The following is a 57,496-nucleotide window of genomic DNA, read 5'->3' on the forward strand; positions in this document are numbered from 1 at the left end:
CGGTCACGCGCCGCGCCGCCATCGCGGTGGTCCCGTCGCGGGTGCGCGAGGCGTTGGGCCTTTCGGCGCTGGAAGCCCATGCGGCGGGCGCGGCCCTGATCTCCTCGGGGCGGGGCGGATTGCGCGAGGCCAGCGGCGAACACGCCCTCTATGTGGATGTCGAAGACGCCGCGCCTCTGGCCGCCGCAATGGAACATCTGGTTCAGAACCAGGCCGAGCGGTTGAAACTGGCCCAGGCCGGTCAGGCCCATGTGGCGCGTGTGCACTCGCCAGCGGCGCGTGCGGCCGAACTGGACGCCCTGCGTTATGCGCTGGCGGATCGGTCGGTGACCCGCCATGGCCAGGGTAAATCCTGCCGCGCGGCCTAAGGCCAAGGCGTTTGGTCGCTGACCAGCCTGCTCAGCTAGATGCGGATCAGACTGTCATAGACATGGGTCACGGCGTCGAAGGCGACGCGTGTCGGGCGATCGCCCAAAGGCGCGGGTGCGAAGTCGGCGGTGGTCAAACCCGCCGCGACGGGATCGTCTATCTTGTCGGTGTTCCACCCCAGCAGCAGGCGTCCGCCGGGACGTAGAACGGCGGCCATGGCGGTCAAGGCTTGCCGCTGCTGCTCGGGCGTGTCCACGCCATAGCCCAGGACGCCGTTGCAGACGACGGCGTCGAACGTCAGGTCCGAAAACAGTCGATCCGCCTGGCAGACGTCGCCTGTGCGGTGACGACCCGGTCGGCCCCAGCGCGCGGCGCCCGCGTCGATGTCTGTGGTCCAGACCTCGCCGCCCAGCGCCTCAAGCGCGGCATAGTCGTCCAACGTATATTCGCGACATCCGACCCACAGGATGCGCCCGCCCTTGGCGGCCAGCGCCGGGACATAGCTGTCGGCCATGACCTGACGGTCGGGCAGGGCGCGGATGCGCGTCGCCTTGGCGGACCGCCTTGCGTGGACCGCGCCTTCGCCCAGCACCAGCGTCATGAAGGCCGCGATAAAGCCCATTGCATCCCCCGTGTTCCCCAGAACGTTTCTACCGGCGGACGCCGCATCTGCCAATCGAAGTTCGTCGAGACGCCGGGGGGCAATTTGTCGCCCGGGCTTTCACCCCGGCCCGCCAACCCGTATCGAGTGCCAATGCTGCAAGACGCTCCTCCCCCCGTCGTCGCGCCCGCGGCCCTGCCCGAAATCGTCGTGACCGCGGCCCGTCTGCCCCCCGCCGCGGCGGACGCGGCCTTTTCCGTGGTCCGAATCGACCAGGCCGTATTGTCCCGTTCGGCGCGGATTGACGAGGCCCTGCGGTCGGCGCCTGCGGTGTCGCTGTTTCGCCGCACCACCAGTCTGGCGGCCAATCCGACGACCCAGGGTCTGTCGCTGAGGGCCATCGCGCCGTCGGGCGCAGGGCGGACGCTGGTGCTGCTGGATGGGGCGCCGTTGAACGATCCATTCGGGGGCTGGGTGATCTGGTCCCAGGTCGCGCCGGAAGCGCTGGACAGCCTGGATGTGGTGCGCGGCGCGGGATCGGGGCCGTACGGCGCCGGCGCCCTGACGGGGACCGTCACCCTGCGCGAACGCAGCCAGGGCGGAGTGCTGAACGTCTCGGCCGCCGAGAGGGGCGGGGTGCGCGCGGCGGGCTCGGCCTCGACACGGCTGGGATCGCTGGCGGTCACGGTCAGCGGCCTTCGCGAGGTCAGCGACGGCTATGTCCCCGTACGGGGGTCGACGGCGGGGGCGGCGGACACGCCGCTGGATCTGGACAGCCGGGCCGCCGCCGTGCGGATCGACGGCGCCGTGGGGCCGACCAATCTGTCGGTGCGCGCGGCCACCTGGGAAGAGGATCGCGGATCGGGTCTGGCGGGCACGCGCGCCAACGCCAGCGGCCACAGCCTCAGCGCCGCCGTCGCCCAGGCGTCGACCGCCGACGGATACGGCTGGCGTCTTCAGGCATGGCGGATCGACAGCGACCTGGCGAACAGTTCCGCCTCGGTGGCCGCAGACCGCTCCACGACCACGCCCGCCAACGATCAATACAAGACCCCCGCGACCGGATGGGGTTTGAACGCCGCCCTGCGTCGGCGGGCGTCGGACTTCGCCGGGGGGCGGTTGGAGTGGGAGGTGGGCGCCGATGCCCGTTTCAACGAAGGCCAAACGAACGAATTCTTCAGCAATCCGACCGGGGCCGGCTTTGCGCGCGGGCGCCGGGCGGGCGGCGAAACCTCGGTCGGCGGCGCCTATGTGGACGGGTCCTGGACGGGCGGCGACTGGCTGGTCGCAGGCGGCCTTCGTCTGGACCGGTGGGAGAATTCAAACGGATTTCGCAACGAATACACGCTGGCGACCGGCGCGGTGTTGCTGGATGAAACCGACCCGGGTCGGTCCGGCGAGGTGGTCAGCGCTCGCCTGGCCGCGCGGCGTGATCGGGGGGGCGGTTACGCCGCGCGGGCGGCGGCCTATTCCGGTTTCCGGCCCGCGACGCTGAACGAATTGCATCGGCCGTTCCGGGTCGGCAACGACATCACCGAGGCCAACGCCGGCCTGGCGCCCGAAACGCTGAAGGGGATCGAAACCGGGCTGGCGTTCAACCGCGACGGCGTGCGTTGGGGCGCGACCGTCTTCTGGAACCAGATCGACGACGCCATCGTCAATGTCACCCTGGGCGCCGGCCCTGCGACCTTCCCCCGCGCGGGCTTCGTGCCGGCGGGCGGGGTGCTGCGCCAGCGCCAGAATGCCGGGACCATCGACGCCTGGGGCGTGGAGCTGACCGGGGCGGCCGATTTGACGCCCGCCCTGTCGTTGAACGGGGCGGTGTCCTGGACCGATGCGACGGTGGACGGCGGGGCCTCGGCGCCGCAGTTGACCGGCCTGCGTCCCGCACAGGCGCCGGACTGGAGCGCGACCGCCGGCCTGGACTGGCGCCTGTCCAGCGCCCTGACCCTGGCTTTGGCGGCGCGTTATGAATCGCGCCGTTTCGACGACGATCTGAACAGCCGCACCCTGGCCGGCGCCGTCACGCTGGATGCGCGCGCGGAATGGGCGTTCGATGCGCGCACCACCCTGTGGGTGGCGGCGGACAATCTGTTCGATAAGGACGTCGAGGTTTCGCAGACCGGAAACGGCGTCGCCGCTTACGGCCCGCCGCGCACCGCCAGCATCGGTCTGCGATTGAGCTACTGATCGGGTCTGTCCGCAGGCCGGATTTGCACCGAAGGGCCGCGCGTTTTAGGCTTCAACCGAACGTGAGGCCTGATGTTGGAAGTCCGATCCCTGTCGAACGCGTGCCTGGAACGGCGCCAGAGCGCGGTATGCGACACCTGCGGCGCGCGGCCGTTCAGCGTCTGCGCCAGCCTGAACCCCGAGGACATGGCGGTTCTGGACGCCATAGCCGAACAGCTTTCTCTGCAGGCCGATGCGGTGCTGGTCCGCGAAGGCGATCCGGCGAACAGCGTGTTCAACATCACCTCCGGTTCGGTGCGGCTGTACAAGCTGCTGGCCGATGGGCGGCGTCAGATCATCGGTTTCCTGTTCGCCGGAGACTTCATCGGGCTGGCGGCGGGCGACGAGTATGGGTTTTCAGCCGAGGCGATCGAGCCGACCACCGCGTGTCGGTTTCGAAAGACCGACTATCAGGCGGCGGTTCGGTCGCGTCCCGCGCTGGAGGCGGCGCTGCTGGATCGGGCGATGAACGAACTGGCGGCGGCGCAGAAGCAGATGCTGCTTCTGGGGCGCAAGACGGCCAGGGAGCGTCTGGCCTCTTTCCTGCTGGACCTGCCGGGACGCGATCCCATGCGGCCGTCGCGCGACAACCGGGTGCGCCTGCCCATGACGCGGGCGGAAATGGCCGACTATCTGGGCCTGACCATCGAGACGGTCAGCCGCGAGCTGACCAAGCTGAAGAACGCCCAGGTCATTCAGGCCCTGTCGCTGCACGAGATCGAGGTGGAACGCCCGGATCGTCTGCAGGAACTGGCCGACGGCGAGATCTAGGCGGCGTTCCGCTTCGCTGACGCCAGTCGGACCCGGCCATCGGTCTCCAGGCCGTCGATGCGGACCGTGCGAGGGCAGAGGGCCATCGGCGAGGCGCGATGGCTGATCAGGATCAGGCCCTGGCCGCGCTCGGCCAGCCGGGCCTGAAGCGCCGTCAGGACATGGGCTTCGGTCGCGGCGTCCAGCCCCTCTGTCGGTTCGTCCAGCACCAGCCAGGCGGCGTCGCGCAGATAGGCGCGCGCCAGGTTCAGCCGGCGACGTTCGCCGCCCGACAGTCGCTCACCGTTCGATCCGATGGGCGCGTCAAGGCCCAGGGGCTCGTCGCGGATGCGCTGGCCGAGGCCCGCGTCGTCCAGGGCTCGCCACATCGCCGCCTCTTCGGCCGACCCGGCCAAGGTCAGGTTCTCACGCACCGATCCGTCCAACAGCCGCACGTCCTGAGCCGCATAGGCGAACAGGGCGCGGCGATCACGAGGCGCGATCTCGGCGACGTCGACGCCGCCGATACCCAACTCGCCGCTCAGCGCAGGGCGCAGGCCGATCAGCCGCTCGATCAGGGTGGTCTTGCCGACGCCGGACGGGCCCGTCAGGCCCAGCCGTTGCGGCGGCGAAAGCGGATCGCCCGCGCCCATCAGGAAGATGGCGTCGCCCTGCGGCGCGCGGGTCCGACTCTGATCCTCAGCGGGCAAGAGCGCATCCAGCCGCGACAGAGCCTGGCCGGCGGCGCCGTTCTGATGCAGGGCGGCGACCAGGCCGCCGGCAGCCTCGATCCCCATGATGGCGGCCAGCGCGGCCAGGGCCGTCAGCGGCAGGGCGGCCCCCGCGCTGGCCGGCAGGACTAGAGCGACGGCGAGGGCGACCGTCACGGCCTGCCACGCCGCCATCCAGCCGGCGGCCTGGGTCAAGGCGACCTGGGCCTGGTCATGATCGGCCGCCGCCGTCGCCGCCTGCTCGGCGGCCCAGCCTTCCAGCCCATAGGCTTTCAACTCGGGCGTGACGGCCTCCAGCGCGGCCAGGCGGTCCTTCAGCACGCCCACCGCGACCTGGACCGCGCGCCCCGCCGGCTCGGCTAAACGGCGCGCGATCACGACGCCGCCGATGCAGGCGACGGCCATGGCTGCGAACAGGGCCAGGCCCGCCCAGGGCGTCGCCAGGCTGGCCAGAACGATGGCGGCGGCGGCCCCGGCGCCCAGGCTGACGGGGACGGAGCGGCGCACGAACAGGGTCTGCACCGCATCCACGTCCTGAACCAGGCGGGCAGACATCTCGCCGGACGACAGGCTCAGCGCCGCTTCGGGCGGACCCTCGGCGATGGCGTGAAACAGTTGCGGCCGCAGTCGGGCCAGGGCCTTCAGCGCCGCCTCGTGACCCGCCACCCGTTCGACATATCGCCCCCCGGTGCGCAGGATAGCCAACAGGCGGATGATGGCGCTGGGCATCATATAGTTGAAGCTCTGGGCCGCCGCCGCGCCCGCCGCCCCGGCGAAGGCGGCTCCGGTGATGAACCAGCCCGACAGGCCCAACAGGCAGACCGCCGAGACCGTAACCACCGCCCCGGCGGCGGCGGCCAGCCGCAGGCGTGCGCGCTGTTCCTGCGTCTGGGCCGCAATCAGCCGCCCGATCTGCGTCCGCCGGCTCACAGCCGCACCACGCGGTCGGCCAGGGCCGCGACGGCGGCCGAATGGGTGGCGATCAGGGTGGTGCGACCGCGCGCGGCCTTGGCGATGACGGCGATCATGGCCTGTTCGGAGGCGGGGTCCAGATTGGCGGTCGGCTCGTCAAGCAGGAGAATGGGCGCGCGTTTCAAAAGCGCGCGGGCCAGACCCAGACGACGACGTTCGCCGCCCGACAGGCCGCCGCCGCGCTCGTCGATGCGGCGGGCCAGATCGCCCGACAGGCCGGCGGTGCGCGCCGCCATCGCCACCCGGCCGGGGCAGCTGGCGGGATCGGCCAGGGCGATGTTGTGGGCCAGGTCGCCCGGCACGACGACGGGCTGCTGGCTGGCCCAGGCGATGCGGCCGGCGACGTCGCCGTCCACGCTCAGCCGGGCCGCGCCGATCTCGACCTCCCCGTTGGTCAGGGGCGACAGGCCCAGCAGCAGATGCAGGATGCTGGATTTGCCCGCACCGCTGGCCCCCATCAGCGCCACGATCTGGCCCGGCGCGACGTCCAGGTCAAAGTCGCGAACGACAGGCGCGCGGCCGTCGTAGGCGATGGCGACGTCCCGGAACCGGATGGCCGGGGCCAGGTCGCCCAGCGCGGCGTGCGAACGCTGGACCGACGGCGGCGTGACCAGCGAGGGAGCGGCGGCCTCGGCGGCCCGGCGGTCGTGATAGGCGGCGGCCAGGCGGCGCAGCGGCTGATAGACCTCGGGCGCGAGGGCCAGCACGAAGAAGGCGCGCGGCAGGTCTAGCGCTTCCGGCACGGGGAAGGGCAGAAGCCGCAGCAGGTTGAACCCGCAATAGACGGCGATCAGGGCCACAGACAGGGCCGAAAAGAACTCCAGCACGCCGGACGACAGGAAGGCGATGCGCATGACGCGCGCGGTGCGGCGCTCCAACTCGTCCGACGCTTGGGCGATCCGGTCGACGGTCGACGCTGTGGCGTCGAAGGCCAGGATGGCGGGCAGGGTGCGGATGCGGTCGACGAACAGGCCCGACAGCCGCTCCAGCGCCTGGAACTGGCGTCGACTTTCGCCCGCCGCCGCCGTGCCAGCCAGAGCCATGCCGACGATGAAGGGGAACAGTGTGAACAGCAGCACGCCCGCGGCGACGGGGCTGGCGACGGCCGCCGCCGCGATCAACAGCAGGGGCGACAGGCCGGCCGCCAGGCGTAACGGCGTGAACCGGGCGAAATAGCCGTCCAGCGCGCCGACGCCCTCGACCAAGGCCGTCAGGCGGTCGTTGGACCGCACGCCTCGTCCGAACAGATCCGCCAGCAACCGACCGCGCACCTGGGTCTTGACCGCCCGACCGAGCCGCGCGCCGACGACGACGGCGACCTGGCCGATCAGGGCGCGCGCCACCAGGCTGAGGACGGCCAGCGCCAGCCAGGGCGCGGCGGCGGCCGGGCCGGCCTCGAAGTTTGAGATAGTCAGGGCCAGGCCGGCGGCGAAGCCGACGGCGGGCGCGACATCCGCCACGGTCAACACCCCGGCCAGCATCGCCAGTCTGCGCCAGGGCCGACCGGCGGCCTTCAGCCAGGCGGCAGGCGCGACGGCGTCGGGCGACAGGGTGGTCATCGGCGAACTCCAGCACGTCCCGGCGCGCGGCGCCTCTGGACAAAACGCCGTTGGGCGGAATGTCCAAGGACGAACCGTCCAATAGGTCGGCCGTCGCGGGGGCGCTTTGATCGAGATCAAGGCGACCAGCCGGGCGTGCTTCTAGGGCCATCCAAACGCCGGCGACCGGACTGGCGTGACGGAGCAAAGCCATGATCGACCTCGCGGTCGTCGACCTGTCCCGGCTGCAGTTTGCGCTGACGGCCCTTTATCACTTCCTTTTCGTGCCCCTGACGCTGGGGCTGTCGTTCATGCTGGTCATCATGGAGTCGATCTATGTGATGACTCGCCGGCCCATCTGGCGGACCATCACCCGTTTTTGGGGCGTGCTGTTCGGCATCAACTTCGTGCTGGGCGTCGCGACCGGCATCACCATGGAGTTCCAGTTCGGCATGAACTGGAGCTATTACAGCCACTATGTCGGCGACATCTTCGGCGCGCCTCTGGCCATCGAAGGGCTCATGGCCTTCTTCCTGGAGGCGACGTTCGTCGGATTGATGTTCTTCGGCTGGGACAAGCTGAAACCGCACGCGCACCTGTTCGTCACCTTCATGGTCGCGCTGGGCACCAACCTGTCGGCCCTGTGGATCCTGATCGCCAACGGCTGGATGCAGAACCCGGTCGGCGCCGCTTTCAATCCCGACACCATGCGGATGGAGGTCACGGACTTCATGGCCGTGTTGTTCAACCCGGTGGCCCAGGCCAAGTTCGTTCACACCGTCAGCGCCGGTTATGTCTGCGCCTCGGTCTTCGTGCTGGGCGTGTCGGCCTTCTATCTGTTGCGCGGTAAGCACGTCGGTTTCGCCAAGCGGTCGATGACGGTGGCTTCGGCCTTCGGTCTGGCGGCGTCGCTGTCGGTCGTCGTGCTGGGCGACCAGTCCGGCTATGCCCTGACCGATAACCAGAAGATGAAGTTGGCCGCGCTGGAGGCCATGTGGCACACCGAGCCGGCGCCGGCGGGTCTGACCCTGATCGGCATTCCCTCGATGAAGGACCGCGAGACCCACTTCGGCGTCCACGTGCCGTGGGTCATGGGCTTGATCGCCACCCGCACGATCGACAAGCCGGTCGAAGGCATTTTCGAACTGGTCGCCACGGCCGAGGACCGCATCGAATCCGGCGTCGTCGCCTATGATGCGCTGGAGAAGGTCAAGGCTGACCCGGCCGATCCCGTCGCGCGCGGCGTGTTCGAGACCCATCGCCGCGACCTGGGCTACGGCCTGCTGCTGAAACGCCATGTCGCCGATCCGCGCATGGCCTCGCCCGAACTGATCAAGCAGGCGGCGTGGGAGACGGTGCCGAACGTGCCGGCCCTGTTCTGGAGCTTCCGCATCATGGCCGGCGTCGGAATGTTCATGATCGCCTTGTTCGGGACGGCCTTCGTGCTGTGCACCCTGCGCAAGCATCACACGAAGTGGTTCCTGCGCCTGGCCGTCCTGGCCATTCCCCTGCCGTGGATCGCCATCGAATTCGGGTGGATTCTGGCCGAGTTCGGTCGCCAGCCCTGGGCGGTGGAAGGCGTGCTGCCCACCTTCCTCGGCGCCTCGTCGCTAACCGTGCCGCAGCTGTGGGCCACCATCGTCGGCTTCATCCTGCTGTATGGCGCGCTGGCGGTGGTCGAGGTGCGGCTGATGCTGTTCGCCATCAAGAAGGGGCCGTTCCACGAACAGGAGACGTTCGGCGAGCCCAGCCCCGAAGCGCCGGCCGAGCGCGTTCCCGCGCCCGCCGTGGCCTGACCCAAGACCTTAGGACATCCGACAATGGATCTTCCCCTCGACTTCGCCACGCTCCGCCTGATCTGGTGGGGACTGCTGGGCGTTCTTCTGATCGCCTTCGCCCTGACCGACGGCTTCGACCTGGGCGTCGGCGCCCTTCTGCCCTTCGTCGCCAAGACCGACGAGGAGCGGCGCATGGTGATCAACACCGTCGGCGCCACCTGGGAAGGCAACCAGGTGTGGTTCATCCTGGGCGGCGGCGCCATCTTCGCCGCCTGGCCCTTCGTCTATGCGGTCAGCTTCTCTGGCTTCTACCTGGCCATGTTCCTGGTGCTGTCCGCGCTGATCCTGCGGCCGGTGTCGTTCAAGTACCGGTCCAAGCGGACATCGCCGCAATGGCGGTCGTTCTGGGACTGGTGCCTGTTCATCGGCGGCTTCGTTCCGGCCCTGGTGTTCGGGGTCGCGGTGGGCAACGTCCTCTTGGGCGCGCCCTTCCACTTGGATGGCGATCTCCGGTCCTTCTACGACGGCAGCCTGCTGGGCCTCTTCACGCCCTTCAGCCTGATCGCCGGCCTGTTGTCGGCGGCCATGCTGGTGCTGCACGGCGCGGCCTGGCTGTCGGTCAAGGCCGAGCAGGGGCCGGTGCTGGACCGCGCCCGCACCTTCGGAACCGTCGCCGGCATCCTGGCCCTGGTGTTGTTCGCGGCGGGCGGTTTGTATGTCGCCTTCGGCGGTATGGGCTACCGGATCACTGGCGCACTGGACATCAACGGCTTCTCCAACCCGCTGCGCACGACCGTCGAGGCCGCGCCCGGCGCATGGCTGGACAATTACGGCCGCTATCCGTGGATGCTGATCGCGCCGGCCCTGGGCTTCCTGGGCGCCGTGATGGGCCTGATCGGGATGTGGCGTCGATCGGCCGGTATGGCGTTCGGCGGATCGTCACTGTCGGCGGTCGGCATCATCTCCACCGTCGGCCTGTCGATGTTCCCGTTCATCCTGCCCAGTTCGGTCAATCCGCAGTCCAGCCTGACGGTGTGGAACGCCTCGTCCAGCCACCTGACCCTGTTCATCATGCTGATCGTGACGGTGATCTTCCTGCCGTTGATCCTGATCTACACGACCTGGGTCTATCGCGTGCTGTGGGGCCGGACCTCGACCGCCGCCCTGAAGACCAACCCGGACCTGTACTGAGCCTTAGGAGCGCACGACCATGTGGTTTTTTTCCTGGATCCTGGGGCTTGGCCTGGCGGTCGGCTTCGGCGTGCTGAACGGCCTGTGGCACGAGTTCCACCTTTTCGACGAAGGCGACGCCGGTCTGTCCACGCCTGATGCATCGAAAGAGGGCGATGTTCCTCTCTAGTCCCGCCGTCGCATCGCCGGTCGCGTCGACCGCCGATCTGATCGCGCGCTACGACGCCAATGCGCCGCGCTACACCTCCTATCCGACGGCGGCGCAGTTCACGCCCGCCGTCGGGGCCGAGCAATGGGGCGGCTGGCTGACGCGCGCGCCGCTGGACCAAGCGGTGTCGCTTTACCTGCACATCCCGTTCTGCAAGCGGCTGTGCTGGTATTGCGGGTGCAACACTCGGGCGGTGAACCGCGAAAGCGTCATCGCCAGCTATGTCGACCTGCTGCTGCGCGAAGCCGATCTGGTGCTGGAGCGGATCGGGCGGCCCGTTAGGGTGGGCTCGATCCATCTCGGCGGGGGCACGCCCAATATGCTGGCGCCCGCTGACCTGGAGCGGCTGTTCTCCGGTCTGGCCGCCCGGTTCGATCTGGGCGACTGTTTCGAGATCGCCGCCGAACTGGACCCCGAAGTGCTGACGCCGGAATGGGTCGAGGCGGCGGGGCGGATCGGCCTGACCCGCGCCAGTCTGGGGGTGCAGGACCTGTCGCCGGATGTGCAGGCGGCGGTCAACCGGCCCGAACGGTTCGAGACCATCCGCTGGGCGGCCCAGGCCTTGCGCGCTCAGGGCCTCGTTTCGCTGAACCTGGACCTGATGTACGGCCTGCCGCGCCAGACGGCGGAACACGTCGTGACAACCCTGGGGGTGGTCACGACCCTGCGGCCAGAGCGGATCGCCCTGTTCGGCTATGCCCATGTGCCGTGGATGAAGCCGCATCAGAAGCTGATCAAGGACGCCGAGCTGCCCGACGCGCCCTTGCGTTTCCTGCAGAGCCAGGCGGCCGCGCGCTATCTGGCCGGCAAGGGCTGGACGCCGATCGGCCTGGATCATTTCGCCCTGCCGCACGACGGGCTGGCGGCGGCGCAACGCAGCGGCCAGCTGCGTCGCAACTTCCAGGGCTACACCACCGACCAGGCGCCCGTTCTGATCGGACTGGGCGTCTCGTCGATCAGCCGCACGCCGGACGGCTATGTCCAGAACCTGTCGCTGGAGCGGGAGTGGCGGGCCGCCGTCTCCGCAGGCCGTCTTGCGGCGGCGCGGGGCGTGGCGCTGAGCGCGCAGGACGTGTTCGTGGGCGCGATTATCGAGCGGTTGATGTGCGACTTCGCTGTCGATGTAGCCGAGGTCGCCGCGCGCCATGACCGCCCCGTCGCAAGCGTCGCGGGCGCCTGGACCATCCTGGAACGGTTCGCCGAGGACGAGCTGATCGAGATCGACGGCCAGCGATTGAGTGTCACGGCGCTTGGCCGTCCGTTCGTTCGCGCCGTGTGCGCCGCCTTCGACCCGGCCGCCGTCGCGATCGCCAACCGTCATGCGCGGGTGGTCTGACGCTCGGATCGGAGCGGGTGGGGCGCGCTTTCGGCGCGCATCGTGCGCGCGGCTGGGGATTTCGTCGTAATCAGAGGCAAAAACCGCCTTTCGCGCTGGTGCGGGTGGTCGCAGGCGCGCTAATCGCTTGGCAGGCCATTCATAGGCCCACACCCCGAACGACGAGCCAGTCATGTCCGAAGAATTCTACCGCATGAAGCGGTTGCCGCCCTATGTCATCGCCGAGACCAATGCGATGCGAGCGGCCGCACGCGCAGCGGGCGAGGATGTGATCGACCTGGGCATGGGCAACCCGGATCTGCCGCCGCCTCAGCACGTCATCGACAAGCTGATCGAAGTCGCCAGGAAGCCCGACGCCCACGGCTATTCGCAGTCCAAGGGCATTCCCGGTCTGCGTCGCGCCCAGGCCAACTATTACGGCCGCCGCTTCGGAGTCGACGTCGACCCCGAGAGCGAGGTCATCGTCACCATGGGCTCCAAGGAAGGTCTGGCCAGCCTGGCCACCGCCATCACCGAGCCGGGCGACGTGATCCTGGCGCCCAATCCGTCCTATCCGATCCACACCTTCGGCTTCATCATCGCCGGAGCCGCGATCCGCAGCGTGCCGACGACGCCGGACGAGAAATATTTCGAGGCGCTGGAGCGGGCCATGGCCTTCACCGTGCCCCGGCCCAAGATCCTGGTGATGAACTACCCGTCGAACCCGACGGCCGAGACGGTCGATCTGGCCTTCTATGAGCGGGTCGTGGACTTCGCCAAGGCCAACGACCTGTGGATCATCAGCGACCTGGCCTATTCGGAGCTGTATTACGACGGCAAGCCGACGGTCTCGATCCTGCAGGTCCCGGGCGCCAAGGACGTGGCGATCGAGTTCACCTCCCTGTCCAAGACCTACAGCATGGCGGGCTGGCGCATCGGCTTCGCGGTCGGCAACAAGAAGCTGATCGCGGCCATGTCGCGGGTGAAGTCGTATCTGGACTATGGCGCCTTCACGCCCATCCAGGCGGCGGCCTGCGCGGCGCTGAACGGGCCGCAGGACATCGTCGAGCAGAACCGCCAGCTTTATCACCGCCGTCGCGACGTGTTGATCGACAGTTTCGGCCGTGCGGGCTGGGACATTCCCAAGCCCGCCGCCTCCATGTTCGCCTGGGCGCCGCTGCCGCCGGCGCTGAAGCATCTGGGCAGCCTGGAGTTTTCCAAGCAACTGCTGACCCACGCCAAGGTCGCGGTGGCGGCGGGCGTCGGCTATGGCGAGAATGGCGAGGGCTTCGTGCGCATCGCCATGGTCGAGAACGAGCAGCGCATCCGGCAGGCGGCGCGCAACGTGAAGGCCTATCTGAAATCGCAGGGCGTCAATGTGCCGCCCAGCCGGGAAGACTGATCAACCATGCCCTCAGGACTGATCGCGCTGCTGGACGATGTCGCCGGCATCGCCAAACTGGCCGCCGCCTCGCTGGACGATGTCGGTGCGGCCGCCGGCAAGGCCTCGACCAAGGCGGCGGGGGTGGTGGTGGACGATGCGGCGGTGACGCCGCGCTATGTCACCGGCCTGTCGCCCAGCCGCGAACTGCCGATCATCGGCAAGATCGCCCTGGGGTCGTTCCGCAACAAGCTGATCCTCATCCTGCCGGCGGCCCTGCTGCTCAGCGCCTTCGCGCCCTGGGCCATCACGCCCATCCTGATGTGCGGCGGAACCTACCTGTGTTTCGAGGGCGCCGAGAAGTTGCTGGAGGCCATGGGGCATGGCGGCCATGACGAGGCGGCGGTCCAGACGGGCGACGCCGCCGCGCTGGAGAAGACCACCGTCTCGGGCGCGGTGCGGACCGATCTGATCCTGTCGGCCGAGATAATGGCCATCGCCTTGGCCGACGTGGCCGCCCAGCCGATCCTGACCCAGGCGGCCGTGCTGGTGGTGGTCGGGGTGGCCATGACCATCGTCGTCTATGGCGCGGTCGGCCTGATCGTGAAGATGGATGACATCGGCCTGGTCCTGGCGCGCCGCGACAACGGCGGGGTGCGCGGCCTGGGCCGAGGTCTGGTCAAGGGGATGCCGGTGGTGATGAGCGCCCTGTCCGTGATCGGCACGGCGGCCATGCTTTGGGTCGGCGGCGGCATCCTGGTCCACGGTTCCCATACGCTGGGCCTGCACTGGCCCGCCGCGCCGCTGGAACATCTGTCGCACGCGGTCGCGGCGGCGACAGGACCGCTGGGGCCGGTGACGGGGTGGCTGACGACGGCTGTCGCGTCGTCGGTGGTCGGTCTGATCGTCGGCGGTCTGGTCGTGCTGATCGTCCATCAGATCGCTCGCCTGCGCGGCAAGGAATCGCATTAGGGCCGAGCCTGTCCCTCGGCGCCTGTCATGCAGATGCAATCCGCAGCCGTTAGAGGCCGCCTGCCTGTCTTTGGAGTGTCCTGCCATGTCGTCGATCAAGCCCTGGGCCCGGTCCCTGTCGCGCAAGGCCGCCCTGGCCGTGCTGGCCGCTCTGTCGATGACGGGCGTCGCCAACGCACAGGTCGCCGCGCCTAATCGCCCCGCGCCCCAGGCGTCAGCGGCGGCCCTGACGCCGCCCAAGCTGATCGTGACCATCGTAGTCGATCAGTTCAGCGCCAATCTGTTCAACCAGTACCGCAGCCGCTACGCGGGCGGTCTGCGCCGCATGGCCGATCAGGGTCTGGTGTCCACCAACGGCTATCAGACCCACGGCCTGACCGAGACCTGCCCCGGCCACTCGACCGTTCTGACGGGGATGCATCCGACCGAGACGGGCATCCCGGCCAACGACTGGATCGACACGAAGACAGGCAAGGAAATTTATTGCCTGGCCGCGCCGCAGAACCATCTGGCGCATGGGCGTGACGACACCGACAACGGCCCGGTTGGGCCTGACCAACTGGGCGTCACCACCGTCGGCGACTGGCTGAAGGCCGTCAGCCCGGACAGCAAGGTCATGGCCGTGTCGGGCAAGGATCGCGGCGCCATCAATCTGGCGGGGCATCAGGGCCAGGCCTTCTGGTTCACCGACGGGTTTGGCCTGACCACCTATGTCGAGCCGGGCCAGACGGCCGAGGCGAAGCTGGCGCCGGTGGCGGCCTTCAACACCGGCTTCAAGGCCTGGATGGCGGCGAACCCGGTGACCTGGGACTATCAGCGCGAAGAATGCCGTGCGCTGGCGGGCGACTGGACCATTCGCGGCCAGACCTTCCATTCGGTCCTGCCGCCTGCGGGTCTGAAGTTCGACACCTCGCCCCTGCTGGACGAACAGACGCTGAAGGCGGCTGAATATCTGCTGGACAGCCAGCGTCTGGGGCAGGGGGGCACGACCGACATGCTGGGCGTCAGCCTGTCCGCCACCGACCGCATCGGCCATATGTACGGCACCCAAGGGCCGGAGATGTGCGAACAGATGTATCGTCTGGATGCGGCGCTGGGCGCCTTCCTCGACAAGCTGTCTCAGGTTCCGGGCGGCGCGCTGGTGGTCCTGACGGCGGATCACGGCGGGTCGGACTTTGTCGAACGCCTGCATCAGCACGGCTATCCCCAGGCGCACCGCGTCGATCTGGCGCCGATCGCGGCGATCAACGACAGCCTGCGCCAGCGCTTCAACCTGGCCGACAATCCGTTGCAGATGGGCGGCAGCGGCCTGATGGTGGCGGACAAGCAACTGCGTTCCTTGCCCGACCCGCTGCGGACCCGGGTGGCCGAGGCCGCTGTCGAGATGCTGCGCGCCGTGCCGGACGTCGCCTTCGTGGAGACGCGCGACCGTCTGCTGGCCGATCCGCTGCCTGACAGCCGCCAGCCCGAGATGATGACGGTGCGCGAACGGATGCGCCTGTCGACCCTGGCTGAGCGTTCGCCCGACATCATGATCGCCTTCGCGCAGGTGGCGAACCTGGGGGGGCGCGTCGGCGGCACCCTGGCCGGACACGGCACCCCGTGGGAATATGACCGCCGCGTGCCGATCATCTTCTGGTGGCCGGGCGCGCATGGCGAGGAGCGGTTCGTGCCGATCCGCACCATCGACATCGCCCCGACCCTGGCCCACGTCATGGGCGTGCCCGCGCCCAAGGTCGAAGGGCGTTGTATGGATCTGAACGGGTTCGCCGTTTCGGACTGCCCGGCGACGGATACGACCCCGGCCCGATAAACTCCTGTTTCGGGGTCATAAACTCATGTTTCCCGGCGGGCTGGCGGCCTTACTCTAAGGAAGTTTCAAAGGCAAAAGGGGCGAAATCGCCCATGTCGTCCGCAAGGGTGACATTCGAGAGCTGACAGGAAACATCCATGAACAGAGCCCGCCGCGCCCGCATCGTCGCGACCCTGGGGCCCGCGAGCCGCGCGCCCAGCACCGTCAAGGCGCTGGCCCAAGCCGGGGTGGACGTGTTCCGCCTGAACTTCAGCCACGGTTCGCACGAGGATCACGCCGCCGCCCTCAAGGCGGTGCGCGGCGCAGAGATGGCGTTGCAGCGTCCGTTGGGCGTGCTTGCCGACCTGCAGGGGCCCAAGCTGCGGCTGGGGCGGTTCAAGGACGTCGAGATCGCGGTCAAGGCAGGCCACACGATGCGTTTCGACCTGGACCCGACGCCGGGCGACGAAACGCGGGTGCAGATGCCGCATCCCGAAATCTTCAAGGCCCTGCGACCCGGGATGCTGCTGCTGCTGGACGACGGCCGGGTGCGCCTGCGCGTCGGCGAACGCACCGACGACTGGGCCGACGTGACGGTCGAGAGCGGCTCCAAACTGTCGGACCGCAAGGGCGTGGCCGTGCCGGAGGCGGTGATCCCGGTGTCGGCTCTGACGCCCAAGGACCGCGAAGACCTGGCCTTCGCGCTGCGGATGGGCGTGGATTGGGTGGCTCTGAGCTTCGTGCAGAAACCCGAGGACATGGCCGAGCTGAAGCGGATCGTGAACGGTCAGGCGGCGTGCCTGGCCAAGATCGAGAAGCCGGCGGCTCTGGCTGATCTGGAGGCCATCCTCGACTATTGCGACGGGGTCATGGTCGCGCGCGGCGACCTGGGGGTCGAACTGGACCCCGAGGACGTGCCGGTGGCGCAGAAACAGATCGTGCGCGCGGCCCGCAATCGCGGCGTGCCGGTGATCGTTGCGACCCAGATGCTGGAATCCATGACCAGCGCGCCCGCCCCGACCCGCGCCGAGGCCACCGACGTGGCCAACGCCGTGTATGAAGGCGCCGACGCCCTAATGCTGTCGGCCGAAACGGCGTCGGGCGACTATCCGCTGGAATCCGTGGGCATCATGAGCCGGATCATCGAACGGGTCGAACGCGATCCGATGTGGCCCAGCCTGATGGGCGCGGAACACGCCGGCATGGACGAACATGACGTGGACGCCCTCGTCGGCGCCGCGCGCATGGCCGCCAATGCGCCCTCGACAGGCTGTCTGGTGGTGTTCACGACGCTGGGCGGCACCGCCAGACGGATGGCGCGCGAGCGGCCGTTGAAGCCCATCCTGGTGCTGACGCCCAATCCGAATACCGCGCGCCGGCTGGCCCTGGTCTGGGGACTGGAGCCGCGCCTGGGCGAGCAACCGGATTCGCTGGAGGCGGTCACGGACGATGCGGTGAACAGCGCCGTGCGATATGGTTTAGCCGATCCGGGCCAGCGCATCCTGATCCTGGCCGGAACGCCGTTCGGGGCGCCAGGCGCGGCCAATCTGCTGCGACTGGCCCATGCGCCGGCGGCGACGTCGAAGGGCCGCAAGCGGAGCTAAAGCGCGATCTCGCGCCGTTCCGTCGCGCTGCGCAGGCCCGCGTCGATGATCCGCATCGTCGTCAGGGCCTGATCGGCGGGGACGGGCGGCAGGCCCTGCCGCTGATCGCGTCCCGCATTGCGGCGTAGAAGGCTGGATAGTCGCCACGCTCTGGGCTCGGGGTCGAGTGCACCGGGCAACCGTCGATCACCTGAGTCAGAACGCCCGGCGAGGGGTCGACGCCCCAGTCGGCGCCGCCGGGACGCATCCCCGCCTTGGACTGCCCCTCCTGAGCGTCCAGCCCGTGTTTGACGAAGCTGCCGCCGTCACCATGCACGACGTAGCGCAGGCCGGATTCGGCGGCGAGATGCCCCATGTTCAGGATCACTCGCAGCCGGTCGTAGCGCAGCAGGACGTGGGCGTAGTCGATGCCCGTGGCGCCTCGACGCTGGGGCTGAAGGTCGGCATAGACGCCTAGCGGCGGCCCGAACAACTGCACGGCCTGGTCAATCAGGTGAGGGCCGAGGTCGGCCCAGACCCCGCCGTCGCGCTGGTCCTTCCAGCGGTCGGTGACGATCGGGCGAAAACGGTCGTAATGGCTTTCGAACACGGCGACCTCGCCCAACTCGCCCTCGTCGATCAGGCGGCGCAGGGTCAGGAAGTCGGCGTCCCAGCGGCGGTTTTGGAACACGCTGAACACGCCCGGCGCTGTCTTCGCCACGGCGGCGACGGATTCGGCGTCGGCCAGGGTCGCAGCGAAGGGCTTGTCGACCACGACCGACTTGCCGGCCTCCAGCGCCGCAATGGCCTGTTCGGCGTGCAGGGCGTCGGGCGTGGCGACGACGATCAGGCCGATGTCATCGCGCGCCAACGCCGAGCCTAGACTAGGCAAGACCTCGACCTCGGGCAGGTCCGCGTGCACGGCCTCGGGCCGGGACGAGACGACGGCGCGCAGGTTCAGGCCTGGCGTGGCCGCGATCAGGGGCGCATGGAAGGTCTGGCCCGCCAGGCCGTAGCCTATGACAGCGACGCCGATCGGATCGTATAAGGTCATGCCCCGATCAATAGCGGTCCGGGCGCGGGCCATCCAGCACATAGGGCACCACCCCGCGCTCGTTCTCCGGCACGTGAAGGGCGCGGTCGATGGGCGGGAAGGCGCGCTGGGTGCAGTCGGTGCGCTCGCAGATGCGGCAACTGACGCCGATGCGGGTGGCCGGACCGTTCAGGTCCAGGCCGGCCGCATAGACCAGGGCCGAGGCGTGCTCGACCTCGCACCCCAGCGACAAGGCGTAGCGGCGGTCGTTGGCCAGGTATGAGCCGCTGGGTTTGGACACGCTGCGGGCGATGGAGATGTAGCGCGACCCGTCCGGCATCTCGGCCAACTGCACCCCGATCCGATCAGGCGCCGCAAAGGCTTCATGCACGTTCCACAGCGGGCAGGCGCCGCCGAAACGGGCGAACTGGAACCGTGTCGCGCTGTGGCGCTTGGTGATGTTTCCAGCCATGTCCACGCGGGCGAAATAGAAGGGCACGCCGCGCCAGCCCGGTTTCTGCAGGGTCGACAGCCGGTGGCAGACCTGTTCGAAACTGACCTGGAAACGGGTCAGTAGCCGGTCGATGTCGTGCTTTTCTTCCCGCGCCGCCTCCAGGAAGGCGCGATAGGGCAAGAGCAGCGCGCCCGCCGCATAGTTGGCAAGGCCGACGCGAGCCACCGCGCGCGCGGCGTCGGTGCGGAAGGCGGCCTGATCCAGTTCCGCCTCGATCAGGTCGCGGAAGGACAGCAGGGACAGCTGGTGCGCCAGTTGGAACGACCGGCTGGCCCCCGGCTGCCAGGCGTCCAGCGTCAGGACACGGCTGGTCGGATCATAGCGGCGCAGCGCCTCCTGCCCGGCGGCGTAGACGACCCGCACGCCGTGGGTCTGAGCCAGGGCCGTTTCCAGCGCCCGCTCGACCTGACCCGCCTGCGGCAGGGTCGCCGCCAGCGCCTCGGCCGCCGTGTCCAGCGCATCGATATAGTTGTCGCGATAGTGGAAGAAGTCGCGCACCTCCTCATAGGGCAACAGGGCGACGCTGGCGCCGTATTCGTCGCGGCCCAGGGTGTCGTCCAGCGCCTTCACCCGCTCGTCCAGACGGCGGAAGGTCTGGTGCAGCGCCAGGAACTGGCGCGCCAGTCTCGGCAGGTTGGCGACCGCCTGTTTCAGCTCTGCGGCGGTGGGCGGCTCGGCGCCGCCGGTCGTCGGCCCGGCGATGTCGGTCGTGGCTTCGCGCAGGTCGGCCAGCAGTCGCGCGTCGCCCTCCAGATCGAACAGGCTGGCGTCCACATGGAAGGCGCGGGTCAGGGCGATCAGCACCCGGGCGGTGGCCGGCCGCTGGTTCGTCTCGATCTGCGACAAATAGGAGGGCGACAGGCCCAGACGTTCGGCGCACGCCTCAAGCGTCCAGCCGCGCGCCTCGCGCAGCTTGCGAAGTTTTGCGCCGAGAAAAAGCTTCTCAGCCATTTGCAGTTTTGCAAATCATAAGAAAATCCTTTGCAAGTCGGCGCAGTTCCACACTTTTTGCAAAGTTGCGTTTGCATGTTTGCAATGAAGGCGCCACGCCTTCCTCCACGAACAAGAGGCGTAAATCCATCATGACTCAAGCCATCCTTGAAGAACTGGAGCGTCGTCGCGCCGCCGCGAAACTGGGCGGCGGGGAAAAGCGTATCGCCGCCCAGCACGCCAAGGGCAAGCTGACGGCGCGCGAACGCATCGACGTGCTGCTGGACGAGGGCTCCTTCGAGGAGACCGACATGTTCGTGGAGCACCGCAGCCACGATTTCGGCATGCAGGATCAGCGCATCCCCGGCGACGGGGTGGTGACGGGGCGCGGGACTATCGGCGGGCGGCTGGTCTATGTCTTCTCCAAGGACTTCACCGTCTTCGGCGGCTCGCTGTCGGGCGCCCATGCGGCGAAGATCGTCAAGCTGCAGAAGATGGCCCTGACCACGGGCGCGCCGATCATCGGCCTGTTCGACGCGGGCGGCGCGCGCATCCAGGAGGGGGTCGAGAGCCTGGCGGGTTACGCCGATATCTTCCTGCAGAACACGCTGGCCAGCGGCGTCATTCCCCAGATCAGCGTGATCATGGGCCCGTGCGCAGGCGGCGACGTCTATTCGCCGGCCATCACCGACTTCATCTTCATGGTTAAGGACACGTCCTACATGTATGTGACCGGCCCCGACGTGGTGAAGACGGTCACCAACGAGGTGGTCAGCCATGAGGATCTGGGCGGCGCCCGCGTCCATGCCGGCAAGTCGGGCGTGGCGGACGGGGCGTTCGAGAACGATCTGGAGGCCCTGTCGGAGGTGCGCCGCCTGATCGGCTTCCTGCCGCTGTCGAACCGTGAAAAGCCGCCAGTGCGCGAAAGCTATGACGAGCCCGAGCGGGACGAGCCGTCGCTGGACACCCTGATCCCGGCCAACCCGAACCAGCCCTATGACATGAAGGAGCTGATCCTGAAGGTGGTCGACGAGGCCGACTTCTTCGAGATCGGGGCCGACTTCGCCAAGAACATCATCACCGGCTTCGGGCGGCTGGACGGCCAGACGGTCGGGATCGTCGCCAACCAGCCCCAGGTGCTGGCGGGCGTGCTGGACATCGATTCAAGCCGCAAGGCCGCGCGGTTCGTGCGTTTCTGCGACGCCTTCGACATTCCGCTGGTGACGCTGGTGGACGTGCCGGGCTTCATGCCGGGCACCAAGCAGGAATACGGCGCCCTGATCAAACACGGCGCCAAGCTGCTGTTCGCCTATGCCGAGGCGACCGTGCCGAAACTGACCCTGATCACGCGCAAGGCCTATGGCGGCGCCTATGACGTGATGAGCTCCAAACACCTGCGCGGCGACGTCAACTACGCCTGGCCCACCGCCGAGATCGCCGTCATGGGCGCCAAGGGGGCGGTCGAGATCATCTTCCGCAAGGAGGCGGGCGACCCGGCGGCCCTGGCCGCGCGCGAGGCTGAATACAAGAACCGCTTCGCCAACCCCTTCGTGGCGGCGGGCCTGGGCTACATCGACGACGTCATCATGCCGCACGGGACGCGGCGTCGGCTGGTGAAGGCGCTGCGGACGCTGAAGAACAAGGTCCAGGAGAACCCCTGGAAGAAGCACGACAACATTCCGCTTTAAGGGCGCTGAACATGACGGTTGTCTGTGTGGAAAAAGCTCGGTCTCTAAAAGCCAAGGTAGTGATGGTCACTTTGGTCTGTGCGGTCGCTACCGCATCGGCCAGTGGGGCGGCCAGCGCCTGCTCATCGGTAAAATTCGGAGACGATGGTCGTTACGTCGGAAGTGATCTGCCGACCCAGATCGCTGCCAAGGCTGAAACCATCCAAATCGTGAGGGTGGTGGCCAAATACCTCGTCAACCGAACCTATTCGGAGGGTTCGTGGTATCTCAATTATGGAGATTTGAAGGTGCCTTCGGACTATCCCGAATTCACCGACGAGTTCGTGTTCAAGCTTGAACCGGTCGAAACGTTAAAGGTCGGCCGGCCCTTACCGGACTATCTCCAGACCGAGGATCTTCGGGTTAGGGGTTTCGGTCCACAGGTGCTTCCATCGGAGATGTTGCCGGTAGATCGGAGCACGATCAATGCCTTGCCAGATTGGTTGTCGGATCGCCCCGGCGATCAAGGGTTTGCCTTCATCGCTGCTTCCGACACTGCGGGTTTGGGCGGAGGAGAGTGCGCCAAGCCGTATATTCTTGAAGTTGGCCAAACCTTGCTGGCGTTCCGGAATTCGAATGGGGGCCTCTATCCGGCCAGTGGCGGGTTTCCGCTTCAAATCGACGTAGAGTTCCGCACTCAGAACCGGGCTCGGGAGCGTTTTCCTCTCAATATGCAGTCCCTCGTCCCTATCAATGACCCTGAAGACGCCTTTGTGGCGCGCCTGCGTCAGGCGCTTGCATTACGGCCGAACTCAACGCGAAACTGAGCCTTTCCATGTTCTCCAAAATCCTCATCGCCAACCGGGGCGAGATCGCGGTTCGGATCATCAAGACCTGCCGCAAGATGGGCATCCAGACGGTGCAGGTCTATTCGGAAGCCGACGCCGGGGCGTTGGCGGTCGAGATGGCCGACGAGGCGGTGTTGATCGGGCCGGCGCCGGCGGCGCAGTCCTATCTGCTGGCCGACAAGATCGTCGAGGCGGTGCGCCAGACGGGGGCGCAGGCCGTGCATCCGGGCTTTGGCTTCCTGAGCGAGAACGCCGGGTTCGCGCGGCGGCTGAGGGACGAGGGGATCGCCTTCATCGGCCCGAACCCCGAGGCCATCGAGGCCATGGGCGACAAGATCAGCTCCAAGAAGCTGGCGGCTGAGGCCGGGGTCTCGACCGTGCCGGGCCATATGGGCCTGATCGAAACGCCGGACGAGGCGGTCAGGATCGCCAACGAGATCGGCTATCCGATCATGATCAAGGCTTCGGCCGGCGGCGGCGGCAAGGGCATCCGCGTGGCCCATTCGGACGCCGACATGGCCGAGGGTTTCGCGGCGGTGAAGGCCGAGGCGCTGAACGCCTTTGGCGACGACCGGGTCTTCCTGGAGAAGTTCATCGTCGATCCGCGCCACATCGAGATTCAGGTGCTGGGCGACAAGCACGGCCATGTGGTCCATCTGTTCGAGCGTGAATGCTCGATCCAGCGCCGCAACCAAAAGGTCATCGAGGAGGCGCCGTCGCCCCTGCTGGACGAGGCCACCCGCGCGGCCATGGGGGCGCAGGCCGTCGCCCTGGCCCAGGCCGTGAACTATGACTCGGCCGGCACGGTCGAGTTCGTGGCGGGGCAGGACAAGAGCTTTTACTTCCTGGAGATGAACACCCGTCTGCAGGTCGAGCATCCGGTGACGGAGCTGATCACGGGGGTCGATCTGGTCGAACAGATGATCCGTTCGGCCTGGGGCGAGGCGCTGGCCTTCGAGCAGAAGGACCTGAAGATCAACGGCTGGGCCATCGAGAGCCGCATCTACGCCGAAGACCCCTATCGCGGCTTCCTGCCGTCGATCGGGCGGCTGGTCCGTTATGAGCAGCCGGAGGAAGGCGATCAGGGCGGCTATACGGTTCGCAATGACTCCGGCGTCCGCGAGGGCGACGAGATCAGCATGTTCTACGACCCCATGATCGCCAAACTGTGCGCCTGGGGCGAGACGCGGGCGGACGCGGTCGAGGGCATGGCCCGCGCCCTGGAGGACACCCATCTGGCGGGCCTGGGCCACAATGTGCCCTTCCTGGCGGCGGTGATGGATCAGGACCGGTTCAAGTCGGGCCAACTGTCGACCAGCTATATCAAGGACGAGTTCCCGGACGGCTTCCACGGGCTGAAGCCGACGGTCGAACAGGAGCGCATCCTGATCGCTTCGGCCCTGGCGATGCACGAGGTGATCGCCGAGCAGGACGGCGACCCTTCGGACCGCACCGACTGGATCGTGATGATCGACAAGACGCCGCACGGCGTGGGCCTGTCCTATGACGACGACGAGGAGATGATCCTGACCCTGACGGGCGGCGGCGACATCCGCCTGTCGGACATCGACTGGCGGCCCGGCCTGGCCCAGTTCAAGGCCGATCTGGACGGCGAGGCTTTCACCGCCGAGGTCAAGCGCGTCGCCGACGGCTTCGACATCCGTCACCGCGCGGCCAGGGCGCGGGTGCGGGTGCTGCGCCCCCATGTCGCCGAAATGTATGCTCGCCTGCCGGAGAAGGCGGTGGCGGATACCTCGAAGATGGTGCTGTCGCCGATGCCGGGTCTTGTCGTGTCGATCCCGGTGGTCGTGGGCCAGGAGGTCAAGACCGGCGAGACCGTGGCCATCATCGAGGCCATGAAGATGCAGAACATCCTGAAGGCCGAGCGGGACGGGGTGGTGAAGGCCGTCGGCGCCAAGGACGGCGATCCCGTGGCGGCGGATGATGTGCTGGTGGAGTTCGGGTGATGTCATCCTTCGCTACGCCCACGCCGCTTGAATGGCGTGAGGCGGCCCAGAAGGCCCTGAAGGACCGGCCGCTGGAATCGCTGCTGCATCTGGATGCCGACCAACTGGTGACGCGGCCGCTGTACGCCGGGGCGACCGGGGTTCAGCCGGTGTTCGCACCCCGTCCATCGGACGCCGAAGGCCGCGCGTGGGATCTGCGCACCTCGGTCGAGGGCGATGACGCCGAGGCTGTGAACGCCGCCATTCTGACCGATCTGCAGGAAGGGGCGGCGTCGGTATTGATCAGCGGCGGGGTGCTGGCGGATGCGGCGACGCTGGGCCGGGCGCTGGACGGCGTTGCGCTGGAGCTGGCGCCGGTGGCGCTGGACGCCGGGTTCGCGGGCGTCGAGGCGGCGGAGGCGCTGGCGGTCGTGGCCAAGGGTTCGCCCCGCGCCATGCTGCGCTTCCATCTGGACCCGATCTCGGCCTTTGCAGAGGCGGGCGGATCGCCGCGCGGGATCGACGACGATCTGGGCGCGGCGGCTGATGCGGCCGTGCGCCATGCGGGCGTCTATCCCGACGCCAGCCTGTTCCTGGCCAGCGGGCGCGTGGCGCATGAGGCAGGTGGATCGGCGGCGCAGGAACTGGCCTTCGCGGCGTCCGGCGCGGTCGCCTATGTGAAGGCGGCGGTCGCGGCGGGTTTGTCGGTCGAGGCGGCGCTGAAGGGCGTGGTCGTCGGCCTGTCGGTCGATCAGGAATATTTCGACAGCCTGGCGAAGGTGCGGGCCATGCGGCTGATCTGGGCCAATCTGTCCCGCGCGTTCGGGGGGCAGACGCCTGCGGTCATTGAGGCGAGGTCGTCGCGGCGGATGCTGTCGGCGCGCGACCCTTGGCCCAACCTGCTGCGCCTGACGGCGGCGGGGTTCGCGGGCGCGGTCGGCGGGGCGGATGTTGTGGTGCTGGACGGCTTCACCCGCGCCTCAGGGCGGCCCGACGCCTTCGCCCGCAGACAGGCGCGCAATATGCAGTTGGTCCTGATGGAGGAAGCCAATCTGGGCCGGGTCGACGATCCGGCGGCGGGCAGCTGGTATCTGGACGCGCGGACGCACGATCTGGCCCTGGCAGGCTGGGCCGAGTTCCAGGCCATCGAGGCCGAGGGCGGTCTGGTGGAGGCGCTGAAGGGCGGCGTCATCCAACCCCGCATCGCACGGGCGCGTCAGGTGCGAGAGGCGGCCTTGAGCCAGGGCGCGGCCCAGATCGTCGGCGTGACGAAGTACGTCGACGCCGAGGTGCGCGCGGCTCCGGTCGAAGGCGCCGAGGTCGCGGCCGCATCCGTCCAGCTTGTCTGCGAACCCTTGGCCCCCATCCGCTTCGCCGCATCCTTCGAGGAGGCAGGCCAATGACCTTTCCCGACTTCGGCAAGATCGCCCTGGACCTCGGCGCGACCGGGCAGGGGCCTGTCCGCGATCCATGGAAGACGCCCGAGGGGCTGACGGTCGAGACGGCCTATGGCCCGCAGGCGCTGGACGGGCTGGAGCAGCTTCACGGCCTGCCGGGGTTCGCCCCCTTCGTGCGCGGTCCCTATCCGACCATGTATGCGGGCAATCCGTGGACGATCCGGCAATATGCGGGCTTCTCGACCGCCGAGGAATCCAACGCCTTCTATCGCCGCAACCTGGCCGCGGGGCAGAAGGGCCTGTCCATCGCCTTCGACCTGGCGACGCACAGAGGCTATGACAGCGACCACCCTCGGGTGAAGGGCGACGTCGGCATGGCGGGCGTGGCCATCGACAGCATCTATGACATGCGGACCCTGTTCGACGGGATACCGCTGGACCAGATGTCGGTGTCGATGACGATGAACGGGGCGGTGCTGCCGATCCTGGCGCTCTATGTCGTCGCCGCCGAGGAGCAGGGCGTCGATCACGCCAAGCTGACCGGGACCATTCAGAACGACATTCTGAAGGAGTTCATGGTCCGCAATACCTACATCTATCCCCCCGAACCCTCGATGCGGATCATCGCCGACATCTTCGCCTGGACGGCGCAGGAGACGCCCAAGTTCAACAGCATCTCCATCTCCGGCTATCACATGCAGGAGGCGGGGGCGTCGGCGGATATCGAACTGGCCTACACCCTGGCGGATGGGATCGAATATCTGCGGGCCGGCGTCGCGGCGGGCATGCCCATCGACCGGTTCGCGCCGCGTCTCAGCTTCTTCTGGGCCATCGGCATGAACTATTTCATGGAGGTGGCCAAGATGCGGGCCGGTCGCCTGCTGTGGGCCGAGGCGGTGAAGCGCGAAGGCGGGGAAAACCCCAAGAGCCTGTCGCTGCGGGCCCACTGTCAGACTTCAGGCTGGTCGCTGGCGGCGCAGGACGTGTTCAACAATGTGCCGCGCACCATGGTCGAGGCCATGGCGGCGGCCGGCGGTCAGACGCAGAGCCTGCACACCAATGCGTTGGACGAGGCCCTGGCCCTGCCGACCGACTTCTCGGCTCGGATCGCGCGCAATACGCAAATCCTGCTGCAGCAGGAGACGGGGCTGACGCGGGTCATCGACCCGTGGGGCGGCAGCTATTATGTCGAGCGGCTGACGCACGAACTGGCGCAGCGAGCGCGCGCCCACATGGCCGAGGTCGAGGCGCTGGGCGGCATGGCCAAGGCCATCGAGGCGGGCATTCCCAAGCTGCGGATCGAGGAGTCCGCCGCCAAGACTCAGGCCCGGATCGACACCGGCCAGCAGACCGTGGTGGGGGTGAACAAATATCTGAACGCCGTCGTCGACGACATTCCGATGCTGAAGGTCGATAACGCCGCCGTTCTGGCCGCCCAGATCGACAAGCTGAAACGCCTGCGGGCCGAGCGGGATCAGACGGCGACCGATGCGGCGCTTCAGGCCCTGACCAATGGCGCGCGGGGGAAGGCCAACCTGCTGGAGCTGGCGGTTCAGGCCGCGCGCGCCAAGGCGACGGTGGGCGAGATTTCGGATGCGCTGGAGGCGGCCTTCGGGCGTCACGTGGCGACGGTCCAGACAGTTTCGGGCGTTTACGCCAAGGAGGCGGGACGTGACCCGCGCTTCGCCCGCGCCCGCGACATGGTGGCGACCTTTGTGGAGAACGACGGCGGCCCGCCGCGCATCCTGATCGCCAAGCTGGGCCAGGACGGCCATGACCGGGGCCAGAAGGTGGTCGCCACCGGATATGGCGATCTGGGCTTCGACGTCACGGCGGGCAGCCTGTTCCAGACCCCGGCCGAGGCCGCGCGCGATGCGGTGGAGAAGGGCGTCCATGCGGTCGGCGCCTCGTCGCTGGCGGCGGGGCATCTGACGCTGGTTCCGGAACTGAAGGCCGAGCTGGAGCGGCTGGGGCGACCGGACATCATGATCGTGGTGGGGGGCGTCATCCCGCCCTCGGACGTCCAGCCGCTGCTGGATATGGGCGCGGCGGCCGTCTATCCGCCCGGCTCGGCCATTGCGGACACCGCGGTCGACCTGATCGAGAAACTGAACCAGCGCCTGGGTTACGCCCAGCCCGCGCCCAACAAGGACAAGCCATGATCGGCGCCCTGAACCACGTCGGCGTGGCGACGCCCTCAATCGCGGACTCGATCAGGCTGTATCGGGACGTGCTGGGCGCGACGAAGATCGGCGAGCCGTTCGATCTGCCGGCCCAGGGGGTGAAGGTCTGTTTCGTCAATACGCCGACGGCCCAGATCGAGTTGATCGAACCCTATGACGAGACCAGTCCCATAGTCGGCTTCCTGGCCAACAACCCCAAGGGCGGCCAGCACCACGTCTGTTTCGAGGTCGCCGACATCCACGCCGCCGTCGCCGAGATGCGCGCAAAGGGCGTGACCATCCTGGGCACGGGCGAGCCGCGCATCGGGGCGCACGGGACGCCGGTGGTGTTCCTGCATCCGCGCGACATGGGCGGGGTGCTGATCGAGCTGATGGAGACGCCGAAAGGCGATCACTGAGCGCGCCAAGCGGAGCCTTTCAGGCGGTTCGCTCGTTGATGGCGAAACAGAGGACATGACATGATGTCGCATCGCCTGACCGCATTCGTCGCCATCGCCGCCCTGACCGGCGCGGCCGCCTGTTCGCAGCCGGCGCCCGAGCAGCCGACCGCCCCGGCCGAGCCGCAACCGGCCCAGACCTCGACCGCGCCATCGGTCGGCTACGCCTGCGAAAGCGGGGCGACCCTGCAGGTGCAATACGCCGACAGCGACAGCGCGCAACTGACCTATCAGAACCAGGCCTACGCCCTGCGCTCCGTGCAGTCGGCCAGCGGCGCCCGCTATGTCGGCGCGGGCATGGAGTGGTGGACGGCGACCCGCGACGGCCAGGAGAGCGGCACGTTGAGCCGGTTGGGGCCGGACGGGACGACGGGGGTGGCGGTGCTGGAACGCTGCTCGCGGCCGATCCCCGGCGCCGACCTGACGCCGGGACCGATGCCGACGCCCGCCCAGACGCCCACGCCGGCGCCCGGCGGCGTCCTGCCGGCCGCGATGCCTTGCAAGGGGCCGCAGCTGAAGCTGGCGGCCGGCGACGGCGACGCGGGAATGGGCAACCGGGTGCGCAACTTCAGCCTTCAGAATATCGGCGCCCAGGCCTGCAGCCTGACCGGCTATCCGACCGTGACCCTGCAGGACGGCCGCGGACGCACCCTGTCGTCGATCCGCGCGGAACAGAGCCCTGGCAGCTATTTCCGTCAGGGCCAGGCCCCGACGCCGGTCGAACTGGCGCCCCAGGCCAAGGCCTGGTTTGAATTGTCGTGGAACGTCATGCCCGACGAGACAATGCAGAAGACTTGTCCCGAGGCGGCGACGCTGAAGCTGACGGCGCCCAGCGACACCGCCGCCGTCAGCCTGCCCTTCACCTTCAGTCCGTGCGGCGGACGCATCCGCGTCAGCCCGATCCGGGCCGAGGCCAACCCGCCGCCGACGACCTGAGGCGGGTGGAAACAGATCGAAAATCGGCGTAGGTCGCGACCCATGACCCAGACCTTCTACGACCGCGTCGCCGGCGAACTGACAGACATCGAGGCGCAGGGGCTGACCAAGCCCGAACGGGTGATCGCCTCGCGTCAGGGGCCGATGATCCAGGTCGCGGGGCGCGACGTGCTGAACTTCTGCGCCAACAACTATCTGGGCCTGGCGGGCGACGCGCGTGTCGCCGAGGCGGGGATCGCGGCGCAGCAGAAGTGGGGGGCGGGAACGGCCTCGGTCCGCTTCATCTGCGGCACGCTGGAGATCCATAAGGAGCTTGAGGCCGCTATCGCGGGCTATCTCGGGTTCGAGGACGCCATCCTGTTCGCCGCCGCCTTCGACGCCAACGGCGGCCTGTTCGAACCCCTGCTGGGCGAGAACGACGCCATCGTCTCGGACAGCCTGAACCACGCCTCCATCATCGACGGCGTTCGGCTGTGCAAGGCCAAGCGGTATCGGTTCGCCAACTCGGACATGGACGAGTTGGAGGCGCGGCTGAAGGTGGCACGGGCGGCGGGTGCGCGCGACATCATCATCGCCACCGACGGCGCCTTCTCGATGGACGGCTATATCGCCAAGCTGAAGGACATCCGCGCGCTGGCCGACAAGTACGAGGCCCTGATCATGGTGGACGACTGCCATGCGACCGGCTTCCTGGGTCCCAAGGGACGCGGATCGTTCGCCCATCACGGGGTCGAGGTGGACTTCGTGACCGGCACCTTTGGCAAGGCGCTGGGCGGGGCCATGGGCGGCTTCATCTGCGCCAGGAAGTCGGTGGTCGAACTGCTGAAACAACGCGCGCGGCCCTATCTGTTCTCAAACGCCCTGGCGCCGGCTGTCTGCGGGTCGAGCCTTGAGGCGATCCGCATCGCGCAAGGCGAGGAAGGCGACGCCCTGCGCACCCGCCTGTCGGCCAACGCCCATCGCTATCGCGGCGCGATGGCGGACGCGGGCTTCACCCTGCTGGACGGCGAACATCCGATCATTCCGGTCATGCTGGGCGACGCCAAACTGGCGCAGGACTTCGCGGCGCGCGCGCTGGAGCTGGGCGTCTATGTGATCGGATTCAGCTTCCCGGTGGTGCCGCGCGGCCAGGCCCGCATCCGCACCCAGATGTCGGCGGCGCACACGTTTGACCAGATCGACCGGACGGTGGAGGCGTTCACGACAGCGGGACGGGAATTGGGCGTGATCTGAATGGAAGCGCCGGCGCATCTCGTTCGCATCGACGGGCGCACGATCCTGAGCCGCGCGGACTTCTACGCCGCCGTGGACAAGGTGGAAGGGACGCCAGACTGGATCGGTCATAACCTGGACGCCTTGTTCGACGTTCTTGTGGCGATCTGGCCCAAGCCGACGACGCTGGAGTGGACTTATGCGACAGCTTCGGCGACGGCGATGGGCGCCGACTTCGATATTCTGACCGGCGTTCTGCGGGATGCCGAAAACGAGCCCCGATCCCGCTTCACCTTTCGCGCCTTCGATGGCGAGGCCGGACCGGCTGACAAAGACTTTTAAGGAGACGCCTTCATGTCGGAAACAATGAAAGCCCTGGCCAAGACCACGCCCGGCATCGGCCTGGAGCTGATCGACGCGCCAGTGCCCGAGGCGGGGCCGGAGGACGTGCTGATCAGTGTGCACCGCACGGCCGTCTGCGGAACCGACATCCACATCTGGAACTGGGACGAGTGGTCCCAGAAGAACGTCCCGACCCCGATGATCACCGGCCACGAGTTCGCCGGCGAGATCGTCGCCATCGGCAAGGAGGTGGATCGTCCCCTCAAGATCGGTCAGCGCGTCTCGGCCGAGGGGCATGTCATCGACTTGAACTCCGAAGCCGCCCGCGCCGGGCATTTCCATCTGGACCCGAAGACGCGCGGCATCGGCGTGAACCGCCAGGGCGCCTTCGCCGAGTTCGTGGTGGCCCCGGCCTTCAACGTGATCGAACTGCCCGACGAGGTGCCCTATGAGATCGGCTCGATCCTGGACCCGTTCGGCAATGCGGTTCACACCGCCCAGCAGTTCGATCTGCTGGGCGAGGACGTGCTGGTCACCGGCGCCGGTCCCATCGGCATGATGGCCGCCGCCGTGGCGCGTCACGCGGGCGCCCGCACCGTGGTGCTGACCGACATCAACGACTTCCGGCTGGACCTGGCGCAGAAGGTGGCGCCGGGCGTCCGCACCGTGAACACCACAAAGGAAGACATCCACGACGTCATGAAGGAACTGGGCCTGAAGGTCGGGTTCGACGTGGCGCTGGAGATGTCGGGATCGCCGGTGGCCTTCAAACAGTGCGTCGACACCCTGATCATGGGCGGCGGCATGGCCATGCTGGGCATTCCCGGCAAGCCGATGGAGACCGACTGGGGTGCGATCATCCTGAAGGCCCTTACGATCAAGGGCGTCTATGGGCGCGAGATGTTCACCACCTGGCGCAAGATGCTGGGCCTGCTGAAGGCCGGTCTGGACCTGAGTCCGCTGATCACGCATCGGCTGGGTTACGCCGACTACCGCGAAGGCTTCGAGGCCATGAGGTCGGGACAGTCGGGGAAGGTGGTGCTGGACTGGGATAAGGCGGCCTGAAACGAGGACATTGAAGATTAAAGGGGCGGCCCGTCGGCCGCCCCTTTTTCGTGATCAGTACCGCGCCCTGAGCGTGATCCCAACCGTGCGTGGGTCGCCGGGGTAGCCGATGACCAGACCCGAGTTGCCAGACTGGACGCTGACGAACTGAAGATAGTCCTCGTCCAGCGCATTCTTGACCCAGACGAACGCCTCCCAGCCGTTCTCGGCGCGGAAACCGGCGCGCAGGTTGAGGATCGTATAGTCCTCGATCTCGGTGTAGCGCGAGACCGAGGCGTCGGAGTTGTAGGCGGAGCGGTAGCTGGCGTCGGCGCCGCCATAGAACTCGCCCGGCAAACCGAGGAAGCCGCCCGGACCGTGCAGTTCCCCACCGACCGACGCCGCCCAAGGCGAGACGCCGGGCAACGACTGGCCCGACAGGTCGCAGGCGACGGTGGTCGTGCCGATCCGCTCCAGCGGGCAGGGGCCGTTGGCGAAGGCGTCGTATTTCGCATCGGTCCAGGCGACATTGGCGTAAAGGTCGAGGTGCTGGTTCGGCCTGGCGAAGGCGTCCAGTTCGACGCCCTGGATCACCACCTTGTCGGCGTTGGCCAGATAGCCGCGCAGGGCGCCGGGGCCGCTGTCGACCACATTGGCCTGATAGTCCTCCACATCCGTCCGATAGGCCGCCAGATTGGCGGTGAGGCGGCGGTCGAAGGCCTGGGTCTTCAGGCCCAGCTCGTAGGTGGTGACCACCTCAGGCTTGACCACGGCGTTGGTCAGGGACGGCTGGCCGTTCGGCAGATTGGGGATGCCGGCCATGTTGATGCCGCCCGACTTATAGCCCCGCGCGACGCTGGCGTAGGTCAGGACATCGTCGCTGAAATCGTAGGACAGCGAGACCTGGCCCGACAGGTCGTCGTCCGAAAGACTGGCTTCATAGGCCTGCGGGCGGGCGATGCCGTTGCGCCGGGAGATATAGGTGCTGTCCGTCGTCGCCAGGCCGCCGGTCGTGGTGGCGGCGTAGCGGCCCGACTTTTCCTCCTTGGTGTAGCGTAGGCCGGGGGTCAGGTGCAGCCGGTCGGTGATGTTCCAGGTCAGCTGGGCGAAGGCGGCGTAGGAATCCGTCTCGATGCGGCTGTCGTTGAAGACGGTGTAGCCGTCGAGCAAGCCGTCGGGCACGCGCTCCAAGGGCGCCCCGGCGACGCGCTGATAGGCGGGGATCAGCCAGTAGCTGGCGTCGCGGCCGTATTCGGTGACGCCGTGGGTCTCAACCGCCTGATGGAAGGCGTAGAGACCCGCTGTCCAGTCGATGCGGTTGGCGCCGTTGGAAGACAGGCGCAGCTCCTGGCTCCACTGGTCCTGCCAGGACGGGTTGGCCGATTGGCGCGTGATGTCGAGGGCGGTGTAGTCGCGGTCATTCCTGGGTCCCCAGTCCCAGGACCGCCAGGCCGAGACCGAAGTCAGGGTGGCCCAGCCGAAGTCGTAATCGACGATGGCCGAGACGCCCCGGTGGATCTGGTCCGCCTGGATCGCCCCGTCCACATCCGCAATCCGATCATACGGATTGGTGCTGGCGGGCCTATAGCCGCGGCCGGCGGCCAGGGCCGCGAAACGTTGATCGAGCGGCTTTTGCGTGTCGCCCACCCTGACATAGACCTGGGTGCAGCAGTCGGGCGTCAGGTCGGCGTAGTCGGCGAACAGGCGAACGCGGAGCTGGTCGGTGGGTTGGAAAAGAAGCTGGCCGCGCAGGCTGATCGACTGCTGGCCGTTCTGCTTCTGGCCGGTGGTCGCATTGTCCAGCACCCCGTCGCGCCGGGTGGAGACGACCGAGAAGCGGGCCGCCACCTTGTCGTTCACGATGGGCCCCGAGAAGGCCGCCTTGGCCTGGAGGAAGCCGTAGTCGCCGACGCTGAGTTCGGCGCGGCCTTCGGGGGTGAAGGACGGAGCCTGGGTGGTGATGTTCAGGGCGCCGGCGGTGGTGTTCTTGCCGAACAGGGTGCCCTGTGGGCCGCGCAGGATCTCGATCCGGTCCAGATCCACGAAATCCAGGGTCGCGGTGGCGGGACGGCCGTAATAGACCTGATCGACATAGATGCCGACGCCCTGTTCCAGCCCGTCGTTGGCCAGGCCGTAGCTGGCGCCCAGGCCCCGGATGGTGATGGCGGTGTTGCGCGGGTTGGAGGTCAGCATCTGGACGCTGGGGGCCAGTTGCGTCACCTGGCCGACGTTATAGGCGCCGGTGCGATCCAGAAGCTCCTCGTTCACCACGGTCAGGGCGATGGGCACGTCCTGCGCCCGCTCGTCCCGGCGGCGAGCGGTGACGACGATGTCGCCGACGCTGGCGACGCTGGGCGTGTTCACCTGGGGGGCGGCGGTCTCATCCGGCGCGGCGATAGCGACGGCGGGCGCGGCCAGGCAGGCCAGGATCGCCGTGGCGGACAGCAGGCCTCGGGCGGTTGCGGATGTTCTCATGGTCCCCTCCGGCGACATGACGCGCCGAGCGAGAAGAGGAGGGGCTTAAATCCTAGCGATCAAATGGGGATTTCTAACGCCAGTCGTGAGAACCGCTGAGGTCAGGCGGCAAGCAGATGTTTGATCAAGGCTTTTTCGAACCCCTTGGTGTCCGATCCGGGCAAGGTGGTGGCGATCTCGCCGCTTTCAAACAGGGCGAACACCTTGGGGTGGACGTAGGAGGCGCGGCAGACGGTGGGGGTGTTGCCCAAGAGGCCCGCGACGGCCTTGACGCAGACGGTGATCTTTCGCTTGGCGTCGGTGGGCGAGGTCGCCCCCTCCATGTCGCGCAGCGCCCGCGCCGCCGAGACAGTGCCCGCCCAGGTGCGGAAATCCTTGGCCGAGAACTGCTCGCCCATCGCCTCGCGGATGTAGGCGTTCACGTCGTCGGAATCGACGGGGCATAGCGTGCCGTCCGCCGCGCGATATTTGAACAGCTGCTGTCCCGGCAGGCCCTCCAACTCGCGCACCACGCGGGCCAGACGGCGGTCCTTGACGCTGACGCTGTGGTCCTTGCCGCTCTTGCCGCGAAACTCGAACGTCAGGGCCGCGCCGTCCACGTCCAGGTGCCGCTTGTGCAGCGTGGTCAGGCCATAGCTGCGGTTCTGTTTGGCGTAGATGGAGTTGCCGACGCGGATCAGGGTGATCTCGAGCAGACGGACGGCGGTGGCCAGCACCTTGTCGCGACAAACGCCGCGCAGACCCAGATCGTGCTCGACCTTGTCACGCAATTTGGGCAGGGCGCGCGAGAAGGCCGGCAGCTTGTCGAACTTGTTCTCGGACCGGGCCGTGCTCCAGTCGTTGTGATAGCGATACTGTTTGCGGCCCTTCACGTCGCGGCCGGTGGCCTGGATATGGCCGTTGGCCTTGGGGCAGATCCAGACATCGGTCCAGGCGGGCGGAATGGCCAGGGCGCGGATGCGGGCCAAGGTCTTGGCGTCGGTGACAGTCTGGCCCTTGGCGTCCTTGTAGGACCAGCCCTTGCCCGCGCGGCGGCGGGTCAGGCCCGCGAACTCGTCGCTGCAATAGCTGAGGCCCTGGGGAACCTCGGCGGCGATGTCGAAAGCCTGCGATCCGTCGGCCATCCGCCGCGTTTCCTTTTCATTGGTCTTTCAGCCGCTTGCCGAAGACGAGCGACGAACGCAGGGGCGAGGTCGTGAGTTCCGCTTGACCCCTGAGGCGCGGCGGGGGACGAGGCGGCATGAACTATCGCCACAGCTTTCACGCCGGAAACTTCGCCGATCTGGTCAAACACGCCCTGGTGCTGTGGCTGGTCAGGCAGGCCCGGCCGCCGTTGGTGCTGGACACCCATGCGGGGGCGGGGCTGTACGATCTGTCGGGGGATGGCGCGCGGTCGAAGGAGGCCGAGGCCGGCGTGGCGCGGCTGATGACCGCCCAAGGGCGCCCGCCCGTGATGGACGCCCTGGCCGACCGGGTGGCGGGGTTCAACCCGGACGGCGGGGTGCGGTTCTATCCGGGATCGCCGCTGCTGATCGCGGACGCCCTGGCGCCCGGCGGGCGCTATGTCGGGTTTGAACTAAACCCGCCGGTGCGCCGGATGCTGGCCGAGGCGCTGGCGGGGCGGGCGAACGCCGAGGCGCGCGAGGGCGACGGCTATGCTCTGGCGGTCGCCGAGGCGGCCAGGGCGCGCGGGCCGCTGGTGCTGATCGACCCGCCGTTCGAAAAGCCCGACGACTATATCCGCTCGGCCGAGACGGCGGTCGCCATCGTGCGGCGCGATCCGTCGGCGACCGTGGCGATCTGGACGCCGCTGAAGGATATGGAGACCTTCGACGCCTTCATCCGCAAGCTGCAGGGGCGGGCGGGTCCGACGCTGGTCGCGGAGGCGCGGCTGAGGCCGCTGACCAATCCGATGAAGATGAACGGCTGCGCCATGGTGGTGGTCAATCCGCTGGCCGGTGCGGAAACGGCGGCGCGCGAGGTGTGCGGCTGGGTGGCGAACGCCTTGGGCGAGGCCGGCGGCAAGGCCGAGGTCTGGACCTTCTGAATTCCTGGACCCCGAAAAAACAGTCCAACGAGTCCAAGTTTTGTCGCGGACGACGATGTCAAAGACCGATCGGTCATCATAACCCAGGTCGGGGGCGCCATAGGTCGATTGGGTAATGAACGCCGCAAACCCTTGTGCGGCAAGGGATTGCGCGCGTCGATTGCGATGTCTGGACCCCGTTTCGGCTGGCGCCCGGGATGCAATCGGCTAAAACGATCAGGCTCTCGCTCATATCTGGAGCCTGATTCACCGCATCGATGAAATCGCAAAGCGATTCCATCTCAACGGATCAGGCTCTAGGGTTCCGCCCATGACCCGCATCGCCATTCTGGAAACCGGCCATCCGCCCGAGCATCTGAAGGACGACTTCGACGACTATCCGGCGCGGTTCCGGGCGCTGTTGGGTGAGGGCGTGCCGACGACGCGGTTCAATGTGCAGGCGGGCCATCTGCCCGACGATCCCGCCGCGTTTCAGGGGGCCATCGTCACCGGCTCGGCGGCGGGGGTCTATGAAGATCTGCCGTGGATACCCCGGCTGGTCGATTGGCTGAGGGCGGCGCGGGGGCGGACACGGCTGGTCGGCATCTGCTTCGGCCATCAGGCGCTGGCCCATGCGTTCGGCGGGGTGGTGGAGAAGTCGGACAAGGGCTGGGGCGTGGGGCTGCACCGTTATGACGTGCGGGCGAACGAGCCGTGGATGCATCCGCGCGCGCGGACCATCGCCATTCCGGTGTCGCATCAGGATCAGGTGGTCGCGATCTCGGACGATGCGCGGGTGATCGCCTCCAGCGGCTTTACCCCCTATGCCGGTCTGGCCTGGGGCGAGGACGCCATTTCGTTTCAGTGCCACCCGGAATTTCAGCCGGACTATGCGGCGGCCCTGATCGAGGGACGGCGGGGGGCGCGCATCCCGCATGATCTGGCGGACGAGGCGATCGACAGTCTGAAGCGGCCCAACGACCGGGCTGTGCTGACCGCCTGGATCCGCGCCTTCCTGCTGCTGACTCCGCCGCCGGTGGAGGATCAGGGCAGCGGAATCTAGAGCCCCAGAAGCCGGATCAGCACGAGCGCCAGAAGGACCAGGGCGCCCAGCGACAGGACGACGGCGGCGACGACCCGTCCCCCGGCGCGGGCCACGGCGCGGATGTCGGTCTGCAGGCCCAGGGCGGCCATGGCGACGACGGTCAGCAGGCTGGAGGCGGCGGCCATCGGCGCCAGGGCAGGCGGCGGGATCAGGTCCAGCGAACGCAGGGCGATCATGACCAGGAAGCCGACGATGAACCAGGGCAGCAGGCGGGTCAGGCCGGGCTTTGCGGCGCCGGGCGCACGGTCGCGGAAAAGCAGCGACAGGGCGAAGATCACCGGCCCCAGCATCAGCACCCGCACCAGCTTGACCACTGTGCCGGTCTGGGTCGCGACGGCGCCGAACGGGGCGGCGGCGGCCAGAACCTGGGGCACCGCATAGACGGTCAGGCCGGCCAGGGCGCCGTATTGCAGGCCGTTCAGATGGATCAGGCCGCCCAGCAGCGGCAGGGCCAGGACCACGATCACGCCCAGAACGGCGGTGAAGGCGATTGAGGCGGCGACCTCCTCGCCATCCGCATCGATCACGGGGGCCACGGCGGCGATGGCGGAGTTGCCGCAGATGGCGTTGCCGCAGGCCACCAGCAGCGCCATGCGCGGGGTCAGGCCCAGGGCCCGCCCGACGCCGAACCCTGCGATGATGGCCAGGGCCACCAGCGCGAAGATGCCCACCACGAAGGCCGCGCCCAGGGCCGACAGGGTCGCGGCGCTGACCGAGGCGCCCAGCAGGACCACCGCGACCTCAAGCAGGGTCTTGGCCGAAAAGTCGATCCCCGCCTTGAACCGCACGTCCGGGGTCCAGGCAGTGCGGACGGCGGCCCCCAGCAGGATGGCCAGGACCAGCGGCTCCAGCCAGACGTGACCGATCAGGTCGCGCTCAATGCTGGTCAGGCCGATCGCGGCCAGCGTCACCAGCAGGCACAGCATGACGCCGGGACGGATGGCGCCGCCGAACGCCTTCACGCTCGCCAGGCGTGGCGCGGCGATGGGGGCGGGCAGGGCGGCGGATTTCATGGGCCAAAAATGCGCTCCGGGTCGACGCCGGTCCAACGGATAGATATGGTTGTTTCAATCCGATTTGGAGATCAGTCTTGACCCTGGACCGTCTTCGCATCTTCGTCGCCGTGGCGGAGCGCGACCATGTGACGGCGGCGGCGAGGGCGCTGAATCTGACGCAATCGGCCGTTTCGAACGCCATCGCGGCGCTGGAGGCCGAACACGATGTGCGCCTGTTCGACCGTGTGGGGCGGGGCATCGTGCTGAACGAGACAGGCCGCGCCTTCTTGCCCGAGGCCAGGGCGGTGCTGGCGCGGGCCCAGGCGGCGGAGGCGGCGCTGGCTGACATGAGCGCGCTGCGGCGCGGGCGGCTGGCCGTGTTCGCCAGCCAGACCATCGCCAGCTACTGGCTGCCGCGCCGGCTGGTGGATTTCCATGCCGCCTATCCCGGCGTCGAACTGGCGGTGGAGATCGGCAATACGCGCGAGGCGACGCAGGCGGTGCTGAGCGGCGCGGCCGAGATCGGCCTGGTCGAGGGGGCGGTGGACGAACCGGCCCTGTCCCAGACCCAGGTGGGATCGGACCGGCTGGCGGTGCTGGTCACGCCGGACCATCCGTGGGCGAGGCTGCGACGGCTGGAGGCGCGCGATTTGACGGACCAGCCGTGGGTGTTGCGTGAAGTCGGGTCCGGCACCCGCTCGACGCTGGAGGCGGCGGTGCGGGACGCGGGCGTCGATCCGGCCGATCTGTCGGTAACCATGACCCTGCCGTCCAATGAGGCGGTGCTGGCGGCGGCCGAAGCGGGGGCGGGCGCCACGGCCCTGTCCGAAAGCGTGGCCTATGCGGCGGTGGCGGCCGGTCGGCTGGCGACAGCGCCCTTCACCCTGCCGCAACGGCCGTTCCGCCTGTTGCGGCACAAGGAACGCTATCGCAGCCGGGCGGGCGACGCCTTCGTCGGCGTGCTCTGACCGCGATTGCGGATGATGGACGAAACCTGTCCGGCTGCCGAACGGAGAAATGCGGGCCGCTTTCTGGCAGGGCGCCCTTGGCCTCCCTAAGTGCTGTCTCGGGCGTCGATCCGGGTCATGCCTCCCTCGGGACGGTCGTGGCCTGACACATTTATCGTAAGGAAAGACAATGGTTTTCGACAAGGATCTCTTCAAGGGCAAGGTGGCGCTGGTCACAGGGGGAACGTCGGGGATCGGTCTTGCGACAGCGGAATATCTGGCGTCCCTCGGCGCGACCGTCGTGGCCGCCGGTCTGGGCAGCGACAAGACCCAGGTTAGGGACGGCGTGACCCTGGACCTGCGCGAACTGGACGTGACCGACCATGACGGGCTGGCCGCACTGATTAACGGATTGGACCGGCTGGACATCCTTGTGCCTGCGGCGGGGATCGCCCTCGGCGAGAAGGAAATGGAGTGGGCGTCCTATCGCAAGGTGCTGGATATCCAACTCGATGGCGTGTTCAAGACCATCGAACTGTCCCGCCCGCTGCTGGCCAAGACCAAGGGCAGCATCGTCACCATCAGCTCGATGTACGCCTACTTCGGCGGCGGAACCTCGGTGGCCTATTCGTCGGCCAAGGGCGCGATCGTCCAGATGACCAAGTCGCTGGCCGGCGCCTATGCCGGTGACGGCATTCGCGTCAACTCGGTGGCGCCGGGATGGATCAACACCCCGCTGCTGGAAAAGGTCGACACCATCTATCCCGGCTCGACCGAGCGGCTGCTGCACCGGACGCCGATGAACCGGTTCGGCGAGCCGGTGGAAGTGGCCCAGGTCATCGCCTTCCTGGCGTCCGACGCGGCCTCCTTCGTCAATGGCGCGATCCTGCCGGTCGACGGCGGTTATCTGGTCACCGCGATCTGATGGATCAGGCCGGGGCGTGTCGGACGCGCCCCGGCCTGTGTCCGCCTCGACGACGGACTAGGGCCATTTCACCATGGGCGGCATGGACGACAGGATGGAGTCCACGTTTCCGCCGGTCTTCAGGCCGAACATGGTGCCCCGGTCGTAGAGCAGATTGAACTCCACATATCGGCCGCGCCGGACCAGCTGTTCCTCGCGCTCTTCCGCCGTCCAAGGCTCGGCCATGCGGGCGGCGACGATACGGGGATAGACGTCCAGGAAGGCCAGGCCGATGTCGCGGGTGAAGGCGAAATCGCGGTCGTAGTCGCCGCTGTCGTGATGGTCGTAGAAGACGCCGCCGGTGCCACGCGGCTCCTGGCGATGCGGCAGGTAGAAATACTCGTCGCACCAAGCCTTGTAATTGGCGTGCCAGTCCGGGTCGTGGGCGTCGCAGGCGGCCTGCATGGCGGCGTGGAAGGCCAGGGTGTCGGGGTGGTCCTGACGCCGATCCGCCATCAGCACCGGCGTCAGATCGCCGCCGCCGCCGAACCAGCTTTTTGTCGTGGCGATGAAGCGGGTGTTCATGTGAACCGCCGGCACGCGCGGGCTGACCGGGTGGCAGATCAGGCTGATCCCCGTGGCGAAGAAGCGCGGATCGACGTCGGCGCCGGGCACAGACTTCGCGTAGTCGGCGGGGAAGCTGCCGTGGACGGTCGAAACGTGGACCCCGACCTTTTCGAACAGCCGCCCGTGCATCATGCCCATGACGCCGCCGCCGCCTTCCGGCCTTTCCCAGGGCGTGCGGACGAAACGGCCCGGTGCGCCGGGGAACAGATCGGCGGGTGCCGCGTCCTCCAGCGCCTCGAAGGCGGTGTGGATGCGATCGCGCAGATGTTCGAACCAGGCGCGGGTCTCGACCTTCTTCAGGTCGAGCGGATCGGAGAAGACGGCGTCGCTCATGGGTTCGGTCCTAGACCGACGCGGCGCGTCCGCCAATGTGGCAGAGCCCGAGGCGAACACTTACCGCCATTTAACGTGACCGGAAGCGGAGCCTTATCTACCTCGGAAGCTGGTCTTGATCGTTGGGCGGGGGCGCTGTCATGAAGGGTTTTTCGGTGTCGATCGCGCTTGCGCTGCTGTTGAGCGTGGCGCCAGCGGCGGCTCAAGATCGCGCGTCCCTGCAGGACTATGCGACCGCGATCTCAACGGCATTCGTGAACGATCCCGACGGCTTCATCGCGCGGTATGGATCCACGCCAGCCACAGACCGGCTGGTTCGCGCCGACCTGCCCCGTCTGTCGGGCAGCCCGCACATCATCCGCTGGAACGCACGCGAGAAGACGGCGACCATCCTGCTTTCCGGTCATGCCGAGCTGGACGACAGCGGTAATGAAACCTCTGCTTCGCTTCGATACTCCGGGCTTCACAGCGCGCGCTGGACCGAAATGGGGTGGAAGATCGAGGCCCGAACGCCGTTCAGCGTCAACCGCATCCGCACGCATCGGATCGCTGTCCAGCTTGATCCCAGCGTCGGCCTGTCGGCCGTGGACGAGATGGAGGTTACGGTCGGAACGGACCAGGGCTTCTTCTTCGGGCTGAACACGGGGGCGGTCATAGATGCGGTAACGATCGACGGCCGCTCGGTTCCATTCCTTTTCCAGGACGGGTTCGCCTGGGTCGATGCGCCGAAGGGATCGCACCGCGTCTCGGTCCAGTATCACATCAAGGTCGAGCGCACGCCGGGCGGGAACTCCGCAATGTTCGCCGACGCCTATGGCCACATCCGAAATCAGTACTGGTGGCATCCGTTCTTCGGCTTCGGCGTGGATGAGGGGCTGGCGGACTTCCAGATTTCGATTCGCGCCCCAGAGCGTTTGAAGCTGGCCGTCGATCTGCCTCAGACCGATGCGGTCGTGGAGGGACAGCGGACGGTCGTTGCCCGATCATCGGAGCCGATCGCCGCCGTATCCTTCGCCTATGACGAGGCCTGGGCCCCCGTCGACGCCCGGTTCGGAGAGGTGACGCTCTCGGTCTTCGCCACGCCCGACTATACGCCCAAGACGGATCAGTTAGTCGCCGCCGCGAACGAAACCTGGGACTTGCTCGCGGGCCGGTTCGGCGCGCCGCCGCTGGATCGCATTTCAGTAATCCAGGCCAGGGGACGCAATGGGACGGGATGGCACTTCTTCTCGAACCAGGCCCTGTTTACGGGGGCGGCGGGAGGCGTGCCCTCGCGCATCAATGATTTTCCGGTCAGGGCCTTCTTCGACCATGAGGTGGCGCACCTGTGGACGCGACCATCGGGGGCGGCCCGCAACTTCCTGGCCGAAGGCTGGTCGACCTATGCCGAGGGTCTGGTCATAGAGCGCCGATATGGTGCGGAAGCGCGGCGCTGGTTCTGGAACGATCAGGCGCGCCTGTTCCTGATCAACGAAACGGCGATGGCGGGCGCATTGAACGATGATCCGTCAAACGCGGGGGTCTCCTACGCCAAGGGGGCGTGGACGCTGGCCATGCTGGAACGGGTGCTGGGACGACAGGCTTTCGACACCGGCGTGCGGGCCTATGTCGCCGAACCTCTGGGCCGCACCGACTATGACAGCTTCGTCCAGGGGTTCGGACCTAGTGCGGACGTTGCGCGACGGTTCCTGACGCCCTGGGTCGAAGGTCGCGGTGCGCCGAGGATCGCCCTGGAGCGGCAGGGGGATCAGTTGATCCTGGTGCAGAACGGCGCGGTCTACTGGCTGCCTCGGTTCAGCTGTGGTCTGGAGCGGGACGACGGCTCGGTCGAGTGGCGGACCCTCGAGATCGACGGCGCCCGAACGCCTTTGTCAGGCGCTGACCGCGTCGTTCGTGTCCGGCTGGACCCGGCGGGGGATTATCTTCTTGCCGGCGATCGCGTGCTGGAAGCGAACGCCGTTTCGACGCCGTAGGCCAGGCGTCGAAGCTAGCTTGAGGGCTGACCGACGCCGCCCGTCTGGCGCAGGCCTTCCCACAGGGCGATGCCGGCGGTGACCGACAGGTTCAGAGAGCGGGCGCCCGCGCGTAGCGGCACGACGACGCGGGCGTCGGCGGCGGCGTGGACATGGTCCGGCGCGCCTGCGCTTTCCTTGCCGAACAACAGGATGTCGTCGGGGCGGAAGACGAAGTCGGGCAGGGGCGTGGCGCCCTTGGTGGTCAGCAGAACCAGCCGTCCCGCCGGGCGGTCGGCCTGGAAGGCGTCCCAGTCCGCATGGCGGGTCATATGCGACAGGGGACCGTAATCCAAGGCGGCGCGCTTCATGGCGCGGTCGTCGAAACGGAAGCCCGTCGGCTCGATCACATGCAGATCGACGCCGAAACAGGCCGAAAGCCGGATGCAGGCGCCGACGTTCTGAGGAATGTCCGGTTGAAAAAGGGCGAGACGCATTCTAAGCCCGTTGATACGCGCGGCGAGGGGGTTTGTCGCGGTCTATTTGCGAGCGTTTCGCAAGAAACGTCAGCAGCTTGCGTCAGAGGGGCGCAGGTCAAGGGCCGTGGGGAAATCCCGCGTCGTATGTTGGTTTGGCGCCGCGGCTGGGGAGGCCCTAGGGCTTCTCCTGCGGCGATCGGGAGGTGGAAACTTGGCCGAATCGGTCGTGCATACCCAAGACTCTGGCAATCCCGAGAGCGGCGATCCCAATCGCCGTGACTTCATCTATATCGCGGCGGGCGCCGCAGCGGTCGGCGCGGGCGCCATGATCGCCTGGCCCCTGATCAACCAGATGAACCCGGCCGCCGACACCCTGGCCCTGGCCTCGATCGAGTTTGACCTGACCAAGGTGCAGGAAGGCCAGCAGGTCGTCATCAAATGGCAGGGCAAGCCGGTGTTCGTGCGTTATCGCACTCCGGCCGAGCTGCAGCGCGTCATCGCCGACGACCATGCGTCCGACCTGAAACAGCCCCAGACCGACGCCGAGCGCACCAAGCCGGGGCACGAGAAATACCTGGTCGTCATCGGTTCTTGCACCCACCTGGGCTGCGTGCCGACCTTTGGCGCGGGCGATTTCGGCGGGTGGTTCTGCCCTTGCCACGGCTCGCACTACGACGCCTCCGGCCGCATCAGAAAGGGGCCTGCGCCCCTGAACCTGGTTGTGCCGGACTACGACTATCTGTCCGACACCCGCGTCAAGATCGGCTGAGGACAAGGGGGGATCATGAGCGACCACGAGAGCACCTACGTCCCGAAGACGGGCGTCGAGAAATGGCTGGACAGCCGTCTGCCGATCATTCGCTTTGGCGCGGACTATATGTCCCTGCCGACGCCCAGGAACCTGAACTACTGGTGGACCTTCGGCGGCATCCTGGCCCTGTGCCTGGTGACCCAGATCGTCACCGGCATCGTTCTGGCCATGCACTATACGCCCAACGTCGACCTGGCCTTCGCCTCGGTCGAGCGCATCATGCGCGACGTCAACGGCGGCTGGCTGATCCGTTACGTCCACGCCAACGGGGCGTCGATGTTCTTCATCGCGGTCTATCTGCACATGCTGCGGGGCCTGTACTACGGTTCCTACAAGGCGCCGCGTGAGATGATCTGGATCATCGGCTGCGTGATCTTCTTCCTGATGATCGCCACCGCCTTCCTGGGCTACGTCTTGCCATGGGGCCAGATGTCCTTCTGGGGCGCCGAGGTCATCACCAATCTGATCGGAGCCATCCCCGGCGTCGGCGAGCCGATCCTGATCTGGCTGCGCGGCGGCCCGGCGATCGACAATGCGACGCTGAACCGCTTCTTCTCGCTGCACTATCTGCTGCCGTTCGCCATCCTGGGCTGCGTCGTCCTGCACCTGTGGGCGCTGCACGCGGCGGGTCAGAACAATCCGGTCGGCATCCTGATCCCCAAGGATCGTCAGGCCAAGGACACGCTGCCCTTCCATCCGTATTTCACGGTCAAGGACGGGTTCGCCATCATCCTGTTCCTGATCCTGTTCGCGATCTTCGTCTTCTATCAGCCGAACGCCCTGGGCCACGCCGACAACTATATCCCGGCCAACCCGCTGCAGACGCCGGCGCACATCGTGCCCGAGTGGTACATGCTGCCCTTCTACGCGATCCTGCGCGCCATCCCCGACAAGTTCGGCGGCGTGGTGGCGATGTTCAGCGCCATCGGCGTGCTGTTCGTCCTGCCTTGGCTGGATACGTCCAAGGTGCGCTCCATGCGCTATCGCCCGACGATGAAGGTGTTCTTCATCATCTTCCTGGTGGTCGGCGTGGGCCTTGGCTGGTGCGGCGGGCAACTGCCGGACGCCCATGTGATCGGGTCGTTCAAGACCTTCACCCTCTTCGACGGCGACCTGAACAGCTATCTGTGGCTGACGCGCCTGTTCACCCTCTACTATTTTGTCTTCTTCCTGGTGATCATGCCCTTGGTCGGCCTGAAGGAGCAGCCGCTGCCGATCCCGGCGACCATTTCCGAGCCGGTGCTGACTGGCGCGGACGCCGTCGAGCACAAGGGGTGAGGGGCATGACGATCGGAACCAAGACCATGTCGTTCAAGACGATCATCGCCTCGGCCGCTGTCGCCCTGGGCCTGATGGCGGGCGCCGCGCCCGCCCTGGCCTCGGGCGGGGCCGCGCATCCGCGCTCGGGCGGGTTCAGCTTCGAAGGGCCGTTCGGCACATATGACCAGGGCCAGCTTCAACGCGGCTACAAGGTCTATCACGAGGTCTGCGCCGCCTGTCACAGCATGAACCTGATGCACTATCGGAACCTGGGCGACCGTCATGGGCCGTTCTGGAATCCCAAGTATCCGAACCCGAACGACAACCCGGTCGTGAAGGCCCTGGCTAAGGAAGTGCAGGTCGGCGACATCGACAGCGAGACCGGCGAAGCGATCCAGCGCGACGCCACTCCCGCCGACAAGTTCCGCGCCCCTTATCCGAACGCGACGGCGGCGGCGGCGGGCAACGGCGGGGCGGCCCCGCCCGACCTGTCGGTGATGGCCAAGGCCCGTCACGACGGCGCCAACTACATCTATTCGCTGCTGTCGGGTTATCGGAACCCGCCGGCGGGCCTGACCATCCGCGACGGTCAGCACTACAACCCCTATATGGCCGGCGACCTGACGCCGTTCTGGGACGAGACCAAGGGCCATGTGCCGCCCGGCGGCTTCATCGCCATGCCGCCGCCGCTGCAGAACGGCCAGGTCACCTATGACGACGGTTCGCCCCAAACGGTGGACCAGTACGCCAAAGACGTCGCCGCCTTCATCGCCTGGACCTCGGAACCCAAGATGGTGGAGCGGAAACAGGCCGGCTTCGGCGTGTTGATCTATCTGCTGATCTTCGCGGGCGTCACCTACGCCGCCTATCGCCGCATCTGGAAGGGCGTCGCCCACTAAAGCGGCCGCAAGGCCGAAATCCTTGAGCCCGTCGAAGTTCGCTTCGGCGGGCTTTTCGTTTGCGACGATTGGCCCGCGACACGGAATCGACACGATGGGTTCCGCCGCCTAGGGTCCGCTATCGTTTCCGGCTGTGGGGCCCTTCATGCGTTTCGTCTCTTCCTTCGCCGCCATGCTGTTGGCCGGCGCCGCCCTGTCGGCCTGTGCGACCGCGCCAAATCCTGCGGCGGTCCATGCCGTTCCCGCCTTCGATGCGGCGCGCATCTCGCAGGACATCAAGACCCTGTCGGACGACAGTTTCGAGGGGCGCGGCATCGCCACCCCGGCGGAAGAGAAGGTCATCCGCTATCTGAGCGAAGGCTACGCCGCCGCCGGCTTCCAGCCGGGCGGGCCGAATGGTCAGTGGACACAGGACGTGATCCTGAACCGTTTCGTCCAGTCCAACGTCCACGCCTCGCTGAAGCTGGGCGACTGGACCCTGCCGATGACCCAAGGGCGCGAGGTGGCGATCTCGACCCGCCGCCCGGCCCAGCACGTCAGCCTGAAGGATGCCCCGCTGGTCTTCGTCGGCTACGGCATCAAGGCGCCCGAGCGGAACTGGGACGACTTCAAGGGTCAGGACCTGCGCGGCAAGATCCTGGTCGTGCTGGTCAATGACGCCGACTTCGAGGAGCCGGCGCTGAACACCTTCGGCGGCAAGGCCATGACCTATTACGGGCGCTGGACCTACAAATACGAGGAGGCGGCGCGCCAGGGCGCGGCGGGCGTGTTGATCGTCCATGAGACGGCGCCGGCGTCCTATGGCTGGCAGACGGTGGCCAACTCCTGGGGCGTGCCCCAGTTCGACATCCTGCGCCAGAACGCCGCCGCCGAGCGCGTGCCGATGGAGGGCTGGGTCCAACGTGACGTGGCCGTCGATCTGTTCCGCCGCGCCGGTCTGGATTTCGAGGCTCTGAAGGTCAAGGCGCGCAGCCGCGACTTCCAGCCCGTCGCCCTGACAGGGGCGTCCTTCTCGACCGAGTTCGACGTGGCGACCAACCAGGTCACCAGCCACAATGTCATCGCCCGCCTGCCGGGCGCGACCCACCCGGACGAGACGGTCCTCTACACCGCCCACTGGGATCACATCGGCATGGGCGAGCCGGACGCCACCGGCGACCGCATCTTCAACGGGGCGGTGGACAACGCCTCGGGCACGGCGGGCCTGCTGGAACTGGCGCGAATGTTCGGTCGCGCGCCGCGCACCGAACGCTCCATCGTCATGATCAGCTTCACCGGCGAGGAAAGCGGCCTGCTGGGTTCGGAATACTATGCGGTGAACCCGGTCTATCCGCTGGCCAAGACAGTCGGTGGCTTCAACATGGATTCGATGAACGTCTATGGGCGCGTCACGGGCCTGGGCGTCACCGGATACGGCCAGTCGGATTTCGACGAGCGGCTGGCGGCGGCGATCCAGCCGCAGGGGCGGACCCTGGTTCCCGATCACGAGAACGCGGCCGGCACCTATTATCGCTCGGACCACTTCCCCCTGGCCAAGCGCGGCGTGCCGATGGCCTATGCCGGAAGCCGTGGCGACTTCCGCGACGCGCCGATCGCCGCGCGCGAGGCGGCGAGGGCGGAGTATGGGGCCAAACGTTATCACCAGGCGGCGGACGAGTGGTCGCCGGACTGGGACTATCGCGGCATGATCGAGGACCTGCAGGTCTTCTACGACGTCGGCCGCGCCCTGGCTGAAAGCCGCGACTGGCCGCAGTGGAAGCCGGGATCGGAGTTCGGGCCGGTGCGGGCGACCACGGCGTCAGAGCGTCGCTGATTTCCGCACAGTGTTTGGGGCGGGGCGGGGAGGCATCTCCGTCCCGTTCGCCGTTTTCGTATCGAGTTAAGCCTATGATCCTTCGTCGTTCCCCCTTCGTGGCCTTTGCGGCCCTGGCGCTGGCCGCCTGCGCCACCGCGCCGGTCCCTGCGCCGCGCCAAGCGGCGGACGCCTTCGCCGCCGCCTCGGCCGCGACGCCACAGTTCAGCGCGCAGCGCCTGTCGGACCACATCAAATACCTGGCGTCGGACGAGTTGGAGGGACGGTTCCCCGGCTTGGTCGGCGAACGGCTGACCCTGGCCTATCTGCAGGCGCAATATGAGGCGATGGGGCTGGAACCGGGCGGTCGCGACGGATCGTGGCTGCAGCCGGTCGATCTGCTGCGGTTCACGCCTGAGCGGGCGCCGACGGCGGCCTGGACGGGGGCGGACGGTGCGCGCCACGTGCTGACCTCGGGCGCCGACATCACCTTGCGCGCCGGGGCGGCCGATCCGGCGGTCAGGATCGCGGGCGCGCCGCTGGTCTTCGCCGGCTATGGCGTTTCCGGCCCGATATGGGACGACTATGGCGCGGCCGACCTGACCGGCAAGATCGTCGTCGTGCTGCGCGGGCAGCCGGCCAGCATGGGGGCGGACCCCAACTTCTACGGCTCGACGACCCACAAGATGCAGGAGGCGCTGAAGCGCGGGGCGGTGGGGGTCATCACCCTGCAGGAGCAGGACGGCCGCTGGCGCCGGGCCGTGGCTGGCGCGACCCGACCGCAAATGACGATCAAGGGCGCCCAGGACGCGCGGTTCACCGGATCGATCAACATGGCGGCGGCCACGGCCATCGGCGGCCCGGTGCTGGAGACGGCTCTGGCGCGGGCCAAGACCGGCGCCCTGGGCGGCGCGGTGGATTTGGGCGCACGTCTGGACGTGGATATCGCCGAAACCACCGAAGTCATCCACTCCAACAACCTGCTGGCCAAGATTTCCGGCACGGAGCGGCCGGGCGAATATGTCTTCTATTCCGCCCACTGGGATCACGTCGGCAAGGCCAAGACGCCCAACGCCGAGGGCGACGACATCTTCAACGGCGCCTGGGACAATGCGTCAGGCACCGCCGGCCTGATCGAGATGGCTCGGGCGTTCAAGGCGGGGCCGGCCCCGAAGCGCACCGTGGTCTTCCTGCACGTCACGGCCGAGGAGCAGGGGCTGCTGGGGTCCGAAGCCTATGCCGCCGATCCGGTCTATCCGCTGGCCAGGACGGCGGCGGACATCAACATCGACATGCTGCCCTTCACGCCCGCGACGCGGGACGTGGCGGTGTTCGGCGTCGGCAAGTCGGAGTTGGAGGACATCCTGGGGCGGTTCGCCGCCGTGCAGGGGCGGGTGGTGACAGGAGACGGCTATCCCGAGGAAGGCTTCTACTACCGCTCGGACCACTTCAACTTCGCGGCGGGCGGGGTGCCGGCCCTGATGCCGTGGACCGGGCGCGATTTCATCGAGGGCGGGATCGAAGCGGGCAAGCCCTATTACGAGGGGCAGATGGAGCGCTATTACCACAAGCTGACCGACGAATGGCGGGCCGACTATGATTTCACGGCGGCCATGCAGAACCTGGACCTGCTGTATCGGCTGGGCCTGACCGTGGCGGACAGCGAAAGCTGGCCCGCCTGGAAGCCCACGGCCGAGTTCAACGCCATCCGGGACCGCACGGCCGACCAGCGGCGGTAGGCGTCAGGCCGCGCCGAAGGGGTAGGGGCTGACAGACTTGGACCAGTCGTCGACGGCCAGCGGGCGGTCGATGGGGGCCGCGGCGCGTTCGGCGCAGGGGTGGCGGTGGCACAGGCGGCAGGCCGGGCCGATGGGCGTCACGTCCGGGCTGTCCAGGTCCAGGCCGCGCGCGTAGGCCAGGCGATGGGCGTGGCGCAGTTCGCAACCCAGGCCCACGGCCAGGTCGTGGCTCTCGCCATAGCCGTCGTGACCCTGGCGCTCGACCGTGCGGGCGAAGGTGAACCAGCGATTGCCGTCCGGCGTCTCGATGATCTGGGTGACAATCCGGCCCGGCGTGCGGAAGGCCGAATGCAGTCGCCAGCGCGGGCAGGCGCCGCCGAAACGCGAAAACGGAAAGGCCCCGGCCGCATAGCGTTTGGAGATATTGCCCGCCTGATCCACCCGCATCAGGAAGAAGGGCACGCCCCGCGCGGTGGGGCGCGACAGGGTGGTCAGTCGGTGCGCCGCCTGTTCGTAGCTGACGCCGAACCGTGCCTGAAGCCGGGCCAGATCGTAACCGCCGTCCTCGGCCGCCCGCTGGAAGGCGGCGTAGGGCATCAGGACGGCGGCGGCCAGGGTGTTGGTCAGGGCGACCTTCAGCAGGGCGCGGGTGGCGGCGTCGGGCGCGCCGGACGCCTCGACCATCTGGTGCAGGGCCGGACCCTGTTCGACAAGGGCCAGTTGATAGGCGATGGCGAAGGCGCGTGACGACGGGCCCAGCGTCTCCGACAGCAGCAGGCGACGGCGGTGCAGGTCGTAGCGGCGCGTCCATTCCACCATGACCTCGGCGGGCAGGGTGCGGACGCCCAGATCGTGGCGTGCGGCCAGACGCTGGCGCGCGGCGGGTTCAAAGCCATCGGCGTGGACCGGCGCCTCGGCCGCCAGGGTCTCGGCCAGGGCCTCGCCCATCTGGTCCAGGTCGGGGAAGTGGTTGCCGCGCGACTGGATATATTCCCGCACCCAGTCGGCGGGGCTGGATTCGATCAGGCCTTCTCCGGTCTCGGCGGCGGCGCGGGCCTTGGCGCGGCCGTCGTCGAACGCCTGATAGAGTCGGAGCAGGGCGTCGGCGACGCCGGGCGCCTCTTCCAGCAAGCGCACCAGCTCATGCCGGGGGGCGGACAGACCCTTGAACAGGGGGTCGGCCAAGACCTCCGTCAGGCGCGCCTCGTCAGCCGCGCCCGCCTGGTTCAGGCTGCGCAGATCGACATCGTAGGTGTCGGCCAGCCGCAGCAGAAGCTGGGCCGAGACGGGTCGTTGGTTCCGCTCTATGTGATTGAGATAGCTGGGAGAAAAGCCCAGGTCGGCGGCCATGGCCGTTTGAGTCAGGGCAAGGTCGCGCCGCAGGCGCTTCAGCCGGGCGCCGAGGAACAGTTTTCGGTCGGCGGAGGCGTCCATACGTGCAGAATGTCACAACATGACTGATTGTGCAAAGTCGTGTTGTGACAAAGTGACTTATATATGGTGGTTCGCGCTGTGTCATTCGTGACTTCGCCGTGTTCTTGTCTCCGAGACGGCGGCTGCGGCCGCGCCTTTCCCAGAGACGAGTTCGACCATGACCACCTTCGCCGACCTGGTTCCTTCGCCCGCCGGCCGCTTCGACGGCATCGAGCGCCCCTATACGCCAGAGGACGTCCTGCGCCTGCGCGGTTCGGTGCCGGTCACCCATACGCTGGCCGAGCGGGGCGCGAACCGCCTGTGGGAGCTGCTGCACACCGAGCCCTTCATCAACGCCCTGGGCGCCGTCACCGGCAATCAGGCGATGCAGATGGTTCGCGCGGGTCTGAAGGCGATCTATCTGTCGGGCTGGCAGGTCGCGGCGGACGCCAATACGGCGGGCGCCATGTACCCCGACCAGTCGCTGTATCCGGCCAACGCCGCGCCGGAACTGTGCCGCCGCATCAACCGCACCCTGCAACGCGCTGACCAGATCGAGCACGCCGAGGGCGGAGCCAAGCGCGACTGGTTCGCCCCCATCGTCGCGGACGCCGAGGCCGGTTTCGGCGGCCCGCTGAACAGCTTCGAGATCATGAAGGCCTTCATCGAGGCGGGCGCCGCGGGCGTCCATTTCGAGGACCAACTGGCGTCGGAGAAGAAGTGCGGACACCTGGGCGGCAAGGTGCTGATCCCCACCCAGGCGCATGAGCGCAACCTGGTCGCCGCGCGCCTGGCCGCCGACGTCATGGGCACGCCGACCATCACGGTCGCCCGCACCGACGCCGAATCGGCCCAGCTGATCACCTCGGACATCGATGAGCGCGACCAGCCCTTCATCGACCGCGAGAACCGCACGCCCGAGGGCTTCTTCCGCCTGAAGGAAGGCACGGGCCTGGACCACTGCATCGCGCGCGGCCTGTCCTACGCCAATATCGCCGACCTGCTGTGGTGGGAGACCAGCCACCCGGATCTGGACGACGCGAAGAAGTTCGCGGAAGCCGTGCAGAAGAAGCATCCGGGCAAGCTGATGGCCTACAACTGCTCGCCGTCGTTCAACTGGGAGGCCAAGCTGGACAAGGCCACCATCGCCAAGTTCCAGCGCGAGTTGGGGGCCATGGGCTACAAGTTCCAGTTCGTGACCCTGGCGGGCTTCCACGCCCTGAACAACTCGATGTTCGAGCTGGCGGACGGTTATCGCGACAACGGCATGGCGGCCTATTCGGAGCTGCAACAGCGCGAGTTCGCCAACGAGGCGCGCGGCTACACCGCCACCCGCCATCAGCGCGAAGTCGGCACCGGCTATTTCGACCAGGTCGCCACGGTCATCTCCAACGGCACATCGTCGACCACGGCGCTGAAGGACTCGACCGAGACCGCCCAGTTCACCACCGCGGCTTAATCAGAAAAGGAACCGCACAAATGGAACCGCTGACCCGAACCGAAGCCATCATCGACTTCTGCCTGGCGCCCCTGGCGCTCGACAGCGGTACGGAGGCCGAACGCGAAGTGCGTCGTCGCATGACGCACGTGCTGCGAACCTATCAGTCCAAGACCGCGACGCCGGTCGCCGTGGACTTCTCGTCCATGCCGTCGCAGGTCATCAACGAGGCGGCCCACGGCTACGAATAGGCCGCCGCGTATGAAAAAAAGGCCCGTCCCGAGCGATCGGGGCGGGCCTTTCGTCGTTCGTGATCGGGCGACCTTAGCGGGTGGTCGGGCCGGTGTTCAGCGATTGAGTGGTGGCGACGGCCGGCGTTGCGGCCGGGGCCGATGTCTGGGCCGGCGCCACAGCGGCGACGGGCGTGCGGGCCGGGGCGCCGGTTTCCTGGGGATCGCCGACGATGATGGTGGTGATCTGGGTGGCCTCGGTGGTGCAGGTCGCCAGATCGCGGGTCACGTGACGGCCCAGGCAGAAGATGTCCTCATAGCTGGGACGCGAGGCGGCCAAGCATTGGAACAGCATCAATTTGGACATGCTCAAGCAGAACTCGCTGTTCGGCTCGTGCGTCAGGGCCTCGGTGTTGGCGCGCGCCTCGTCGCCGCCGGCGCCCAGGGCGCCCAGGGCCGCGATGGCCAGCGAACGCACGACCGCCGGGGTATAGGGCGGACCCTTGCGCGACGGTTCAAGTCGCAGGCCGGTTCCGCTGTTGCCAGCGGCGAACAGCTGGGCCGATTCCTCGGCCGACGGCAGCATATCCACCTCGGACAGGTGTTTGGCGCCCTCCAGCCGGACCTCGCGGTTGGCGATGGGGGTGGTGGCCCAGCGTCGGCGCGGATCGCTGCGGCCCTGGATCGTATAGGCGTCCTGTTCGATGCCCTCGGCGATGGCGCGCATGGCGACCGAATCCTTGCCGATAGTGCTGGCGATCAGGCCGGCGGCGGCGTCGGCGCCGGGCAGGGTGGCCGCGTAGGCTGGGTCGGCGACGATCTGGGCCACGATCTGCTGACGCTGCGTCGGATCGATGGCGTATTGACGCACGCCCGCGACGAACTCGGGCGACTGCATGGCGATGATGGCGCCATAGGCGATCAGGCCGCGCGACAGCTGTTCGGCGTCATAGGAGGCGCCCTTGCGGATCGCCGCCTGGATCGACTCCGCGTCCGGGAAGCCGCCCGGCTGGATGGTGCGGGCTTCGCGCAGGAAGGCGACATAGATGGATGCGGCTTCGGCTACGCCCTGGTTCAGCGAAATGGGCGGCGGCTGGCGGGCGGCCAGTTCAGCCGCAAGACGTTGAGCCTCCAGCTCGGCCTTGGAGGGTCCGCTCTCGCAGCTTGCGAGTATCATGGCGGCGACGAGGGCGACGGCGGAGACGCCGCGGCGCAGGGGGGCCGATTTCATTGGAACATCCTCAAGGCGATTACGCGCGCAAAAGCGCCAACACTATGGGCGCTTATAAGGCGTTCCTCATGGTTACCCGACGGTTAATCGAACAGTTTGGAAACCGATTCCTCGTTCGCGATCCGTCGGATAGCCTCTCCGATAAGCGGAGCCACGGAAACCGTTCGGATTTTCGAGCAGTTCAAAACTTCGTGGGGTTGCTCGATCGAGTCGGTGATCACCAGCTCCTTCAGCGGGCCGTCGGTGATGCGCTGGACGGCGGGGCCGGACAGGACGCCGTGGCTGATATAGGCCGAGACCTCGGTCGCGCCCTGGTCAATCAGGGCCTTGGCGGCGTTGACCAGGGTGCCGCCCGAATCGACGATGTCGTCGAACAGAATGCATCGGCGGCCTTCGACATCGCCGATGATGTTCATGACCTCGCTTTCGCCCGCCTTCGGCCGGCGCTTGTCGACGATGGCGAGGTCGGCGTTCAGACGGCTGGCCAGCGACCGGGCGCGCACCACGCCGCCCACGTCGGGCGAGACGATCATCAGGTCGTCGCCGCGCGGATAGTGGTCCTTGATGTCCTGGGCCAGGACCGGGGTGGCGACCAGATTGTCGGTCGGAATGTCGAAGAAGCCCTGAATCTGACCCGCGTGCAGGTCCATGGTCAGAACGCGATCGGCGCCGGCGCGGGTAATCAGATTGGCCACCAGCTTGGCCGAGATCGGGGTGCGGCCGCCGGTCTTTCGGTCCTGACGGGCATAGCCGAAATAGGGCATGACGGCCGTGATCCGCTTCGCCGAGGCCCGCACCAGGGCGTCGGTGATGATCAGCAACTCCATCAGATTGTCATTGGCCGGGTAGGAGGTGGATTGCAGGATGAAGACATCCTCGCCCCGCACATTCTCCTCGATGACGGCGAAGACCTCGTTGTCGGCGAACCGCTTGACCTGGGCCTTGGTCAGGGGGGCGTCGAGGTGGTCGGCGATGGCCTGCGACAGCGCGCGGTTGGAGTTGCCAGAGAGCAGCTTCATCGGCCGGTCATCCTTTCGCCGTCATCCGCCCCCCATGAACGGCGGTCGGTTGGCGCGCTCTTTACCAGCGGTGCCGGGCAGGGCAAGTCACATGCGGAGATTTCCTCGGCATGGCGCGGCTCGGTCGCGGGTGCTAGAGATCGCCGCCTTGGTTTCCGGGGGAAGCGGTCTTATGACCGTTGTCTTCACACGTCATGGGGTCGTCCTTGTCCGCTTCTAAGTTCCGTTCCGGCATGGTGCTGATGGCCGCGGCGCTCGCCGCCGTGACGATTTCAGGCTGCTCGGGCACAAAGCGTCCCAAGCTGGCCTATGAGGAACGTCCGGTCGAGGCGCTCTACAACACCGGCTATGACCGCCTGCAGCAGCGGCGCTGGTCCGACGCGGTGGACTATTTCCAGGAAGTCGAACGCCAGCATCCCTATTCGGACTGGGCGCGTCGCTCGATCCTGATGCAGATCTACGCCTACTACCAGAACAACAACTACGCCGACGCCATCGCGGCGGCGGACCGGTTCATCCAGCTGTTCCCCGGCAATCCGTCGGCGGCCTACGCCTTCTACATGAAGGCGGTCTGCAACTTCGAACAGATCACCGACGTGGGCCGCGACCAGGGCTACGCCACCGCCGCCCTGGCCGGCCTGAAGGACGTGGCCCGCCGCTATCCCGGCACGCCCTACGCCTCGGACGCCGCGGTCAAGATCGACATGGTCAACGACCAGCTGGCCGGCAAGGAAATGAACATCGGCCGCTATTATCAGCGCGCCAACCAGCCGCTGGCGGCGCTGAACCGCTATAAGGCCGTCATCGCCAACCCCGACTATCAGCGCACCTCGCACACGCCCGAGGCCCTGTATCGTCTGGTCGAGGTGAACCTGCAGCTGGGCCTGAAGGAAGAGGCGACCCGCAACGGCGCGGTCCTGGGCTACAACTATCCCGGCAGCCCCTGGTATTCGGAAGCCTACGCCCTGCTGACCGAAAACGGCCAGACGCCCGAGAAGGCCCCCGAGGCCAAGCGCGAAAGCTGGCTGAAGCGCCTCATCCCAGGCTGAAGGATTCGTCGCGCATCGGGGCTGTAATTCCTGATTTGTTCCTTGATCGGCCGCGCTAGAATGGCGGCGATGTCGAATCGCGTGCGCCCATGCTGACCGCCCTGTCCATTCGCGACGTCGTCCTGGTGGACGTGCTCGATCTCGAGGTCGAGAGCGGCTTGACCGTGCTGACCGGCGAGACAGGGGCGGGCAAGTCGATCATTCTGGACGCCCTAGGCCTGGCGTTGGGCGGGCGGGGCGACGCCGGACTGGTGCGTCACGGCGCCAGACAGGCGGTGGCGACGGCGGTGTTTTCCGCGCCCGACGATCCCGACCTTCTGGCCCTGATCGCCGACAAGGGATTCGATGTTCAGCCGGGCGAGGATCTGATCCTGCGCCGCGTGCTGGGCGCGGACGGCCGAAGCCGGGCCTATGTCAACGATCAGCCGGCCGGGGTGACGGCCCTGCGCGAGATCGGCGCCGCCCTGGTGGAGGTGCATGGTCAGCACGAAACCGTGGGCCTGCTGGACTGGCGCACCCATCGCGGGGCGCTCGACGCCTATGGCGGGCTTCAGCCGCAGTTGTCGGCGGTGGCCGCCGCCTCGATCAGACTGAAGGCCGCCGAAGCCAAGCTGGCCGAGTTGAAGGCCGACGCCGCCGACGCCGCCGCGCGTCTGGAAGAGATCAGCCTGAACCTGGCCGAACTGGATGCGCTGGACCCGCGCGCCGACGAAGAGACCGAGCTGGCCGGGGAACGCGCCCTGCTGGGTGCGGCGGAAAAGGCCATCGCCGATTTAGCCGACGCCCGAACCCAGTTGGGCGGCGACAAGCTGAGCCAGAAGCTGGGTGCGGCCCTGCGCGCCGTCGAACATGCGCGCCAGCGGGCCGGGCAGG

48 protein-coding genes (2 of these 48 cut by a window edge) are annotated in these 57,496 nt (G+C 67.6%); 35 read left to right on the forward strand and 13 right to left on the reverse strand.

From position 1 onward, the window contains the following. A protein-coding gene (locus ACYX4P_RS07720) for a glycosyltransferase family 4 protein (protein ID WP_248119506.1) crosses the window boundary here: on the forward strand, positions 1-368 show its end. It extends 748 nt beyond the left edge of the window; 368 of the gene's 1,116 nt are visible here — the last part of the coding sequence; its start codon lies off the left edge, out of view; the stop codon is at positions 366-368. A 35-nt stretch (positions 369-403) separates the two neighbouring features. Here ACYX4P_RS07720 and ACYX4P_RS07725 read toward each other — a convergent pair whose 3' ends face one another. Continuing rightward, positions 404-991, reverse strand: a complete 588-nt coding sequence (locus ACYX4P_RS07725; RefSeq protein ID WP_248119507.1) for a class I SAM-dependent methyltransferase — start codon at positions 989-991, stop codon at positions 404-406. 132 nt (positions 992-1,123) lie between these two features. On the opposite strand from ACYX4P_RS07725, the gene ACYX4P_RS07730 reads away from it, so the two are divergent. Together ACYX4P_RS07730 and ACYX4P_RS07735 are read left to right on the forward strand one after the other, a co-directional pair. Beyond that, complete coding sequence (locus ACYX4P_RS07730) at positions 1,124-3,160, forward strand: TonB-dependent receptor (RefSeq protein WP_292074697.1); 2,037 nt, start codon at positions 1,124-1,126, stop codon at positions 3,158-3,160. A 72-nt stretch (positions 3,161-3,232) separates the two neighbouring features. After that, on the forward strand, positions 3,233-3,970 hold the full coding sequence (locus ACYX4P_RS07735) for a Crp/Fnr family transcriptional regulator (protein ID WP_248119509.1): 738 nt from the start codon (positions 3,233-3,235) through the stop codon (positions 3,968-3,970). Here ACYX4P_RS07735 and ACYX4P_RS07740 read toward each other — a convergent pair. Together ACYX4P_RS07740 and cydD are read right to left on the reverse strand one after the other, a co-directional pair. Then, entirely contained in the window at positions 3,967-5,610 is a 1,644-nt protein-coding gene (locus tag ACYX4P_RS07740; RefSeq protein ID WP_248119510.1) for an amino acid ABC transporter ATP-binding/permease protein, read from the reverse strand. The genes ACYX4P_RS07735 and ACYX4P_RS07740 overlap by 4 nt on opposite strands. Beyond that, positions 5,607-7,211: a thiol reductant ABC exporter subunit CydD gene (cydD, locus tag ACYX4P_RS07745; protein ID WP_248119511.1), complete on the reverse strand. Its 1,605-nt coding sequence runs from the start codon at positions 7,209-7,211 to the stop codon at positions 5,607-5,609. Before cydD ends, ACYX4P_RS07740 begins: the two co-directional genes overlap by 4 nt. Before the next feature lie 194 nt (positions 7,212-7,405). Between cydD and ACYX4P_RS07750 the strand changes: the two genes are divergently transcribed. From ACYX4P_RS07750 to pyk, 8 genes are all read left to right on the forward strand, one after another. Further along, the gene (locus tag ACYX4P_RS07750; protein WP_248119819.1) at positions 7,406-8,986 is read left to right on the forward strand and encodes a cytochrome ubiquinol oxidase subunit I; all 1,581 of its coding nucleotides are present in this window, start codon (positions 7,406-7,408) and stop codon (positions 8,984-8,986) included. Positions 8,987-9,010: 24 nt separating this feature from the next. Next, a complete protein-coding gene (gene cydB, locus ACYX4P_RS07755; RefSeq protein WP_248119512.1) occupies positions 9,011-10,159 on the forward strand; it encodes a cytochrome d ubiquinol oxidase subunit II in 1,149 nt (382 codons plus the stop codon). Between the two features lie 19 nt (positions 10,160-10,178). Further along, positions 10,179-10,328: a cytochrome bd-I oxidase subunit CydX gene (gene cydX / locus ACYX4P_RS07760; RefSeq protein ID WP_248119513.1), complete on the forward strand. Its 150-nt coding sequence runs from the start codon at positions 10,179-10,181 to the stop codon at positions 10,326-10,328. After that, positions 10,315-11,703, forward strand: coding sequence for an oxygen-independent coproporphyrinogen III oxidase (gene hemN / locus ACYX4P_RS07765; protein ID WP_248119514.1), 1,389 nt, complete (start codon positions 10,315-10,317; stop codon positions 11,701-11,703). Before cydX ends, hemN begins: the two co-directional genes overlap by 14 nt. 172 nt (positions 11,704-11,875) lie before the next feature. Continuing rightward, on the forward strand, positions 11,876-13,084 hold the full coding sequence (locus ACYX4P_RS07770; protein WP_248119515.1) for an LL-diaminopimelate aminotransferase: 1,209 nt from the start codon (positions 11,876-11,878) through the stop codon (positions 13,082-13,084). 6 nt (positions 13,085-13,090) lie between these two features. Then, positions 13,091-14,035: a DUF808 domain-containing protein gene (locus ACYX4P_RS07775; protein WP_248119516.1), complete on the forward strand. Its 945-nt coding sequence runs from the start codon at positions 13,091-13,093 to the stop codon at positions 14,033-14,035. Positions 14,036-14,120: 85 nt separating this feature from the next. After that, on the forward strand, positions 14,121-15,848 hold the full coding sequence (locus ACYX4P_RS07780) for an alkaline phosphatase family protein (RefSeq protein WP_248119517.1): 1,728 nt from the start codon (positions 14,121-14,123) through the stop codon (positions 15,846-15,848). Between the two features lie 137 nt (positions 15,849-15,985). Then, positions 15,986-17,431: a pyruvate kinase gene (gene pyk / locus ACYX4P_RS07785; RefSeq protein WP_248119518.1), complete on the forward strand. Its 1,446-nt coding sequence runs from the start codon at positions 15,986-15,988 to the stop codon at positions 17,429-17,431. A gap of 61 nt (positions 17,432-17,492) precedes the next feature. On the opposite strand, the gene ACYX4P_RS07790 is transcribed toward pyk, so the two are convergent. Both ACYX4P_RS07790 and ACYX4P_RS07795 read right to left on the reverse strand, forming a co-directional pair. Then, positions 17,493-18,464 (reverse strand): oxidoreductase, encoded by a 972-nt coding sequence (locus tag ACYX4P_RS07790; RefSeq protein WP_248119519.1) that lies wholly within the window; start codon positions 18,462-18,464, stop codon positions 17,493-17,495. 7 nt (positions 18,465-18,471) lie between these two features. Beyond that, complete coding sequence (locus ACYX4P_RS07795) at positions 18,472-19,908, reverse strand: helix-turn-helix domain-containing protein (protein ID WP_248119520.1); 1,437 nt, start codon at positions 19,906-19,908, stop codon at positions 18,472-18,474. A gap of 131 nt (positions 19,909-20,039) precedes the next feature. Between ACYX4P_RS07795 and ACYX4P_RS07800 the strand changes: the two genes are divergently transcribed. From ACYX4P_RS07800 to tdh, 10 genes are read left to right on the forward strand one after another with little or no spacing between them, the layout of a single operon-like run. Next, positions 20,040-21,575 (forward strand): acyl-CoA carboxylase subunit beta, encoded by a 1,536-nt coding sequence (locus ACYX4P_RS07800; protein ID WP_248119521.1) that lies wholly within the window; start codon positions 20,040-20,042, stop codon positions 21,573-21,575. 11 nt (positions 21,576-21,586) lie between these two features. Continuing rightward, positions 21,587-22,381, forward strand: coding sequence for a hypothetical protein (locus ACYX4P_RS07805; RefSeq protein ID WP_248119522.1), 795 nt, complete (start codon positions 21,587-21,589; stop codon positions 22,379-22,381). 8 nt (positions 22,382-22,389) lie between these two features. Further along, positions 22,390-24,369: an acetyl-CoA carboxylase biotin carboxylase subunit gene (locus ACYX4P_RS07810; RefSeq protein ID WP_248119523.1), complete on the forward strand. Its 1,980-nt coding sequence runs from the start codon at positions 22,390-22,392 to the stop codon at positions 24,367-24,369. Continuing rightward, on the forward strand, positions 24,369-25,751 hold the full coding sequence (locus ACYX4P_RS07815) for a methylmalonyl-CoA mutase family protein (RefSeq protein WP_248119524.1): 1,383 nt from the start codon (positions 24,369-24,371) through the stop codon (positions 25,749-25,751). The genes ACYX4P_RS07810 and ACYX4P_RS07815 overlap by 1 nt, the downstream gene beginning before the upstream one ends. After that, positions 25,748-27,907 carry a methylmalonyl-CoA mutase gene (gene scpA, locus ACYX4P_RS07820; protein WP_248119525.1) on the forward strand — a complete coding sequence of 720 codons (2,160 nt, stop codon included), beginning with the start codon at positions 25,748-25,750 and terminating at the stop codon, positions 27,905-27,907. The genes ACYX4P_RS07815 and scpA overlap by 4 nt, the downstream gene beginning before the upstream one ends. Beyond that, positions 27,904-28,326: a methylmalonyl-CoA epimerase gene (gene mce, locus ACYX4P_RS07825; protein WP_248119526.1), complete on the forward strand. Its 423-nt coding sequence runs from the start codon at positions 27,904-27,906 to the stop codon at positions 28,324-28,326. The genes scpA and mce overlap by 4 nt, the downstream gene beginning before the upstream one ends. 60 nt (positions 28,327-28,386) lie before the next feature. After that, on the forward strand, positions 28,387-29,301 hold the full coding sequence (locus ACYX4P_RS07830; protein WP_248119527.1) for a DUF4232 domain-containing protein: 915 nt from the start codon (positions 28,387-28,389) through the stop codon (positions 29,299-29,301). A gap of 42 nt (positions 29,302-29,343) precedes the next feature. Continuing rightward, on the forward strand, positions 29,344-30,534 hold the full coding sequence (locus ACYX4P_RS07835) for a glycine C-acetyltransferase (protein ID WP_248119528.1): 1,191 nt from the start codon (positions 29,344-29,346) through the stop codon (positions 30,532-30,534). Continuing rightward, a complete protein-coding gene (locus ACYX4P_RS07840) occupies positions 30,535-30,855 on the forward strand; it encodes a barstar family protein (protein WP_248119529.1) in 321 nt (106 codons plus the stop codon). It abuts the gene before it with no gap. Between the two features lie 12 nt (positions 30,856-30,867). Next, entirely contained in the window at positions 30,868-31,920 is a 1,053-nt protein-coding gene (gene tdh, locus ACYX4P_RS07845; RefSeq protein WP_312572530.1) for an L-threonine 3-dehydrogenase, read from the forward strand. Between the two features lie 54 nt (positions 31,921-31,974). Here the strand turns inward: tdh and ACYX4P_RS07850 are convergent, their stop codons facing one another. Next, the gene (locus ACYX4P_RS07850) at positions 31,975-34,374 is read right to left on the reverse strand and encodes a TonB-dependent receptor (RefSeq protein ID WP_312572528.1); all 2,400 of its coding nucleotides are present in this window, start codon (positions 34,372-34,374) and stop codon (positions 31,975-31,977) included. Between the two features lie 101 nt (positions 34,375-34,475). Next, complete coding sequence (locus ACYX4P_RS07855) at positions 34,476-35,498, reverse strand: DNA topoisomerase IB (protein ID WP_248119532.1); 1,023 nt, start codon at positions 35,496-35,498, stop codon at positions 34,476-34,478. Between the two features lie 116 nt (positions 35,499-35,614). Between ACYX4P_RS07855 and rlmJ the strand changes: the two genes are divergently transcribed. Beyond that, positions 35,615-36,421: a 23S rRNA (adenine(2030)-N(6))-methyltransferase RlmJ gene (gene rlmJ, locus ACYX4P_RS07860; RefSeq protein ID WP_248119533.1), complete on the forward strand. Its 807-nt coding sequence runs from the start codon at positions 35,615-35,617 to the stop codon at positions 36,419-36,421. Between the two features lie 310 nt (positions 36,422-36,731). Beyond that, positions 36,732-37,463, forward strand: a complete 732-nt coding sequence (locus tag ACYX4P_RS07865; protein ID WP_248119534.1) for a glutamine amidotransferase-related protein — start codon at positions 36,732-36,734, stop codon at positions 37,461-37,463. Here the strand turns inward: ACYX4P_RS07865 and ACYX4P_RS07870 are convergent. Then, complete coding sequence (locus ACYX4P_RS07870) at positions 37,460-38,518, reverse strand: YeiH family protein (RefSeq protein ID WP_248119535.1); 1,059 nt, start codon at positions 38,516-38,518, stop codon at positions 37,460-37,462. The two genes, ACYX4P_RS07865 and ACYX4P_RS07870, sit on opposite strands and share 4 nt — an antisense overlap. Positions 38,519-38,595: 77 nt before the next feature. Here ACYX4P_RS07870 and ACYX4P_RS07875 point away from each other — a divergent pair, with 77 nt between their 5' ends. Both ACYX4P_RS07875 and ACYX4P_RS07880 read left to right on the forward strand, forming a co-directional pair. After that, complete coding sequence (locus tag ACYX4P_RS07875) at positions 38,596-39,468, forward strand: LysR family transcriptional regulator (protein WP_248119536.1); 873 nt, start codon at positions 38,596-38,598, stop codon at positions 39,466-39,468. Positions 39,469-39,637: 169 nt separating this feature from the next. Next, positions 39,638-40,372 carry an SDR family NAD(P)-dependent oxidoreductase gene (locus ACYX4P_RS07880; protein WP_248119537.1) on the forward strand — a complete coding sequence of 245 codons (735 nt, stop codon included), beginning with the start codon at positions 39,638-39,640 and terminating at the stop codon, positions 40,370-40,372. Between the two features lie 57 nt (positions 40,373-40,429). On the opposite strand, the gene hemF is transcribed toward ACYX4P_RS07880, so the two are convergent. Continuing rightward, positions 40,430-41,311, reverse strand: coding sequence for an oxygen-dependent coproporphyrinogen oxidase (gene hemF / locus ACYX4P_RS07885; RefSeq protein ID WP_248119538.1), 882 nt, complete (start codon positions 41,309-41,311; stop codon positions 40,430-40,432). 140 nt (positions 41,312-41,451) lie between these two features. Between hemF and ACYX4P_RS07890 the strand changes: the two genes are divergently transcribed. Continuing rightward, positions 41,452-43,284 (forward strand): M1 aminopeptidase family protein, encoded by a 1,833-nt coding sequence (locus ACYX4P_RS07890; RefSeq protein WP_476070240.1) that lies wholly within the window; start codon positions 41,452-41,454, stop codon positions 43,282-43,284. A gap of 14 nt (positions 43,285-43,298) precedes the next feature. On the opposite strand, the gene ACYX4P_RS07895 is transcribed toward ACYX4P_RS07890, so the two are convergent. Continuing rightward, complete coding sequence (locus tag ACYX4P_RS07895) at positions 43,299-43,760, reverse strand: tRNA (cytidine(34)-2'-O)-methyltransferase (RefSeq protein ID WP_248119540.1); 462 nt, start codon at positions 43,758-43,760, stop codon at positions 43,299-43,301. A gap of 193 nt (positions 43,761-43,953) precedes the next feature. Between ACYX4P_RS07895 and petA the strand changes: the two genes are divergently transcribed. From petA to ACYX4P_RS07920, 5 genes are all read left to right on the forward strand, one after another. Next, a complete protein-coding gene (gene petA, locus ACYX4P_RS07900; protein ID WP_248119541.1) occupies positions 43,954-44,511 on the forward strand; it encodes a ubiquinol-cytochrome c reductase iron-sulfur subunit in 558 nt (185 codons plus the stop codon). Between the two features lie 15 nt (positions 44,512-44,526). Beyond that, the gene (locus tag ACYX4P_RS07905) at positions 44,527-45,831 is read left to right on the forward strand and encodes a cytochrome b (protein WP_248119542.1); all 1,305 of its coding nucleotides are present in this window, start codon (positions 44,527-44,529) and stop codon (positions 45,829-45,831) included. 5 nt (positions 45,832-45,836) lie between these two features. Continuing rightward, positions 45,837-46,712 (forward strand): cytochrome c1, encoded by an 876-nt coding sequence (locus ACYX4P_RS07910; RefSeq protein ID WP_248119543.1) that lies wholly within the window; start codon positions 45,837-45,839, stop codon positions 46,710-46,712. A gap of 145 nt (positions 46,713-46,857) precedes the next feature. Continuing rightward, entirely contained in the window at positions 46,858-48,525 is a 1,668-nt protein-coding gene (locus ACYX4P_RS07915) for a M28 family metallopeptidase (protein ID WP_248119544.1), read from the forward strand. Between the two features lie 74 nt (positions 48,526-48,599). After that, on the forward strand, positions 48,600-50,243 hold the full coding sequence (locus ACYX4P_RS07920; RefSeq protein WP_476070241.1) for a M28 family peptidase: 1,644 nt from the start codon (positions 48,600-48,602) through the stop codon (positions 50,241-50,243). A 3-nt stretch (positions 50,244-50,246) separates the two neighbouring features. Here ACYX4P_RS07920 and ACYX4P_RS07925 read toward each other — a convergent pair whose 3' ends face one another. Next, positions 50,247-51,677: a helix-turn-helix domain-containing protein gene (locus tag ACYX4P_RS07925; RefSeq protein ID WP_248119546.1), complete on the reverse strand. Its 1,431-nt coding sequence runs from the start codon at positions 51,675-51,677 to the stop codon at positions 50,247-50,249. A 157-nt stretch (positions 51,678-51,834) separates the two neighbouring features. Here ACYX4P_RS07925 and aceA point away from each other — a divergent pair, with 157 nt between their 5' ends. Continuing rightward, positions 51,835-53,115 carry an isocitrate lyase gene (gene aceA / locus ACYX4P_RS07930; protein ID WP_248119547.1) on the forward strand — a complete coding sequence of 427 codons (1,281 nt, stop codon included), beginning with the start codon at positions 51,835-51,837 and terminating at the stop codon, positions 53,113-53,115. 20 nt (positions 53,116-53,135) lie between these two features. Continuing rightward, positions 53,136-53,345, forward strand: coding sequence for a hypothetical protein (locus ACYX4P_RS07935; RefSeq protein ID WP_248119548.1), 210 nt, complete (start codon positions 53,136-53,138; stop codon positions 53,343-53,345). 73 nt (positions 53,346-53,418) lie between these two features. Here ACYX4P_RS07935 and ACYX4P_RS07940 read toward each other — a convergent pair whose 3' ends face one another. Together ACYX4P_RS07940 and ACYX4P_RS07945 are read right to left on the reverse strand one after the other, a co-directional pair. Beyond that, entirely contained in the window at positions 53,419-54,555 is a 1,137-nt protein-coding gene (locus ACYX4P_RS07940) for a hypothetical protein (protein ID WP_248119549.1), read from the reverse strand. Between the two features lie 83 nt (positions 54,556-54,638). Next, positions 54,639-55,574: a ribose-phosphate pyrophosphokinase gene (locus ACYX4P_RS07945; RefSeq protein ID WP_248119565.1), complete on the reverse strand. Its 936-nt coding sequence runs from the start codon at positions 55,572-55,574 to the stop codon at positions 54,639-54,641. Positions 55,575-55,768: 194 nt separating this feature from the next. Between ACYX4P_RS07945 and ACYX4P_RS07950 the strand changes: the two genes are divergently transcribed. Next, positions 55,769-56,623, forward strand: a complete 855-nt coding sequence (locus ACYX4P_RS07950) for an outer membrane protein assembly factor BamD (protein ID WP_248119821.1) — start codon at positions 55,769-55,771, stop codon at positions 56,621-56,623. An 89-nt stretch (positions 56,624-56,712) separates the two neighbouring features. Then, positions 56,713-57,496: the beginning of a DNA repair protein RecN gene (gene recN / locus ACYX4P_RS07955; RefSeq protein WP_248119566.1), read on the forward strand. 926 nt of this gene lie beyond the right edge of the window; only the first 784 of its 1,710 coding nucleotides appear in the window; it begins with the start codon at positions 56,713-56,715; its stop codon lies beyond the right edge, outside the window.

Source organism: Brevundimonas sp. ABV4_179 (assembly GCF_056311945.1).

Bases quoted from the DNA above. Each gene is read 5' to 3' on its own strand.
- ACYX4P_RS07725 (WP_248119507.1), bottom strand. From the start codon at position 991: ATGGGCTTTATCGCGGCCTTCATGACGCTGGTGCTGGGCGAAGGCGCG.
- ACYX4P_RS07730 (WP_292074697.1), top strand. From the start codon at position 1,124: ATGCTGCAAGACGCTCCTCCCCCCGTCGTCGCGCCCGCGGCCCTGCCC.
- ACYX4P_RS07735 (WP_248119509.1), top strand. From the start codon at position 3,233: ATGTTGGAAGTCCGATCCCTGTCGAACGCGTGCCTGGAACGGCGCCAG.
- cydD (WP_248119511.1), bottom strand. From the start codon at position 7,211: ATGACCACCCTGTCGCCCGACGCCGTCGCGCCTGCCGCCTGGCTGAAG.
- cydB (WP_248119512.1), top strand. From the start codon at position 9,011: ATGGATCTTCCCCTCGACTTCGCCACGCTCCGCCTGATCTGGTGGGGA.
- cydX (WP_248119513.1), top strand. From the start codon at position 10,179: ATGTGGTTTTTTTCCTGGATCCTGGGGCTTGGCCTGGCGGTCGGCTTC.
- hemN (WP_248119514.1), top strand. From the start codon at position 10,315: ATGTTCCTCTCTAGTCCCGCCGTCGCATCGCCGGTCGCGTCGACCGCC.
- ACYX4P_RS07770 (WP_248119515.1), top strand. From the start codon at position 11,876: ATGTCCGAAGAATTCTACCGCATGAAGCGGTTGCCGCCCTATGTCATC.
- ACYX4P_RS07775 (WP_248119516.1), top strand. From the start codon at position 13,091: ATGCCCTCAGGACTGATCGCGCTGCTGGACGATGTCGCCGGCATCGCC.
- ACYX4P_RS07780 (WP_248119517.1), top strand. From the start codon at position 14,121: ATGTCGTCGATCAAGCCCTGGGCCCGGTCCCTGTCGCGCAAGGCCGCC.
- pyk (WP_248119518.1), top strand. From the start codon at position 15,986: ATGAACAGAGCCCGCCGCGCCCGCATCGTCGCGACCCTGGGGCCCGCG.
- ACYX4P_RS07790 (WP_248119519.1), bottom strand. From the start codon at position 18,464: ATGACCTTATACGATCCGATCGGCGTCGCTGTCATAGGCTACGGCCTG.
- ACYX4P_RS07795 (WP_248119520.1), bottom strand. From the start codon at position 19,908: ATGGCTGAGAAGCTTTTTCTCGGCGCAAAACTTCGCAAGCTGCGCGAG.
- ACYX4P_RS07800 (WP_248119521.1), top strand. From the start codon at position 20,040: ATGACTCAAGCCATCCTTGAAGAACTGGAGCGTCGTCGCGCCGCCGCG.
- ACYX4P_RS07805 (WP_248119522.1), top strand. From the start codon at position 21,587: ATGACGGTTGTCTGTGTGGAAAAAGCTCGGTCTCTAAAAGCCAAGGTA.
- ACYX4P_RS07810 (WP_248119523.1), top strand. From the start codon at position 22,390: ATGTTCTCCAAAATCCTCATCGCCAACCGGGGCGAGATCGCGGTTCGG.
- ACYX4P_RS07815 (WP_248119524.1), top strand. From the start codon at position 24,369: ATGTCATCCTTCGCTACGCCCACGCCGCTTGAATGGCGTGAGGCGGCC.
- scpA (WP_248119525.1), top strand. From the start codon at position 25,748: ATGACCTTTCCCGACTTCGGCAAGATCGCCCTGGACCTCGGCGCGACC.
- mce (WP_248119526.1), top strand. From the start codon at position 27,904: ATGATCGGCGCCCTGAACCACGTCGGCGTGGCGACGCCCTCAATCGCG.
- ACYX4P_RS07830 (WP_248119527.1), top strand. From the start codon at position 28,387: ATGATGTCGCATCGCCTGACCGCATTCGTCGCCATCGCCGCCCTGACC.
- ACYX4P_RS07835 (WP_248119528.1), top strand. From the start codon at position 29,344: ATGACCCAGACCTTCTACGACCGCGTCGCCGGCGAACTGACAGACATC.
- ACYX4P_RS07840 (WP_248119529.1), top strand. From the start codon at position 30,535: ATGGAAGCGCCGGCGCATCTCGTTCGCATCGACGGGCGCACGATCCTG.
- tdh (WP_312572530.1), top strand. From the start codon at position 30,868: ATGTCGGAAACAATGAAAGCCCTGGCCAAGACCACGCCCGGCATCGGC.
- ACYX4P_RS07850 (WP_312572528.1), bottom strand. From the start codon at position 34,374: ATGAGAACATCCGCAACCGCCCGAGGCCTGCTGTCCGCCACGGCGATC.
- ACYX4P_RS07855 (WP_248119532.1), bottom strand. From the start codon at position 35,498: ATGGCCGACGGATCGCAGGCTTTCGACATCGCCGCCGAGGTTCCCCAG.
- rlmJ (WP_248119533.1), top strand. From the start codon at position 35,615: ATGAACTATCGCCACAGCTTTCACGCCGGAAACTTCGCCGATCTGGTC.
- ACYX4P_RS07865 (WP_248119534.1), top strand. From the start codon at position 36,732: ATGACCCGCATCGCCATTCTGGAAACCGGCCATCCGCCCGAGCATCTG.
- ACYX4P_RS07870 (WP_248119535.1), bottom strand. From the start codon at position 38,518: ATGAAATCCGCCGCCCTGCCCGCCCCCATCGCCGCGCCACGCCTGGCG.
- ACYX4P_RS07880 (WP_248119537.1), top strand. From the start codon at position 39,638: ATGGTTTTCGACAAGGATCTCTTCAAGGGCAAGGTGGCGCTGGTCACA.
- hemF (WP_248119538.1), bottom strand. From the start codon at position 41,311: ATGAGCGACGCCGTCTTCTCCGATCCGCTCGACCTGAAGAAGGTCGAG.
- ACYX4P_RS07890 (WP_476070240.1), top strand. From the start codon at position 41,452: ATGAAGGGTTTTTCGGTGTCGATCGCGCTTGCGCTGCTGTTGAGCGTG.
- ACYX4P_RS07895 (WP_248119540.1), bottom strand. From the start codon at position 43,760: ATGCGTCTCGCCCTTTTTCAACCGGACATTCCTCAGAACGTCGGCGCC.
- ACYX4P_RS07905 (WP_248119542.1), top strand. From the start codon at position 44,527: ATGAGCGACCACGAGAGCACCTACGTCCCGAAGACGGGCGTCGAGAAA.
- ACYX4P_RS07910 (WP_248119543.1), top strand. From the start codon at position 45,837: ATGACGATCGGAACCAAGACCATGTCGTTCAAGACGATCATCGCCTCG.
- ACYX4P_RS07915 (WP_248119544.1), top strand. From the start codon at position 46,858: ATGCGTTTCGTCTCTTCCTTCGCCGCCATGCTGTTGGCCGGCGCCGCC.
- ACYX4P_RS07920 (WP_476070241.1), top strand. From the start codon at position 48,600: ATGATCCTTCGTCGTTCCCCCTTCGTGGCCTTTGCGGCCCTGGCGCTG.
- ACYX4P_RS07925 (WP_248119546.1), bottom strand. From the start codon at position 51,677: ATGGACGCCTCCGCCGACCGAAAACTGTTCCTCGGCGCCCGGCTGAAG.
- aceA (WP_248119547.1), top strand. From the start codon at position 51,835: ATGACCACCTTCGCCGACCTGGTTCCTTCGCCCGCCGGCCGCTTCGAC.
- ACYX4P_RS07935 (WP_248119548.1), top strand. From the start codon at position 53,136: ATGGAACCGCTGACCCGAACCGAAGCCATCATCGACTTCTGCCTGGCG.
- ACYX4P_RS07940 (WP_248119549.1), bottom strand. From the start codon at position 54,555: ATGAAATCGGCCCCCCTGCGCCGCGGCGTCTCCGCCGTCGCCCTCGTC.
- ACYX4P_RS07945 (WP_248119565.1), bottom strand. From the start codon at position 55,574: ATGAAGCTGCTCTCTGGCAACTCCAACCGCGCGCTGTCGCAGGCCATC.
- ACYX4P_RS07950 (WP_248119821.1), top strand. From the start codon at position 55,769: ATGGGGTCGTCCTTGTCCGCTTCTAAGTTCCGTTCCGGCATGGTGCTG.